Source organism: Rickettsia canadensis str. McKiel (assembly GCF_000014345.1).
Lineage (GTDB): Bacteria > Pseudomonadota > Alphaproteobacteria > Rickettsiales > Rickettsiaceae > Rickettsia > Rickettsia canadensis.
The window spans coordinates 906542-964212 of the sequence record NC_009879.1; the positions used below are offsets into that span (position 1 = coordinate 906542).

Sequence of the window (57671 nt, forward strand, 5' to 3'; positions counted from 1 at the left end):
CTTATATTATCATGGATTCCTGCTCTTGACTTTGATACATTTTAATTTATATAATTTAATATTATTTAATTATTTAAAGGTTAATAAAATTTTTACTTTTTGTTAATTTTAAAAGTCATAGTTATATTACAATGGTTTTTACTATAATGCTTCCATTTCATTCACAGAGTCTAGATCCATACTAACCTCTCTCCACACAATATAATATTCTCCATTACCTTAGGATCTATATTTGGATTATTACACTTTGTATTTTGCTTAAGCCAGTTGTAGCAGAAAGACACCGGCTATAATTCCATGATTTTTGGTAGAGACTCTATTTTTCTAACACCGCTCCGATACTTAAGCATTAAAGCTTTAGCTGGCACCACCATACATCACCGATAAAATATATTTCTAAGTAATACCAAATCAATTTAATATTATTATTTGTCTCTATAAAGATTTTGTAATATTCATGTGTTACATCATTAAGCAATTCTACTACTATAAGTGATATAGTAGGATGCTTTTCTATACTTACTAAAGCTATATTTGCTAAGTTTTCAGGACATTGAATAATTCTATCTGAAGCTGTTAATTTTTCATCTCTCCTATTGTGGCTTTTAGGTCACTTTTATATTTTTGTTCTTTATGCGAAGGAAATATTAATTTATCATTTTTACAATCAACTAGGAAAGGAATTTAAAATTTAATAAATAAATCTTTTAGTTTCATATTAATGCTTGTTATATGGAGTGATAACATTAAAAGTTTTCTATATGTCAAATCATATCCTCTAAAGTAGTTATATAATGCTTAATTAATCGCAACAACTTTGCTTCAGGACTTAAATTTTTCACTGCCCATTTTTTAATCCAAGGTTCAGCTAGTTGCCACATATTAATATTACTATCTAACTGTCTACCTATCCCTTCAACCATTATCAAAGTCTTTTGTAATAACAACAATTCCGGTTGTACTTCCATACCAAAATCTTCAGTAATTTTAAATAAATGTGCAAGCAACTTACCTATGGAAATATTGTTTGTTGGGGTACCGACTATAGGTTCGGTAACTGCTCTACAACTTTGAGCAAACAAATCTAAATCGGTATTTGAAGGGATATAACCTGCTTTTAAATGTACTTTAGCTACTAATTTATAATCACGCTTTACAAAACCGAATAAGCTTTCAGCAACGGCTAAGCGGTCTTTTTCCTTAAGTCTGCCCATAATACCGAAATCAAGCAGGATTATCTTACCTTGCTTGTTTACTAAAATATTTCCTGCATGTAAATCAGCATGAAAAAATCCGTCTCTATAGGCTTGATAAAAAAACATTACAGCAAAATCCTGAGCTATTTTTTTTGGTTCTAAGCCCATTTCTTTTAGCAGTGCAGTATCATATATAGAAGTGCCTTCTAGCCACTCGGTAGTGAGTATATTTTCTGACGTTAAATCCCAGTATATTTTAGGAATTATTACGTTAATATCATTTCGCATATTATCCATAAGCTCGGAAGCAGCAGCCGCTTCTAGCCTTAAATCAATCTCACATTTCATAGTTTCATGAAATTTATCGACTACTCTAATTAGCTTTAGCCTTTTTGCTTTAAAAAATTTTGAGATGATTCTTGCGAGAAAATATAGCAGCTTAATATCTCGGTTATATTTTTTATGAATATTGGGACGCAATATTTTTACCGCAACATACTCACCGGTTGCTAACCGTGCTTTATGTACTTGCGAGATTGAAGCAGCAGCGATCGGGTTGTCATCGAAGTGTGACATTATCATACCACGACTCGATCGCAGTATCCAGTTGCTGTTATGGATTCCGTGGTCAAGCCACGGAATGACATCACACTCACCAAACTCCCTCTCTATAATTTTTCTAGCCACCCCACTATCAAACGGAGGTAACTTATCTTGTAATACTCTTAAATACTCTGCTATTTCTGCTCCTACTAAATCAGGTCTTGTAGAAAGTGTTTGTCCGAATTTTATATAAATAGGTCCAAGGTTGCTTAAACAAGCTATTAAGCGTTGGCCGTAATCTTCACGTAATTTTTTGATTAATGATATCGGAGCAAAAAATAAAGCTAATATATAACCGATCAACCTAAAATATTTAGGAATTCTAGAATCAATTAGGATTTGTTTTTTACTGATAATACGAAAAATACGTATTAAATTTAAAAAATTACTTATCATATCTTATATGCACTATGTACCGCTACTATACCGTTACTTAAATTTTTATAATTCACCTCTTCAAAACCGGCTTCTTTAATCATTATTCTAAACTTATCCTGTGAGGGGAACAAATCTATACTTTCGATCAAATATTCATATGCCTCTTTATTACCTGCTATCATTTGACCAATTTGAGGTATAATATTAAATGAGTAAAATTTATAAAAATCTTTTAAGATTCCCTCTTTTACTTTTGAAAACTCAAGACATATAAACTTACCCATCGGTTTTAGAACTCGATAAGCTTCTTTTAAAGCCTTATTAATGTCAGGTACGTTTCTAATGCCGAATGCTATAGTATAATAATCAAAACTATTATCCGAAAAAGGCAATGCTGCAGCACTTGCTAAAGTAAATTTAAGGTTTTGAAATAAATTAAGATCTATTGCTTTCTTTTTAGCATTTCTCAACATTTCTTCATTTATGTCACTTAAAGTTAAAGAAACATTATTTCCTCTATCTCTTGCTTTTTTAGCAAGCTTTAAAGCAATATCACCGCTACCACTAGCAACATCTAATATATGAGAGTTAAGATTTGGAATGTACCTAATAAACTCATCTTTCCACAAGCGATGCAATCCAAAGCTCATAAGATCGTTCATTAAATCATACTTATCTGCAACATTAGAAAAAACGTTATTTACTAATCTTTGTTTTTCAGTATAGTCTACTTTTTTAAAGCCAAAATTTGTTTGGTGCATAGTGTTTTATTATATATATAGTATCAAATGCCGGAACTGCCTGAAGTAGAAACTCTTAAAAACTCTCTGAAAGATAAGCTAATCGGGCTTATTATAAAAAATATAGAGTTAAAAAGAGATAATTTACGTTATAATTTATCTCCGCTTTTAACTACTGAAATCTTAAATACTAATATACTGAATGTTAGGCGTCGTGCAAAATATTTAATTATCGATTTTGGTAATTATTATTCTTTAGTTATCCATCTAGGTATGAGCGGTAGGTTTACAGTACAACCTGCTAATTATAAAATTCAAAAACACGATCACGTGATTTTTGATTTAAATAACTGCGAAAAGTTAATTTTCAACGATACTAGACGCTTCGGAATGGTTTATAGCTTTAAAACTAATTTTTTAGAAGAGAAATTTTTTTATAATCTAGGAATAGAGCCACTTTCTGATTTATTAACACTCGAATATTTAAAAAGCAAATTAATTACTCGAACAATAGCGATAAAAAACCTGATTATGGATAATAAAATTATAGTTGGAGTCGGTAATCTTTATGCTTCCGAAAGTCTTCATTTAGCTAGAATTCATCCGCATAAACTAGGTAGAAATTTAAAGGATGATGAAATAGAAAATTTAATTAAATCGATTAGAGAAGTATTAACTAAAGCTATCACTGCCGGCGGCACTACTCTTAAAAATTTTGTAAACGGTGATAGTAAACCTGGTTATTTTACTCAGCAACTTAGGGTTTACGGTAGAGAAGGACAAAAATGCTTCAACTGCTCCAGTACTATTCTCAAAACAAAGAACTCAGGAAGAAGTACTTTTTATTGTAAAACTTGTCAATATACTTGACATACCATATATTGATTACTTATTTAATTAATAGTTATAAATATATGACAGCATACCCTTTGCATAACCTATCTTATAAAGAGGAATGTTAAGGGAACACTTCACCTCTCGCACCGAAACCCCGTAGCGTACAAAAAAGTACATGAGGATGTGAGTATATCATATCGACGTACAAATTACCTTTATGAAGGAGGTTATATAATGGTTCTAATAAAAAACCGGTTATTATGGAAGGTGGCAATGGTAAAAGACTATGACCTTTATCATCAGAGATAAAACAAAACAATTTAAAAAAATATTGGGTGATCTAACTTTTTACTACAGCAAATAGTAAATCGAAATCAATTCTTAGGACAACCTACTATTATTACTTCCAAAAAGTATGAATCAATCACTAAAGAACGGGCAGTCGAAATAGATATAGCAATAGAATTAATGACCGAGCCTTGACAAAAAATACCACCATTTGTACTATTATTTATTACTACATGATCAGCTAAAGGACAAGGGTTTGATATCGTAGTGTTACTCCCTTCAGCTCATCATATAGTGTACGATATAAATTACCTTAATACTATAAATAAAGATAAAGCTTTACATTATGTTAATGAATTCGGTATTTGCACTATAGATACTCCTATAAATTCTATAAATGCCGTAAATACTGAATATGATTATATAAAAACAAGCTTTCCAATTGCAGAAAATATTTATTAAACAGATTATTTTATTGAAAAACCTATATTAGAGTAAGCAACAAAATATTTTTGGAATTTCGGAATTTTTATAATAACACTAGTTTTTTCTAAATTTAGCAATGAATCTCCAGCCTAATTTATTTAGTATTATAGAAAAAGCTTTCAATAGTACTGTCTTGCTTGGAACAAGCTTGGTACTTGGCATTCCCTTATTACAGGCAAAACACTGCAATATAAATGATAATTATTGCGAGGGAAACATAGAACAAAGCAATACTACAACTCTTTCATTAGTTATAATAATAAATTAACCACTATAAAATAGGTCCTGGCAATGTAATAATAAACAATCTTTTAGTTGACAAAAAATCAAAGATAACTGAAATAAAAGCATTAGTAATAAAAATAGAGCAAAATTAAAATACATGATCTACAGAAAGCTAAAATTCTATTTACTGCTCTTCTTAACGGGGAATCTGATTCATCACTGCATTATAAAATATATGCAAAAGCTTTTCTAAGTCAATTAGGAAATACAGAATGTACAAAATTTGTTTATTCATGTCCTACAAAAATATACAAGCTTTGAACCTACTGTTAACAATTTTATTCAAAACTATATATTAGTATAGATCACTTTTGATGATGCTATATTATCAACTGCTTGCCACACCGATCCTTGACATAACTTCAATGTTAGGAGAGACACAAATTTAATAACCGTGCTAGTATTCAAGTGTCTATTGACATAGGATTATTGCTTATATATCTTATTTTTACCTAATGAGATAATGCTTGCATCTCATCATTAAAATATAGCTTATAAACTTCAAAGATCTGTAAGTTATAGGAACAACTTAGTAACACAGAAGTATATTTCTGTATTTTTTCTTGTTATAGTCAATTAATATAAACTTGGCTTGTTGTTGCCATCGCTAACATATTTATTATATGCATTGCTCATCACGCCTAGTCCCAAATTACGTGCATTAACTATAGTTGAAAAATTAACTTCTGTGTTACTCAAACGAATAACATTGTGAGTGACAATATGGAAAATACTACAGAAGAACAAATAATAACTAAGTGCAAAAATAATGAAGATGAAGAAGAAAAAAGATTAAAAGCAGAAGATTCACGAAAACAACTTAAAGCAATACTAATAACATTTAGTATTATTTTGACCGGTTTTTTAATTTTTACTTATTTCTTTTTTAATTACATAGAAGAAAAAGCAGAAGAATACAAACAACAGAAACAACAAGGCACTCAAAATAATCAATAAAATTAAATATTTATATTATTTCCTTTAGTTATGGTCTTGTTGCCTAGTTTTAATTTGTTTTTATATGTTTTTTCTTCCTGCCTTTAGCTAGGAATGACATAGGAGGTTCGTACACAATGTACTAATGTGAAATGAAGAATAGCGTATGAAGATCAACCTCAAAAAGAGCAAGGCATGCACAAGGCGATGAACAGAGCGTAAGTTCGTACTGCAACTCTTGTAAAATGAACATAGTCAATTTTTGCAATTCATCGAGTGTATGCCAGAAAAGAGTTAATTTTTATATTACTTTAAGTTTATAGTGTGTGAAAAACCGGTTTTATCAAAATAATAAATAAAATCTTTAATAATAGGTACTATAAACTGCTTAAATTTACTTCTACTCAATATACCATGTAATGCCCGCCCCTTTTTGTAAATTGTATCTTTTCATTGATTCAGGTATATTTGAACAAAGTGTTAAAGCAGCTTTTGTTTGTCCCACAGAGCTGCAATATCATCTAATTGTCCTTCAATACCAAATAAAGCAACATTTAGTAATATTTCTTAAATCAATAAGACGTATCTCAGAAACTAATTTACTCTTAACTCTTACTCAAAAAAATTGTTGAAATACTGCATCTATAGTTTGAAGATAGAATTCTGCCAGCATATCTTATCTATACAGGCTAAACACTCATCATAAAATTTAATAGTATGGTCGGCTTTTTTATAATCAGAATTTAATAAACTTTACAATAATTCTAAATGGAATCTATATGACGGAATAAATTTAAACTTATAAAGCCTGCAAATTGGAGGAATCAATGGTATACTTTTTCGATGTCCAGGATAGTTTGGCAGTACCTGCATTATAACAATTTTACAGAACCATTCTAAACTTTTAATTTGAGTAATTTCATTAACTGCCGTAGCGCTTCTTCTAGCATCTTCTATAGAACCGCCCATATTGAGCTTGGAACATTTGAACTATTACTTTCCAAAATTCTTGTAAAGTTGATCTAAGTAAAGTAGCATGATGACCTATAACATAGGTGCTACTATTAATAATTTAGGTAATTCTATTTTAAAATCTTGATTCTTCATTTACAAGGTATGTGTTTAGTTTAACACTAAAAATTGCTCAGTACATTAATTTGAGGATTTACAACTTAAGTTTTAATAAATGCGTGATAATAATAGTCTACATATAAAAATATGCTTATTTTTTCTTCTTGAGTTTTTGCTTTTATCATTCTCTTATTTTTTTATATTTGCTTCACGTCTAGAGCTTCTTCAGGATAATTTGTGACAAGCCATTTAGCTATTTTATAAGGAGTAGATTTCTAATCTTCATGCTCTTTTAAAAGACCAATGATGGCATTTTTGCGATTAAATTCCATATTAAAATACTATAATTGCAATATTATAAAATATACATGTTATTTTAAAAATTTCAACTTTAAATTATCAATCTTGATGACTTTATAAAGTATTATTTATATATTTCTCAAATTTAGAAAATAAAGTGTTGAAGTTATGAGTAGTAACATTTGCTACTTCTTTGGGTGTGATATTTTTAAGTGCTGCAATTTTCTCAGCAATATATATAACAAACGACGGTTCATTTTGTTTGCAACGCATAGGGATTGGTGCTAAATAAGGTGAGTCTGTTTCAATTAATAACCTATCAAGCGGTACATATTTGACTATTTCTTGCAAATCGGTTGTATTCTTGAAAGTAATAATACCCGACATTGAAATATATAAGCCTATGTCTAGCATTTTTGTTGCTAGATTTTTTGAGGAGGTGAAGCAGTGAATCAGCCCTGGAAATTTGCTATTACGCATTTCTGAAGTTAAAATATCAATAGTGTCTTCATCTGCTTCTCTTGTATGAATAATAGCAGGTATGCTTGTAGCAGATGCCGCATGTATATGTGCTACAAGCGCATCTTTTTGTAATTTTTTATTGTAAGGTTTGTGATAATAATCAATACCTGTTTCACCGATTCCAATAATTTTCGGATGCTTGGTAAGCTCTATTATTTCTGAATTAGTAATGAGCCGACTGTTTTCATTTACCTCGCACGGATGTAACCCAACACTCGCAAAAACATTGTCATATTTTTCGGCTATTTCTAAAATACTTGATAAATCTTCAAGTTTAGTGCAGATAGTTTGCATATACTGCACATTATTTTCTAACGCTCTTTGAATGACAGAATCTAAATCTGTATTTTTGGTAAGTAAATTAAGATGACAATGTGAATCTATCAAAATATTATTATTCATATTTCTAGTTATTTATGTGTAAGGTTAAGCGTATTCCATATCATACCTGTGGAGGCGTTTGTTGCGTGGACTAATAAAAAATACATTCGCTATCTCATACCATGGCTTGACACAGTTTATATAATCTTTAAATCTCTTCTATTCTTGGAAATATTATAGTAGGTTCTAAAATAGCAGCTCCTACAGTTAAAGCATAATCACGCACTAAATGCTTAAATAGACGCTCTTTTTTATTTACCCCTAACTGATCAAGCATTTTGTTTGCTGAAGTCGGCACGAAAGGTTGAAGCATTATCGCAATATAGCGTAAAACCTCTAGTAAAGCATATAACACCTCTAACATCTTATCGTGATCAGTTTTTTTCAAATTCCAAGGAGCTTTATTATCAATATAGATATTTGCCTCTTCGGCCAAATTAATAATATTCTCAAGAATCTTATTAACTTCAGTTTTTTCCATCAATAAAATATTCTGTTCAGCGCATTTAATTGCAGCTTTTAAAATCGGTAGCGTATATATCTTATCTATAACGCTTTGCGTAAGTAGCGGCACTTTGCCATCATTATTTTTATAAACAAAAGCCGTAGTACGCTGCAATAAATTACCAATTTTGTTTGATAACTCACTATTGATACGAGTAATTAAATTACTACGGGCAAAATTACCGTCGGCACCAAAAGTTACTTCACGCATCAAAAAATACCTAACCTGATCAACGCCAAATTCATCAATTAACTTAATCGGATCAATGGTATTCCCAAGAGATTTAGAAATTTTTTGTCCCTCATTGGTCCACCAACCATGAGCCATAATCGTTTTCGGCAGAGGAATTTTAGCAGCCATTAAGAAAGCAGGCCAATAAACTGCATGAAAACGTAATATATCTTTACCAACTACATGTAAAGCAGCTGGCCAAAATTTACCGTAATTACTTTGTTCATCAGGATAACCAAGTGCTGAAATATAATTAGCAAGGGCATCAAGCCAAACATAAATTACATGTTTTTCATTATTCGGGACTTTTATTCCCCAGTTAAAAGTAGTACGTGATACCGATAAGTCTTTTAAGCCCGATTTCACAAAGTTAATTACTTCGTTACGCCTTGATATAGGTCTAATAAAATCAGGGTTTAGCTCATAAAGCTCAAGCAATTTATCTTGCCATTTTGAAAGATTAAAGAAGTAGCTAGGCTCTTTAACCCATTCAACCGAGGCGCCCGTCGGTGCTAAGCCATCACTCGTAAGTTCCGACTCATCATAAAAAGCTTCATCCCGTACTGCATACCACCCTTCATAAAAACCCTTATAAATAGTACCGTTATCTAGTAATTTCTGCCAAAAAACAGCTACAGCTTCTTTATGTCTATTTTCCGTTGTTCTAATAAAATCATCATTAGAAATATGCATAGAGGTCATGAGATGACGAAAATTCTCGGAGATCTGATCAGTAAATTGTTGAGGATCGATATTTTTATTAATAGCTGCTTTTTCTACTTTCTGCCCATGCTCATCAGTACCTGTTAGCAATATTACCTCGAAGCCGCAAAGACGCATAAAACGGGCAATTACGTCACTAACAACACTGGTATAAGCATGGCCAATATGTGGAACATTGTTAACATAATATATAGGGGTCGTGATATAATAAGTATTCTTCATAAATGCTTTTTTATTAACTCATGTACTTCAAGCATACTTAAATCTGAAGCTTTAATTGTCTTTATTCTCGCGGGAAATCTATTACTTAATTCTTTAAAGCAATCATAGATTTTGTTATAAAAATCTATACCTCTTATGTCAAATTTATTACTCATATTACGTAAATTTACTCTCTTAATAGCAGTATCCGGTTCTACGTCAATAAAGAAAGTAATATCCGGCATAAGAGGAGGCATTAAAGTTTTGTGCAGATTATATACTAAATCTATGCCGTTTTCCAGCTCTAATCCTTGATAGCATGCCGTTGAGTCAAGGAATCTATCGCATATTACGATATACCCCTCTTTCAGAACCGGTATAATCTTCCGGACCATATGATCATAACGTGCTGCCATAGCTTGTAATAACTCAGACATTGGCAGTAATTCTTCATGCACTAGAATTTCACGCATTTTTTCGGATACGATAGTACCGCCAACTTCACGAGTTAAAATAACGGGAGTATTTTGAGATTTTAAATATTCATAGAGCATTTGAGATTGGGTAGATTTACCACTACCCTCCCCTCCCTCAAACGTAATAAACTTTCCTTGTGTCAAATTATTCATGAATATCAGTCATTTTGAAAACTTAATAAAGAATGTGCTATTTCTGCGGAAAACTTACCCAGCATAGATTGTAAAAAGCTGCTCAATATCATTCCCGCTTACGTGGAAATCCAGTAAAATACATATAGATTTATTTTTTATATGTTTATTTTACGTACCAATCTAAGGTTAATTTCTGGATTCCTGCTTTCGCAGGAATGACATAGGGAAATAACTAATCATTTTTATAACAATAATATCTCTTAAAAAAATATTTACAAGGAAGATTATATACTTATAATACGTTCAAATTTTAAATTATTAATACATGAATAATTTGTTAAGCAAAAGGGATTTGTCAATCTTAATCGGTAATGCAATGGATCATTTCGATACTGCACTTTATGGGTGTCTTGCACCGTTACTTGCCGGTATTTTCTTTCCAAATTATGATAAAGTCGTAGCCTTAATACTTACCTATAGCGTTCTTGCTACCTCTTTATTTACACGGCCAATTGGTGCTTATTTTTTTGGTGTTATTGCTAAAAAATACAGCGGGATTTTTGCGTTGTCTCATTCTTTGATTGGAGTTGCTTTTAGCACTGCTCTAATTGGTCTAATCCCTTCTCATGCCCGAATAGGCTGGCTTGCACCACTATTATTAGTTGTGCTTAGAACATTTCAAGGATTATATTCCGAGGGTGAATGTACTATTGCTAAATTATATATTTTAGAAAATAAAGACGAAACAAAAGCATTTAAGGCTTCTTACCTTTATCAAACCTCTACTATGGTCGGTATTATTCTTGCTTCCTTTATCAGCACTATAGTTTTAAATATAGATTATAATGAATATTGGCGTTTATGTTTTATATTCGGGGGGTTTACAGCTCTTGTAGGTTATTTTTTAAGGAAGAGTGATTCTATTAGAGTAAGCCATTCACTGTCATTCCGCGACTCGATCGTGGCATCCAGTAAGAACCTTAAACAAACTAATACTGTAAGTTATTTTCTGAACCCTATGGTCAAGCCACATGATGACAATAAAGGTTTCTGGATTCCCGCTTTTGCGGGAATGACATTTTTACACGATCTCGTTACAATTTGGAACAATAAACTAAGCATTTTACGGGTTAGTTTTGCCGTAGGCTTCTCATATATGACTTATATAGTACCTTTTGTATTTATGAATAGTTTTATTTCTCTTATTACCGATATACCACTTGAAACCATGATGAAGTTTAATACTGAGTTTCTAATTTTCGATATGGTTATGATTCTAATAATTGGACATCTAACTAAAAAACTACATTATCTTACAATACTAAGCAGCACTCTTATTATAATGAGTTTAAGTATAATTCCTTTATGGTTATTCTTGAATAATTCATCTATATGGTATGTTAATTTTGTACGTATTTGGATTATAGTACTTGGAGTTAGTTTCTTAGCACCTTTAAATTGCTGGCTAAATGATTTGTTTAAAACCGCCGATAAATATATGCTAGTTGGTATCGGCAGTAGTATCGGCTCTTCACTAATCGGACGTCTTGTCCCTTCTACCTGTCTAACGCTTTGGCATGCAACAGGTAGCTCTTTGTCAATTGCGGTTTATATAACTGTAATATCTGCAATAACCTTATGGGCTGTGAGAGTGAGAAATTAATAAAAATTCAAACTCAATAATATACCGACATAATTATTAGCTCTGAACCTTGTTATGCAATTAGCAGGGTTTTGAATTTCTAGAGTTGCTACTTGTAATATCAATAAAATCAAAGCAGCTAAGATAGGTAGATAGTTGATATTATGATTAGCTATCTTTGTTGCTAGAATAAATAACAATATAAAACCTATATAACATATATAAAGCCAAAACTTATAATGCTTGTTCTCTAAATATACGCTTAATGATTTCACTCCTATTTTCTTATCGTCTTTTATATCCATAAAGCCATAAATCGTATCATAGCCGGTTGCCCAAAAACAGCATGCTAAATACATAATAATTGCTGTCACATCAAGCTTATCCTGAACTGCCGCATAAGCTATTAACGCTCCTAGATTAAAGGTAAATCCCATAAATATTTGCGGGAAGTAGGTAATACGTTTCATTAACGGGTATATGCTAATCATTATTACTGCAAAAAACCCAGTATATATAGCTGTTTTACTTAAAAGTAATAAAATAAAAAACGAGATAATGCTAAGAATAAAGAATATAAACATAGCATAAGCAACAGATAAAGCACCGCTTGCTAAAGGTCGATCTTTAGTTCTTGCTACATGCTTATCAAATTTCCGATCAAATATATCATTAATAATACATCCACTACTTCTAGTCGTTATACTTCCTAAAATAAATAGCGGTAATAAATGAGCTAACTCTGTGTTAGAAGGATTTGTCAGTAATAATCCAAATAAAGCAGGAAAAAAAACTAGCAAATAAGCTACCGGCTTATCTACCCGCATTAATTTTAAAGTAAGTAAAAGTTTATTTAGCATTACTATATTCTTCAATTTAAATAAATATAGATATTATACATAATATAAAAATACGCTAAAAAATAAAGCTACTAGATTTTATGGTCAAAAAATTAAAATACGATTTTTTAGTAAAAATAATAATGACCGATCCGTTAGCAGCCAAAGCATTTCTAGAATATTATTCTGATGATTTTAAGAACTTAGTAGATTTGTCAAGAATAGTAAATAGAGAAAGAAAACTACATAGAGGAATCTTTAAATAAGAAATATAGTGATATAGTATATAAAATTAGTACTAAGAGTAAAGAAGAAGCATTTTTATATACTGATTCAATCAAAAGTTGACGTTGATTATTGGACGGCTTTGCAGTTGGTTATGGGCAATATATACGTTATTATTATGTGAAAGACATAAGACAGGAAGAAATAAATTGCCACTAGTTTATAATGCTCCCAAAATCTATGGAGCTTATTCAGTGGTAGCACGATGGCAAAAAAATTAATGACACAGACTATAAACCAGTTGATTTGCAAGCTAAGATGATGAAATTGTAAAGAAAAAGCATTTAGGTATGTTAGAATATATGATGAAGTATATCCATATGTGGGATATGATAACACTATGGGAGAAATTTTTAACAGAGTTTAAACATATTAATATTTGACAAAGAGAAAGGTTATATTTATAGGTCATTTTTACACTGACACAAAATTATCAGAACAGAAACAACCGGAATTAGTACAAGTATTTACTAAGCATTCATCATCTAAATATAAGTATATCGTTATGCAAACTATAGCGCAAAATATGCAGGAAAATATATGATACAAGGAAGACAAGAAGATAATTAAAGATAGGAGAGGCTAAAGGTGAGCATAATCAAGCAGTAATAATAGCAACAAGGCCTATTATATCGCTGATCTTACCAGTCTTAAAGACATCTTTATTTGTTAAATTGTAAAAAGTGATTTTTTATATAAGTTTTAAAAACTGTAATAATTGTACAAGCACCTCTTGCACAAATTCTAAATCTCCATATCTTCCAAAAGCAAAGTAACGTTTCTGTTGTAATAATGACGAAAAAGCAATGTATATATTGTCATAATCGCATATAACCTTTATAATAACATTCTTGAATCAACTACAAAATCTATGAAAGCATTTCCAAAAAATTATAATTTTACAGAAAATGAAAAAAAATGGCAGAGAATTTGGCAAGAAAAACAAATTTATGCTTATGATCCAAATATTTCAAAAGAAGAAACTTATATAGTTGATACGCCGCCTCCAACTGTTTCAGGACAACTACACATTGGTCATGTTTACAGCTATACGCAAACTGATTTTATTGTACGATTTCAGCGTATGATAGGCAAAAATATCTTTTATCCTATGGGTTTTGACGATAACGGACTACCGACTGAGAGACTTGTTGAAAAGCAGAAGCAGATCAAAGCTTATAATATTGGAAGAAATAAATTTATACAAATTTGTGAAGAGGTAGTAGCAAGTGAAGAAGAAAAATTTAGAGGTCTATTGAACAAAATAGCCTTATCGGTTGATTGGAGTTTAGAGTACCAAACTATCAGTCCGTTATCTCAGAAAATATCGCAAATGTCTTTTCTTGATTTAGTTAAGAGAGGCGAAATATACCGCAATGATCAACCTATATTATGGGATCCAGTAGACGGTACTGCTCTTGCTCAAGCCGATATTAAGGACACTGAAAACTCCTCCCTCATGAATTATATCACTTTTAAAACCGAGCAAGGAGAGCCGCTTACTATAGCAACTACAAGACCTGAGTTATTACCAGCTTGCGTAGCCGTATTTTACCACCCTGACGATAGACATTATAAGCATCTAGCAGGTAAATTTGTTATAACTCCACTTTTTAAAGATAAAGTTCCACTGCTTGCTGATCCTTTAGTACAACAAGATAAAGGTACAGGATTAGTTATGTGCTGCACGTTTGGTGATCAAACGGATATTACTTGGTGGAAAACACATAATCTACCTTTAAAAACTATTATCACCAAAAAAGGTACGATAGACTTCCCTAATGATATAGGTATAGACCGATTGAAAATTAAAGAAGCTCGAGCAAAAATAATAGATATTTTAAAAGAGCAGAATTTACTTATTAAACAAGAAGAAATAACTCATATTGTAAAATGTGCCGAGAGGTCAGGTTCACCACTGGAAATTTTAACCATGCCACAATGGTTTGTTAAAACGATATCACATAAAGAAGCATTACTTAAAAGAGCAAATGAGCTAAATTGGCATCCTAAAAATATGAAGATTCGTTTAGAAAATTGGATTAATGCCATTAGCTGGGATTGGTGTATAAGTAGGCAGCGTTGTTTCGGTGTACCATTTCCTGTTTGGTACTCTAAAAGAGTAGGAGAAGAAGGTAAGATTTTATATGCCGATATTGCACAGCTACCAGTTGATCCCTTAAGAGATTTACCCATTGGTTATAGTAGAGATGAAGTTGAACCTGATCTAGACGTCATGGATACTTGGGCCACAAGCTCTGTTTCGCCGCAACTTTCAACTCATGGCATCTCTGATGATTTCGCTATTAATAAAAATAGGCACGATAAATTATTTCCGATGGATTTAAGACCTCAAGCACACGAAATTATCAGGACTTGGGCATTCTATACTATCCTAAAAGCACATCTACATCAAAATACTTTGCCGTGGAAAAATATCATGGTAAGTGGTTGGTGTTTAGCTGAAGATCGAAGTAAAATGTCAAAATCTAAGGGCAATGTGTTAGTTCCTGAAAAGCTACTAGAACAGTACGGTTCTGACGTAATACGCTATTGGTCGGCAAATTCAAAACTAGGTGCTGATACCGCCTACTCGGAAGACGTTATGAAAAACGGCAAACGACTAGTTAATAAGTTGTGGAATGCTGCTAAATTCGTTTCTATTCATTTGCATAAATTAAAAGATCAAGACAAAAAAGCAAAGCTTTTAGAGGTTAAAGAAATAATCACTAACGAGTTTGATAAATGGATGATTAATAAGTTAGTAGAGCTAGTGAATGCAGTAACAAATGAGTTACAAAACTACGAATATGCAAATGCTATGCATCTGACAGAAAAATTCTTTTTGGCAGTATTTTGTGATAATTATTTAGAGATTAGTAAAACACGAGCTTATGATGAAGACAATAAAAACCTTAGCGGACAATATAGCAGCATATTAACTTTATATCATGTGATGCAAACATTACTAAAACTATTTGCACCTTTCATGCCTCATATTACCGAAGAATTATACCAAATATTATACAATGATAAAGAATCTATCCATATAAAAGGTACCTTTGCTAACCATGATAATTTACATTACAATATAGATACAAAACAAGCAGAAGGGATGCTTAAAATCCTAGATATCGTCAGAAAATTCAAAGCCGAGAAGAATTTATCTATAAAAGCTCCTATAAAATTGCTTAAAATTAGTGGCATAGTATTATCTGAAGAATTAGCAGAAGATTTAAAAAATGTCACATCAGCAGAAGAAATAAAATTTGAGATTCAAGATAATAAAATTAAAATCGATATTATCATTTAAAAATATTTTAGGCTTAATTCTTATTATTTTTGCCGGCATATTTTTTATACATACTTTATATTTATAGCATGATTAGCAATATGTACTGTTAAGTAATGAACAAGTAAAAATACAGAATTAGCGAGAAAAAAGCAATTACTCTTTATCAGCTAATGAAAGACACTCATGAGCTACTTAGTTAAGAATAATATTAATTATTGGATAGAATACGGAACTATACTTGGTGCAGTAAGACATAATGCCTTTTAATGATGATTTAGATATCGGTATTATGCATGAAAACGAAATACGTCTACAACAAAATATATTAACGCAACTTGAGTAGTTCGGTTATACTGTTTCCTACAAGAGAGCTTATAATATATGTAAGGGTATTGAGATATTTTCATAAGGAGAGCACTCAATTTATATATACTAATTTTTAACCGCTCGAAATAAGTATCCAAAGAGTTCATTTATGATATGAATTATACCCATTAAAAAAACATAAATGTGCTAGTATATAGGTTTATGGTCCAGCTGATCCTAAGGGAACCTAAATAGGCAATATTCGGAATGGGATAAAGTACGCAGTGATGGAACATTCCCATAGCTTACATTTGCTTTTTTATCGAATATCGAGCAAAAAACAAAATTTATACTCACACTGGAATTATTAAAATCACTCAGCTGCTTAAACCGCTAGAAGATACAGTTAATATAGTAAATTTAGCCACACTTAGTAATATGTGCTAGGATACAGCTTATAATTAAATATCGAGCTGATTATAACTATTCCGACATTTAGAATGGAATAGTTATATAATTTGCATATATAAATAAAGCTCACTATTGTTATTGATAATGTCATTTTTACTTCTAGCAGTGTTGTTGTATGAATCTGATGTCATTCTAGCAACAGTGGGAATCTAGAAAAAATAACCTTAATATTGATACAAAATTATATATTACGTATAAGAAACTTGTTTTTATATTATAAAATAAACGTATAAAAACAAGTTTCTTATAAGTTGCACTGGATTCCAGTTTTTGCAAAAATGTGCATTAAATAAGTTGAGATAAAAAAGTAATAGCAGGTACTATCCATAAGCCCGGTTTATCAAAGCAAGAATTGGAAATAGCTTGTTTATTTTGAATTACTTGAAAACTAAACTCAGGTTTAAGTAATTCATGAAAATATTTTAAACTTGGAGAAACTATTGAATCACTTACTTTTGCTTCCACTAAAATCCAAGGTTTGTTATCCTTAGTTATGACTAAATCAACTTCACGTTTTTGCTTATCACGAAGATAGTATAAACCAAAATCACCAAGCCCTGTTTCATTCCAAAAATATACGGTTTTTAAAAGGTGAGAAGCTACAAGATTTTCAAATTTTGCTCCTATATCTTTTATTTGTGACCAGTCCCAAAGATAATATTTAGGTTCTTTTATCAAGCTCCTTACAACATTTTTAGACCAAGGTTTGATCGCAAAACAATAATAGTGTTTTTCTAGCAAAGAGAGCCACCTTCTTATTGTTTGATCTGAAACTCTAACTTTGTTAGCAAGATTTGTATAACTTATTAATGAGCCTGCTTGCTCATTTATAATAGTAGCAAGTAATTCTAACGCATAAATATTATTTATATCTTCAGTATTTCTTATATCTTCCCTAAATAATTGCTCAAATCTTTGATTACTCCATATTCTATGAAATGTTGTAGTTGCTTTTAAATATGCTTCAGCAAATCCTCCAAAATTTAGTAGAGCTTCAAATTCATCGGTAGTAATATTTTTAGGACTTTTTATATAATCAATGTTATTATCAAAATTTTTAGCTATTTCAGATACCGATAACGGATGCACAGTTAAATTTATGTAGCGTCCCATTAGACTATCACCACCTTTTTTATATATATTTAATTTAGCACTGCCGGTTATAATAAATTCAATATTGTCTCCAAATTTATCATAAAATCCTTTTACAAGATTTTTCCAATCTTTATATTTATGAATTTCATCTAGTATTAAGCATGGTTTCTTATCAGATATAGTAGACAGTAGAGTTTCAACAAGTTCTATATGCTTGTTTAAGATTTTATTTCTATCTTCTAGATAATCCCAATTTAGGTAAATTGAATTAGGGTTAGGCTTAATTACTTGTTTTGATATTGTAGTTTTGCCTACTTGTCTTGCTCCACTTATAAATACAAGCTTACCGTAATTTGTTAGATATTCTTCAACTTGCTTTTTATATAACCTGTCCATTATAATAACTCTATAGTTTATAAACATATTATAAGTAAATATCGAATTGGTCAAGACCATTTCGATATTTACAACGCAATGGTCACATAAAACATATGCCTTACTTGTTACCGGTTATCATAACTACAGCATTTATTTTATTAGCTTTAATAATTTGGTTTTATATAAAAACTAAAACCTTAAGGATGCAGCTACAATTCTTGTCAGGTCAGAATATAGAAATTAGCAATAACAACCAATTATTGAACCAAGAAAAAATAAAATATTTACAGAAAATTGAACAATTAAAGTGTAAAGTAGAATATCAAGAGCAGATTATTAAGGATTCGGACAAAATAAGAGAAGAGTCGTTTTCATCAGCAAAAGCTGCCTTATTTGATCTTGGAAAAGATTTGTCCAAGCAATTAATAGAGATACATAAAATGGAAAATACAGCAACAAGAGAACTAGCCGAGAAAAATATTGCTATTGCTTCCGGAAAATTTAATAGTGAGTTTGAACGATTAATTACTATGATAGGAGCATTAAATAAAGATATAGAGCATTCCAAGGGTACAGTTGATTTGATAAAACAGTCTCTGCTTTCTCCTATAGGTACAGGATTACTTGCTGAGATTACACTTGAGAATATCCTAAAGTCTTCAGGATTACGTCCTAATTTAGATTTCATTATGCAATATGGCTTAACTACGACAGATAGCGGGAAGCTAAGACCTGATGCCCTTATTTTTCTTCCTTCTGGTAATTTAATGGTTATTGATTCGAAAGCTTCTCAATTTCTAGTAAGCGAGCAAGATAATAGTGGCAACCTTAGTAAAACTATGAATTATCATTTAAAATCTCTAGCTAATAAAGACTATGCTGAAAATATTTTAACTAATCTAAACAAAAAGGATCAGAGTTTTAACAATGTTATTACTTTAATGTTTTTGCCAACTGAACAAGCCGTTGAGAAAGTTATTGCAGCTGATCCTAAATTTTTACAAAAAGCTTGGGGTTGTAATATTTTTCCGGTAGGACCTGCAGGACTTATGAATATGCTATCATTTGCAAGATTTCAAATTACCGATCATCGCCGCTCGGAAAATTATAATGTAATCATTGAAGAAGTTAGAAAGTTATTAAGTGCTATAGGTAGTATAGCCGATTATTCTCAAAAGATCGGTAATAACCTGCAAAATATGGTTACTAATTACGATAAATTTGCTGCCTCGTTTAATCGTAATTTAATGTCAAGAGTGAAGAATATTCAAAAACTTGGTATTGATTCAAGGAATAAAGCCATGCTGACAAACCTTGAGCGTTATCACATCGTTTCCTCTAAATCAGAAATTATTGAAGTAGAAACAGAAAATCCACCAAAAATAGAAGAAAAATTATAAACAAATTTTTATCGTAATAGGTAATTTATTAAAAAAACTTTCCATAGTTTGGATAGTCATATTGTTACTATGTGAAGCATATGTAAGATTAAAGCTCCTGAAAAAATAAACATATTATAAGTAAGCTTTATTAATTATGTGGCCAGGCTTTACAATAGACGAGCTAAAAGAGATAATTGAAGAAAACAAAAAAACAATTGTTATAGATCATAACAATTATGAACTTATTATTGATAGTGTTTTTGGTCAAAGAAAGATTAGTAATAAAGATATTTTCACCAGTGAATCCATTTAGACCAAAACTAGAAAATTATGATATATCTATAGGCTTTGACTATATAGATCATCCAAATTATATAAGCAATACCCAATACCTTTTTATTTTTTATATTATATATATTTTACTAATGAAGTCAGTACTGAATATAAACGATGACCAAAATGTAATCCGCATAACACATATTTTTTGTGTTTCTTAGTCTCCAACAGAACATCCTAAAAACGGTGATTGCATAACAAGAAATCGCTTTTTCATAGATTATCACTATATAAAATAAGTAGTAAGCGGCAGTAAATATTTATGTACTGAATCTACAATTATACCAAAAGCAAAAACTCGTGAATGGTTATCTAAATGTAAATTTATTATTGCTTTTGAAAATAAAACATATAAGTGGTATGTTACTGAAAAACCTTTTCAAGCTTATCTAGCGGAAGCAGTATCTATTTATTAGGCAGACAAAAGTTATATTAAAGATGTCAACCATAATGCAGTAATATTTGTTAAAGATTATTTAGAAATATAATTATATTAAAGATCAAAATATTGTACGATATGTAATAATTAGATTGTACCAACTTCAGAAAAGCATTACACCTCTGTAAAAAGAAAAATTAAGAAAAAAATTACCGTTATAAATAATCTATAATGGGATACAATAAAAATATCAATTATAATTATTGATTTTTATTTTTTTAAAAACTTATCAAATAGGCACTACTCCACTTGAAGAACAAGATATTAAAATTTTTACTATGAAAAGGTTTAGTGTAGTAGACAGTTACAATTTATCTATATTATGCAGCTGGAAAAAGATTTACCGGCTTAGCTATAAAAAATCATCCATCACTTTTATCGTTTGATACGCCGTACTTTATCATTCAGAAAATATAAATTATCGTTCCGATAGCAAAATATTAAATCATACTTTAACGGTCGGAGAACTCGGTTTGTTATAGCCATAGAGACATTTGGCTTATAACATTGCTCAAGAAAATATACCTTATGCCCTAATAATAGAAGATGATGTTATACTAGCTAAAAACAAAATAAATGATTTACAATATATTTAGCATTTTCAGTGTTATTGTCTAATGCTTTTAACATATTATTATTAATCTCTTTAGTGTCTCCATTTGATAGACCCGTACCAGGGACAAGATAATAAAATTTGTAGCATCGCAAGGCTAGTAGGCGGTAAAGCACATAATTCATACCCAACGCGATCCTTTTTGTCAATTACATATGAACGTAAAGCAATTACACCAGCTATAAAAGCGTAAGTAATTGCTATTTTACCTGAATGATTACTCACTAAATCTTGATTTTTCAAATAATCTTAATATTAAACAATAAACATATAAAAAACGAGTTTTTTATATGTTTTACTGGATTCCCGCTTTTGCGGGAATAACATAGAGAAGGAATAATATTTATGCCGGTATATATTCAAGAACCGGTTGTTTTTTATTTGATTTTGTAGAAATGAGAGAAGTCATTATCGGTTCTACTAATCCGTTAACTACCTCTTTTGTAATGGTAACACGATGTTTTTTTAACTCAGCAACTTTATACATACTATCAAGCAAAAGATGCTCAAGTATTGAACGAAGCCCTCTTGCTCCTGTCTTTTTAGCTAAAGCTTTTTCGGCAATAGCTTCTAGAGCGGAATTCTCAATTATAAGCTCAGCATCATCAAGCTCAAATTGTTTCTGATATTGCTTTACTATGGCGTTCTTAGGCTTAGTTAGAATCGTAATTAAAGCTTCTTTGTCTAACTCATCTAAAGTAGTAACTATAGGTAACCTACCGATAAATTCAGGAATTAAACCGAATTTAGTTAAATCTTCAATCTCTAAGGCTTGAAGAATCTCACTATTATTTTTCTCTCTATTTATATTTATGTTAGCTGCAAAACCTATAGAACTATTATTAGTTCTTGCAGTTATAATGCTATCAATCCCCATAAAAGCACCACCGCAAATAAACAAGATATTTGAAGTATCTAACTGTACGAAATCTTGTTGTGGGTGTTTCCTACCACCTTGAGGAGGTACAGAAGCAACTGTCCCTTCCATAATTTTAAGTAATGCCTGCTGTACCCCTTCACCCGATACATCCCTTGTAATAGAAGGATTCTCCGATTTACGAGCAATTTTATCAACCTCGTCAATATAAATTATACCTTTTTGTGCTTTTGCTATATTAAACTCGGCTGCTATCAATAAGCGTAGCAAAATATTCTCAACATCTTCACCAACATAACCAGCTTCTGTTAAAGAAGTAGCATCAGCCATAGAAAAAGGTACGTCTAAAATTTTAGCAAGCGTTTGAGCAAGTAAAGTTTTTCCTGAACCGGTAGGACCGATCAGTAAGATATTCGACTTATTAAGCTCAACTTCATTATTGCCGGATTGTATATACTCAAGTCTTTTATAATGATTATATACCGCTACTGCTAAAATCTTTTTAGCTTGATCCTGTCCAACTATGTAATCGTTTAGAATTGTACATATTTTTTGCGGCGTTGGAATTGAAGAAGTAATCTGCTTTAATGCAACTTTATTTTCTTCTTTCATAATATCCATACATAAATCTATACATTCATCACAAATAAATACTGCAGGACCTGCTATCAGTTTTTTTACTTCATGCTGTTTTTTACTACAAAACGAACAAATCAATTCTTTTTTATTAGCTTCTACTACCATTAACTTTCTTTTTTTTATTTAATTTAACAATTCTTCCTACATTATTGTTATACGGATTGGAAGACCTACACTTGAAAGTTATTACCACCGTAGATGGAAATGAAATAAAACAAGCCATATAACAACATTTTAGGCTACTCTTGCATACATATAATAATCTTTATGCTCATTTGCAACTATTTCATATTTTTTAAGGATTCCTTCCTTAGCAAAACCGCACCTCTCAAGCAGATTGATTGAACGAAAATTATCTGTAATGACTGTTGCTTGGACTCTTACAATGCCTATATAATCAGCAAACTTTAAAATATTCTTTATAGATTTTAACATGATACCTTGACCCCAAAAACTACAATCTAAATCGTAGCTTATTTCTGCTCTATGATGTTCTAGATTTATTATATTAAAACCTGCAGTACCTATTAATTTATTATCGTCTTTAAGGGCAATCCCCCAATAAAAGCTTCTATGATTTTTATATAAACCAGACCAATAATGTATTTCTTCTCTAGCTTCTTCTAAGTCTTTAGGTCTATTACTATCAGTTATATAAATAGCCATTTCTGACTTACTCATATAATTAAAATAATCTTGTGCATCATCTTCGACTAACTCACGTAAAACTATATCATTTAAATCAAGTACGGGAAAGGGAGCATATAAATATTCTCTATTTATCATACATATTTAATAGGATCTTGTATATCATTCTTTTTAAAAGCATCAAGCCTTATCATGCAGGCAAGACATGTACCACAAGATAAATCATCTTCGGTAGGTTCATAACATGATATCGTATTTTTGTAATCTACACCAAGTTCAAGACCGGTTCTAATTATTTGCTCTTTAGTCATATCAATTAAAGGTGTATGAATAGTAATTTTTTTACCTTGTACTCCCATATTGGTTGCTAAATTCGCCATTTCTTCAAAAGATTTAATATATTCAGGACGACAATCAGGATAATTTGCCGAATCGCTTGTATGCACACCTATAAAAATGTCTTTTGCTCCTATTACTTCTGCAAAACCAAGTGCATAGCTTAAAAATATAGTATTACGAGCAGGTACGTAAGTAACGGGCACATCGTCTGGTAGCTCATTTACGTCGTGATAATGAGGGACACTTATATTATTGTCGGTAAGAGCAGAGCCACTGAAAGCTCGTAAATCTATATTCACAATCTTATGCTGCTTGACATTATATTCTTTTACTAACTCTCTAACTTTTCGTAATTCTGCATTGTTACGCTGTCCGTAGTTAAAACTCATAGCATAGATTTCATAACCCATTTTTTGGGCTATTGCAAGAACCGTAGCAGAATCCGCCCCGCCACTAACCAAATTAACTAATTTTTTCATTTACTATATACTAATTACTGATAAAAGTAATGATAATATAATTAAATAAAAATACATATATAAATCTTTATGACTAGAAAAATATCTATCAAACAACAAGTAGCTAGTACTACAATAGTGTTTTAATTAAAAAAGAAAATTCCAATCAAAGAGTTATAAGAATAAATATAACAATTGATAAGAGTACATCAAATATTTTCTACCGATGAAATAATGAAATTAACACGAGATTTATAAAATATAAAAAGATTAAATTCATAACAAAGGTAGAATCCATGCCTTTCGTCTTTGTTATTCATTATTTTATAATTTTCTTTAGACAGGGGGTATAAGACACCTTCCTAAAGAAATGAAACATAAATATTCTTGACTAAATTCTTATAATAATCTAAGGTTACGCTATTAAGTTACTAATATGGCGGGTGTAGCTCAGTTGGTTAGAGCATCAGGTTGTGGTTCTGAGGGCTGCGGGTTCGAATCCCGTCACTCGCCCCATTTTTTTCTTCATGTAAAGTAATTCATGGGTATCAAACTTTTATATAGGCTGGCTAAATATCTAAGGTTCTATAAAAAAGACTTGACCATCGTTATGATCTCTTTACTTAGTGTATCAATCTCATTATTACTAATCGGTAATGTTGTTAGAAATTTAGTTGATAAAGGCTTGAGCAAAAACCATATTTTATCAGTTGATAAATCTATATTATATATTTGTTTATTAATTATCATCTTAAGTATTGCCAGTTTTTTCCGTTCATATTTTATCAACAATGTTGCTGAAAAGACAGTTAATCAAATAAGAAAAGATGCTTATAGTAATTTAATTAATTATGAAATTAAAGAGTTTGAAGAATTAAAAATCAGCGATATAATTTTACGCCTAACAAATGATATAGATCAAATATCTACGCTCATCGTTAATTTCTTATCTTTTTTTATTCGCAATTCAGTGATGCTAATCGGCGGCATTACATTAATGTTTTTTGAAAGCTTTAAACTCGCTTCTATAGTAATTATTACCATTCCTATCTTATTAATTCCTTTAATTAAATTTGGCAAACATGTTAAGGCTTTATCTAAAAAAGCTCTAGAATCTAAATCACTTTTAGCCTCAGATATTGATGAAACTTTTAATAATATTAGAGCTATTTATGCTTTTAACAATCAAACAAATAAAATTGCTGATTTTAATACTAAACTACAAAATTATTTAGCATATTGTAAAACCCGTTTTAAAATGCGTGCTTTATTCTTTGCGATTTCAATAGCCGTTATATTTCTTGCAATTACTTTAGTCGTTGGGATCGGAGCTTCGGATATAGTTAAAGGTCATTTATCTGCAGGACAAATTATATCGTTTATTTATTATGCAATTATTGCCGGAGTTAGTTGTGGCGGTATTTTTGAGCTACTAAGTGCAATACATCTACCTGTTACCGCACTGGAGAGAATAATTACAATTATAGATAAGATGCCTACAACACATAAAAATTATTTAGAATTAAATAATTACGATTCTGTATCAATAGAATTTAAAAATGTAGATTTTACCTATCATTCAAGACCTAATTTAAGAATTATCAATAACATGTCTTTCATGATAAATGCTGATAAATTTATTGCAAATAAATTTGTTGGTATTGTCGGTAGATCAGGAGCGGGAAAAAGTACTATAATTCAGCTATTACTAAATTTTTACCAGCAAGAAAGTGGCACTATCCTTATTAACAATCAAGATATATCTTATTTAGACCCTATTGAAATCCGTAAATTAATTGCTTATGTTCCTCAGGAAACCAGTATTTTTTCCGGCACTATAAAATCAAATATTATATTTGGTAATATGGAAGCAAGCGACGATGAAATAAACGAGGTCATAAAAATTACGGGAATAAAAGACTTTGCTACTAAACTTCATGACGGTATAAATGCTAAAATTGGTGAGAAAGGGGTTAGATTATCAGGAGGACAGAAACAAAGAATAGCTATTGCTAGAGCATTACTACGCATGCCGCAAATTTTACTTCTTGATGAAGCAATGAGTGCTTTAGATACAATAAGCGAACAGAAATTATTAAATGCTATAAAAAAAATAATGAAAGGGAAAATTATTATATCAATTGCCCATCGCATTAGTAGTATAGAATCAGCTGATCATATTTTAGTAATAGATAAAGGCGGAGTAGCAGCTAGCGGAACCCATGATAATTTGTTACAAAATTCAGAAATTTATCGAAATATTTGTAGAGAACAACGATCTTAAATAGATTTCTTAAAAACGTAACTAATACGGACGAATCACTCCGGCAACACGGAACCCAGGCCCCCCACCACCGCATAAAAAAAATACGTGGGAATGTGAGTAACGTGACATAAGTCTATGTAAGGAGTCTAATGATAGATTTATGCCTGAGTATAAAAAATTTAAATGTTTAATATAATTTAGCTTGAAAGCTACTGTAACTTTGTTATAATTGTAGTTACAAAATAAAAAAGGTTTACAAAATGAAAAATTTATTAAAGATTTTATTAATTCTAGCTTTCTCAGCACCAGTATTTGCTGGTGTGCCATCCAATCCTACTTCAGTTACAACAACCCAAATACAAGCTATGAGTACTGACGATCAACAAGCTTGGGTTGCTAGCTTAACAGCAGATCAGTATAATATGTTAAGTCCTGATGTTCAAAAGTGGGTAATGGAGCATACTACTGATACTCAAAAACAAGCTTTAGGAATTAATCAGTAATATTTTAATTAATTTTTAAAATCGATATATGTTAGGAATCAATGATTCTTAACATTATCTTTGTATCCGGTGATGGGGCCTGCTTTCCATCTCGGTACTCATTATTGCAAACTTTTTTTTCAAAAAGAGTATGTAATACTACTTTTGAAAGAAAAACAGTATATATCACTAAAAGTTTTTGCTTTCGCTCTCCTTGCAGTCCAAGGTTATCGTGTCATGTATAAATATTCATTTTAGTAAAACAATAAACTATAAGAATATAGAAGCTAATCCACCAATATCATTCCTGTGAAAGCAGGGATGACATAAAAGTTATAACAAACAAATATTACTTTTATGAAATTACTTAATTACCGTAATCATCATGGGAATAATGGCCAGAGCGGAAGTAGATTTATTCGTTCTAAGTTTCCCGATACATTCAACCTTTCAACTTTCATGACAGAGTTACTACTCGGTATTAATCTAACTGCTTATTGTATTACTGCACTTGTAGTAAGTAATTTAGGAGATAGATACGGGCGCAGACCGATTATTAACACTCGATTTACTGATTTTTAATCTTGATAGTTGAGTTTGCGTATTTGCAAATAATTATGGAGCTATATTCTTTGGAAGAGCTTTGCAAGGATATGATACATCATTGGTTGCATTACTAGTATATTATTGTGCTTGACGATATTTATTCAGTACAAGAACAGCAAAAATGCATGGGCATTTTAAACGGCACTATTACGCTTTCTATGACTTTTGCACCGATTCTAGGCAGTTACATCAATTTATTTTGGAGATAGAGAGGTAAAATTGTGTTTTATTATTCTTCTTGGTTTAATTAGCTTAATTCTAGGTATATTTTATATTCCAAAAAGAGAAGTTAAGAAAAAATACGCTTTCAAAAATCACCGAAAGCTATATATTATATACTTACAATGATGTTTCTTGCACAAGGATATATATGCAAGATTTAAGCGTCACTTCAAAAGATTTTGTATCATATCAAGGATCAATGGCAGCTTCATTCTCGATCATGAGCTTTACAAGCGGTTATTGCTTTAAAAAATTCGGTATTAAAAATTGTTTCTATTTTGATAATACTATTTTTACTAGAAAATAGCATATTAATTGTATATAATATTAATAATCCTTTAATCATAACAATAGTTACTTTATTATTATCTCTTGGCGTGATATATCTGATTAACATATTATGGCCACTGCTTTTAGAAGCTATTCCAAGACGGCAAAACACGTATGACGGCTTTTTTACAGCTTAGATTAATTTTAACGGTACTTTTGTCCAAACTTGATAAAATCTTTGAAATTTCCAGTGAGGTAAAAATAAAAAATGATTAATCAAGCTTTTATCTTCAAAATAGCTTTCAGATATTTTAGATCTAAGAAAAATGAAAAGTTTGTTTCTATTATTTCTGCCTTTTCTTTAGTGGGCGTTATGATCGGCGTTGCGGCATTAATAGTAGTCATGTCAGTTATGAATGGTTTTCACATAGAACTTACTAAAAATATTATTGGGTTAAATGGGGATATAGTAATAAATCCGCAAGCTGGTAGCATTGATAACTATGAAGAGATTAAAGCTAAACTCCTAAAACAAGATTATATAAAACATGTAACGTTTATTGCTCACGGTCAAGCTTTGGCTCTTGGTAAAAGTAATAATAGCGGTGTACTGGTTAAAGGTATTAATTTAAAGGATCTAAGCTTAAGAAATGAAATTTTTAAAAATGTGAATTTTGGTAGTTTTGATAATTTTCACAGCAAAAACGTAATAGCACTCGGAGGAGAATTAGCAAGTAATTTAGGTGTAACCGTTGGGGATAAGATCAGATTAATTTCACCAAGTGTAGTTTCTACCGCCTTTGGCAGCATGCCAAGGTCAAAAGAATTTAAAATTATAGCAATTTTCAATAGTGGTATGTACGATTATGATTCGGCAACGATATTAATGCCGCTTACCGCAGCACAAAATTTTTTATCTCTCGGCAACGATATCAATTTAATCGAAATTAATAGTTTAGATCCTGATAAAGCTCTTTCATATTCATATAAATTGCAAATATTATTAGGAACAATGTTAAGAGTAACTAGTTGGCAAAAATTAAACGCACCATTTTTAAGTGCCCTTGTTGTTGAGCGTACAGCTATGTTTACTATTCTTTCTTTAATTATTATGGTTGCCGCATTTAATATTATTGCAAGCTTATTTATGCTCGTTAAAGATAAAACTGCAGATATTGCAATTCTTAGGACTATGGGAGCAAGTACAAAGCAAATAATGCTTATTTTTATCTATAATGGGATATTTATAGGATTGCTTGGCACAACACTAGGCGTCACTCTTGGTGTTACATTCTCTCATAATATTCAAACTATCAAGAATTATTTGGAGCATATAACTGGTACTAAAATGTTCGAGGCAGCTATTTATTTTCTTTATAGTTTACCTTCAAAAGTAAGAGCTGAGGATATTATTTTCATTACCTCTTTATCTATAATATTGTGTTTTCTTGCGACAATTTATCCTGCTTATAGAGCCTCAAAATTAAATCCTGTGGATGCCCTAAGATATGAATAATAAAGTCCTCATTCTAAAAAATATCTCAAAACATTACAGCCAAGGTAACACTATTGTTAGAGTATTAGATGATCTTAATTTAACGATTAGTGAGGGTGAATTAATTGCTATAATAGGTACTTCAGGTAGCGGCAAATCGACTTTACTACATATTGCCGGCTTACTTGATAAACCTACAAATGGTCAAGTCATCATACCAAATAACGAGTATACAAAAAATCATCTCATTCGTCTTCATTATTTAGGTTTTATCTATCAACAACATCACTTACTTAAAGATTTTACCGCCCTTGAAAATGTCATCATACCAAGACTTATTAGCGGTCTTGATCAAAAAGAAGCAATAGAAGATGCAACAAAGATATTAGATGATCTAGGGCTTGCGAAAAAACTCTATAATATGCCTGGAGAATTATCAGGAGGAGAACAACAACGCGTTAGCATAGCTCGGAGCTTAATTAATAAACCGAAAATTATTTTAGCAGATGAGCCGACGGGTAATTTAGATCCCAAAACCACAAATGAAGTATTTAATTTATTTTTAAAAGTAGCGAGAGAACAAAATACTGCCGTTATTATGGTAACACATAATCATGAGTTAGCACATAAAATGGATAAATTATATACGTTAAAGCACGGATTATTAAATATAGCTTGATTTAAAGCTTAAAAATTCTAATAATTATACTAATATTCTTTAATAAAGGTTAGTCATGGCTGAGCCTATTATATTTACTCTTTTACTTGGCAATACAGATCAGATATTAGAGAGAATAAACAATCAGAAAACTCTAAATACACTACCTATTATCCCGCTACAAGTTAATAAAGAATCACATATATTCGATAAAGAACGTATTTTTTCAGAGATCTTAGAAAAATCCCGCAAAGAGGGCAAAACACCGATTTTTAACATTCAACTTAATAATAATAATGTAAGATCTATTTTTCAGGTACAAGATTTAATTAATGCACAAAATTTAAATATAAAAACTACTATTACTTTTGATCAATATAATTCATTAACCCAAAATCCTGAACTAGAAGCTTACTGGAAGCAAGTTATGGAACAAGTTGATCATGTTTTTTTTGTCAATGAAGCAGATCAAAATTTAGCTATAAATGAAAATATTATAAATAAAGATAAAACTACTACAATTAAAGATGCAAATATAGATTTAATATCAGTTTTTAATAATCTTATATATAATCACGAAATTGACCAATTACTCTCTGATACAATACCTGATAAAGCAACATTAGATAAAATAATACAAAATGCTAAAAAGCAAGGTGGTAGAGTAATTATAGAAACTTGGCCTATTTCTGCAGACGAAGCAACAAATCTTATAACTGCTAAATTCGGTATTACCTCTGAAGATCAAATTTACGGACTAAAACTCGAAATCAATGAAATCTTAAAAGATCCAAATAATGCTGCCGAAAATTTAAAAAAATATGTATTACAAATATCTCAACAATTTCAAAAAGATTTAGATAAATCTGAACTAAATCCTATCGATTTTAATTTTAATATAGAAAAAATTATAAAAAATGGACCTGAGGATATACAAAAAGAACAAGCAACACCATATGAACCTCCAAAAGCAAATCAACCAGAATGGCAAGTTTTTTTTAGAAGAGTTTTTAACTATTTTAAAGATATAGTAACTAGTATTCTTGGCACGAAAAAAGACCCTCAAACTCTAGTAACTCCAACCCCCCAATTAAAACCAACAGTAACACAAGCACTACAAACAACTGTTGCACCTTCTATAACTCAACCAGAGCAACAAGCTTCCATGACTAATATAACACCATGGGAAGAATTAGGCATCACACAAAAAGTGTACGAGGAATCTCTGCAAGTAGAAAAGCAATTTTCTACACCGGTAGCAGAACAAAAACCACAAATATCTGAAAAAAAATCATCACCGGTTATAAATACTAAAGCCCAAGTTAGTATTTACAATACAGAAAATATAAAACAACCTAATTATTTATACACTGAAGATGATATAAAAAATATATTAGAAACAAATATAGATAAGAATAAATTTTCTATATTCCATCATGCCTCTTTAGAAGAACCGGAACTATTAAAAGATACTCTGCGTGCTGCACTCGAGGATCTAATTGTAGATAATAAAAAGCCAATTATACCGCTCAATACAGGGCATGAGCATTGGTTATTCATGACAGCTAGTAAAGATGATAAAGATAATATAACTTTTATATATAATGACCCTACCGGTCAGCCATTGGAAGCTCGCCCGAAAGTAGCAGAATATATTAACGCAGTTTACCCCAATGTAAAAATAATAGATCTAAAAACAAAACAACAAGAAAATGCGTACGATTGTGGAGTTTTCGTATGCAATAGTGCGATAAAATTCTCTAAAGGGCAGAAAATTCTCACTACTGAAGAATCTAAAGGACAAGGTATAAATTTAAGGGAGGCTCAAGCTAATACATTAATACAACAACAAGCAAAGACAATGGGACAAGCATTAAAAACAAATATAGGGCAACAACCAAGTAATAAATTTCAGAAGATGGTTAGTCAAAAAACGCATGATCAATCTAGACGACACTAATAATAAAAAACATTAGGCAAAATTTCTAATTACTAATATAATTATTTATAGTTAATTTATACTTTAACACAGAATGACCACAATACTTGTGATTATTATTATAATAATGATCGCTTTATCTGCTTTATTTGCTGCTACCGAAACTGCTATTACTGCATCTTCTCCCGGGAAGATTCATAAGCTTAAAATCACCGGTAATAAGTGTGCTAAAACAGTTTTAGAGGTTCTTAAGAAAAAAGAAAAAGTCATAGGAACTTTATTAATTGGTAACAGTTTAATCAATACTGTGTGTACCACTATTGCAACTACTCTCTTTATTAACTTTCTCGGAGATAACGGACCTATAGTTGCTTCCGGCGTTATGGCTTTTATAATTATTGTTTTTGCTGAAGTAGTACCGAAAGCAATAGCCGTTGCTAAACCTGAACAATTAGCATTAAAAATGGCTTCAACTATAATAATTTTTTTAAAGCTTTTCAAACCTATTAATATTGCTCTTGATTATATTACAAAAATATTTTGCTTTATATTTCGTATTAATTTAAAACCTCAAATCTCAGGCACCGAGGAAGTAAGAGGCGTAATTGAGCATTACCATCAAGAAGGCGGAGTGTATAAATCTGATCGTAATATGCTCGGTGGGATATTAGATATACGTAATATGACGGTATCGGAAATTATGACTCACAGGAGTAGTATTATATCCCTTAATATCGATCTACCTCATGAAGTAATAATTAAAACTTTATTATCATGTGCTCATACACGTATACCTTTATGGCAAGATAATAGAGATAATATAATAGGGATTCTTAATTTAAAAGATTTGCTTAAAGCATTATACAAAAATAATAATGATGCAAAAAAAGTTAATATTAATAAACTTCTAACCCCACCTTGGTTTATCCCTGAGAATGCACTTGTAGTAGACCAGTTACATGCATTTAGAGAACGTAATAACCATTTTGCTTGTGTTGTAGATGAGTATGGTACTCTACTAGGTATTATTACTCTTGAAGATGTTATAGAAGAAATCGTAGGACCTATTACCGATGAACATGATAGGCTTAATAATGAAATTATTAAGAAGTCTAATACCGAGTTCATTATAAAAGGAACTACAACTATTAGAGATATTAACCGAGAACTTGATTGGAATTTATCGGATGAGTATGTAAACACTATAGCAGGATTAATAATCCATAAAATTGCTAGGATTCCAAATCAAGGAGAAGTAATTAAAATATTTAATTTAAAGGTAATTATTTTAAAGAAAATTGCCAATAAGATTGATAGCGTAAAAATTACCGTATTACCTACTATTGAGGAAACAATAAGCAGTGAGTGAAATCGGTAATTTTTTACTGCTAGCTATAATGTTCTTAAGCGGTGTATCGGTATTATCTGTCATACCGTGGCTCAACCACATTATCCAGAAAAAAATCACAAAAGATTGGATCCCGTGCTTGAGTCGTGGTATGATAATCATACTCCCGTTCTACATAGCTGCCTTATGTACATTATTTGCCTTTTATACCCTAGTCTACGCTTTTATTATCTCTGACTTTTCACTACAAAATGTTTTCTTAAATTCTAGTACCTTAAAGCCGTTAATATATAAAATAGCCGGTAGTTGGTCGAGTCACGAAGGATCGATGTTATTATGGTTTTCCTTATTACAAATCATTAGCTGTTGTTATATATTTTTACTTAAAGATAACCATCTTAAATTTTTATCTATTATCATATTATCAGCTCTACAATTATTTTTTAGTAGCTTTATTTATTTTACCTCGAATCCTTTTAACGTTTTTTCATTTAGCCCTAAAGAGGGGCTCGGGTTAAACCCAATGCTACAAGATATTGCTCTTAGCGTTCATCCACCATTACTTTACCTCGGCTATGTTAGCTACGTAGTACCTTTTACTATTGCTACTGCAATGTTGCTTACTCCTGTCATACTGCAACTTGATCACGGTATCCAGAAAAAAATTTATAATATGGATACCGTGGTCAAGTCACGGTATGAAATAAATTGCCCTTTATCTCTTCTCAAAACATTTGCAGGCCTCGGTATCTTATTTACTACTATCGGAATTAGTCTTGGTTCTTGGTGGGCATATAGAGAACTTGGCTGGGGTGGATTTTGGTGTTTCGATCCGGTAGAAAATATTTCATTATTTCCTTGGTTATCCGGAATTATACTATATCATTCTATAATTGTAACAGCAAAAACCGGACGGATGCAAAGTTGGATGATAATTTTATCAATTATTACTTTCTTATTGGTAATATTTAGCACTTTTTTAGTACGTTCCGGTTTTGTTACCTCAATTCACTCTTTTGTATTCTCATCTGAGAGAGGGATATACCTGCTTGGGATATTTTTAATTTTAAGTATTGGAAGTATAGGGTTGTATAGTGTTATCCCGCGACTCAATCTCAGAATCTCAGGAAGTTTACCATTACAGACTGTTTTACAAGATACCGTGGTCAAGCCACAGCATGACATACTTGGCATACTCCTCGGCAATATATTTTTCCTACTTAGTCTTATTGTGCTAATAGCTGCTACACTTTATCCATCAATTTACTCTTTATTCGACGATAAACCTATTATTATTAGTGAAACATTTTTTATTAATAATTTCATTATATTTGTTATTCCTATTCTTTGTACCATAGGATTATTTACTACTAGAAGCTCTATTAAAAAACATATTATAATTCTAATATTATCTCTAATAATTACTTATTTAATATCATCAAAAGTAACATTTAGTACTATATCAGTTTTAACTATAATTGCATCTATATTTCTGATGCTTCATAATGTGCATCATCTTTTGATTAAAACTAATTATTTTAGGAATAGACTTAAAGCAAGTAATGCTAGTATGATCCTTGGTCATTTTGGTTTTGCACTGATTAGCTTTAGTATCACTATGAATGCATTATTACAAAGTGAAATGGATTTTACCGGAGAGGTAGGCACAAAAAAAACATTTAACAAATTTAAAGTAACATTGCAAAATATTAAATTTGCTCAAGGTAAAAATTATTATAGACAAATCGCTGAATTTTGGCTTGAGGATAATAGCCGTAATATAACTATATTAAAGCCAGAAAATAGACTTTATATAGTTGAAAAGCGTTTATCGCAAGAAAGCGATATATACTCTTATTTATCATATGATCTTTACACCGTTTTAAGTAATATAGACGGTGATATAATTTACGCTAAAATATATTATAAGCCAATGATGAGCTTTATTTGGCTTGGAATTATTCTTACCACTTCCGGCTTTTTTATTGCACTAATCAGAAAAAATTCTAGTTAATGTAAACATCTAATTTGAACCATTATATTTAAGATTTAAAATTTTTATACTATTTGAATGATCAGCTCCGAATTTTTCTATCTGATTATTATGGAATTTTTCATACTAAAATTTCTTAGGTAAAGTACAGCTAGCTTTAGCGGCTGCAATATACATATGACTTATTTCATAAACATGCTTCATATTTTCTCTATAGTTATTCCAATATATATTTCAGTAGCATAAGCATCTACCACCTATTGATTTTGATTACATAACACTATGTGTATCACCTTCTCAGCAACAAACGCTTGTGCAAAATCTATATCCGGTGATATAATAACCTCTTTATTAGGTTTAATTGGATCTTTAAGAAAAATCGCCTTAGCTTTTTAGCGTATTCTAACCTTCGGTAACATTACCTAAACCTAGTTTTGTCCTCATTTTTGGGTAAAAATTAGTTTATTCATGTCATATACTTGCTCTAACAAGGCAAGAGCTTCCTGATATTTCCTAATAGTTGCTATGTCAGTTTGATCTACTAGATTTTGATTGAATATGTATTCCATAATTTATATTTTTGCTGTCTACTCTAGATTTACCAGTTGAAGATTAGATATAGCTGAGCCCAAAACTACATGACATTTTATGGAATCATATCCTTTCACTTCATCAAATACCTACCTAGCTTTTATGTCATATTCAATTGCTTTTTTAGGATCTGACCAAGTTCTATAGTACAACCCTAAGTGTCCTAAATATGCAACATAAACAAATGTTTGTGCATTACTAATTACTCATTGTCCATAATTTAAATTTATCTTTTTGATTATCCGTTTATTTGTAATATTTTTTCACCTATACCATCATGCATTTCAAATATCGGATTAACTTCATTTATTTACACTCAATATAGAGATCACAGCAAATTTAGAAAGAGATTCCTATCTTTTGCTTATATATTTTCCCTCTAAGTTTAAATCTTGTACTTGATTTAATATTTGTGCTTCTTGCACTACTAGAATTGGAGAAGCTTCAAATTCTTGAGTCAAACATCGTCTTGAAAACAAACTATAATATTATAATTATACTCACTTCGCACCTATATTTAAATTATCAAACACCAATAACCATTTATCTTTACTTATATTTATTGAGAGGATATTGCATTGATTGCAAAAAGTTCTAGGTGTCTATACCTTGGCTTGATCACAGTATATATAAAAAATAACTTATAATACTACCACGCAAGCAAGCCTTTCCACAGGAATGAAATAAAAAACGAGTCATGCAACAAATACTCTCTCGTGGAGATAAGCTGTCACTAGCAATGCCTACAAGGATAAATGAAAATTGGAATAGAAAATAAAAAAAGCCCTTTTTTAAAGAGGGCTTTTTTCGTGAGAAAGTTATACACTTAAACTTACAGAAGTAATTAGAAGTTTACACGGACTTTTAGAGTACCTTGATGTGCAGTATATTTACTTGCAATCTGAGCATCATAACCGATTCCGTATTCCATCTTAGAATCAGGTCTTATACTTGCACTTAAACCTAAATTATAAGATGTTTTAGCGCTGCTATCAGACTGGCTGATGAATGGAGTCACTTGTCCGTCTAACTGAGACTGAGTTTTAGATAACCTACCGTTTACTTTGTGAACCACAAAAGCATGAGCTTCCGGATATACTGCAAGATCACTAAAGTTCATAGTATTGCCCATTACTCTAACGCCTAATATTAAATCGGTTCTATCGCTAAACTTGCTGTTAACTTGCTTGTTTGCAACTGTTGTACCGGTTTCTTTATAGTTTTCATCAGAAGACTTTAAGTAGCTAAGTCCTGCCATTGGAGTTACTAACACACCTTCCATTGCATTGTAATCATAACCGACTATTAAGTTACCGCCGAATGTCATGTTATCATAATGACCAGCAGCAATTTGCTTACTCATATTACCGTTAGCATCGAAGAAATAACGCTGGCTTTTGTTCTTCACGTGATTTAAGCTAAATATTGCACTACCTTGAGCAAAGAAGTTTTTAACAAGCTGCTGTGCACTGTATAGAGAAAATGAGAAACCGTTAATATCGGTTTTATCACCTTTCTTATAATCTTGGTGTTTTATATCGGTTTTAGTGATACCAAGAGCAGCACCAATCATTAAGTTATCATTAGCTAGCGTATCTAAACCGATTACAACACCGGTGGTTTTAGCTTTGTAACCTGCTAAACCGCCTTTCTTACTTTGATGTGCATCAGTATAGAAAGGTTTTGCCCATATACCATAAGCTACATTGTCAATAGCTTCCTCACCTGCTGTAACCGGACTTTGCGGTGTAGATACTAACCCACATTCAGCTCCTGCCATTTTAGAAGAATCATAAGTACCAAGATATCTAAGAGCGCCTAACCTGTTACTAAGTTGAGCCTGGATATCTTTAGCTACATCTAATTGGGCATTAGTTACAACCGCACTTGTATCGGTAGTAATAGCTCCGACAAAGTTAGCTGCATCAGTAGTGTTTTTAGCTAAAAGAAGATTATTATATGCTGCAGTATTAGAATTTACAAATGTTAGAACATTCTGACCTATACCTGCAAACTGGCTATTTCCGATAGCCTTTGTAACTACATTTGCTACATCGTTAGTACGTGTTAATACATAATCTTTATTATCGGCACGTATTAATCCATACCTTACAAAAATATTACTTCCAGTTACGTTAAACTTAGGATCACCTAAAGTACCTGAAAAACGAGCCCCGCCTTGGATTAAAGTATAAGTTTGTGTACCGCTGAAATTTGCATTAGCACTATCTTGTACGTTAATAGTTGTAGTTCCTGTAGTTGTTGCATTAACTTGAACACCTTCTGCGATAACAATATGACCTATATTACCACTTGCTAATGTTAGCGTTGTACTAAGAGAAGTATTGTCTCCCCATGTTGAAGTACCGCTTGCAAATGTTAAGATATTTGTAGCAAGATCTATATTACCGTTAATAGCAGTTGTACCGCCGCCTAAAATTACGTTCGATGCTGCAACATTTAAGTTAACATTACCAAAATTGGTTGCCGTAGAATATATATTTCCTTGTAATTTTTCTAATGAACCAACAGGACCTGTAAATTGTACGGAAGCTACAGGAGTATTAGAGCAACCTATATTACCGACAAATGCACTACCTAAGTAAGTTACGACACCATTATTAGCTTTAACGGTAGCAACCGTACTTGTAGAAGTAGAGTTTGTACCATCAGCAAAAATTACATTAGAGTTACCGTTAGCACTCCCAAGAGTGATTGTACCATCAAAATCTTTTCCGACTACACCACCTGCTTGATATGTTAAACCATCATTAACTATTAAATTATTAACGAAAGTACTTCCTAAGTTTTTATAGTCTGTAGCAACAGTTACAAGCTTTAATTTTAGAGCAGCCTCACCTTCTGGCTTTATCCCTAAACCGTAAATTGTACCAGGTGTATTAGGAATACCGCCATTAAGCTCTATAGTACCTTGACCGTCATGTACAGTAAACAGACCTGCATTTAATGTAATATCATCAACAGTGATCGTATCATCACTTGCAAGCCCAAGACCTACTATATTATTCTGATCACCGATTACTTGACCTGGGACAATTTTACTATCAATATCTGAAACAATAACTGCAGGAACACTAAAGTCACCGACCAGACCGTTACCAACTGTACTTGTAATTGTTAAACCGTCAAATGGAATTTTACTAGGTAAGAATAAACGCGTACCTAAGCTTGCATTTTCAAAAGCAATTTTAGTGGTATTAATACCATGCTCAGCTAAATTACCGGTCTCATTAAATACTACGTTACCGGGACCAGAAACTGTTATTTGTTTTAAAGCATCAACAGCAGCAGCTTGTGTTTGTAATGTTACGGTAATATTATCAGCATTAACGAATTCTACTATACCGGTATTGTCGGCAGATTTGATAAAGCTTGCAGTATAATTGCTACCGATTTGTAAGGTAGAATTACCATCAATTGTACTCTTGCCGTTAAAAATAGCACTCCCTAAGAACTGAGCAGTAGTACCGTTATCTAATTCTACAGTATTAAACTTATTACCTTGCTGTCCACCTACTATACCACTCACTATATTTATTCCACCGGCAGTAAAGCTGAACGAACCTGTATCAGCAACAGCAGTAGTAATATTAGTGGCATATAAATTAACACCTTTACCAAACTCTAATATAGAATCATTTTGAGCTACCGGAACTGCAAAATTAATCTCAGCAAGTGCATTTGCTGCACTACCTAAATTTGTACCCGCAGAAAGAGTAGTAGTAGGGTTAGCAGGATCGCCGGCAACTATTATTTTACCTTGACCTGCAGCATTGATAGTTTTTGTTATTAAATAAGTATTGTGACCAAGTTGTACTGAACCGTTATTACCGATATCTAACTCATTAATAGCAACATCACCAGCATTTAAAATTGTTTTACTTGATCCGACTTTTAATTGTCCAAGGGTTTTATTAGCACCTGGTACAATAGTACCGATATTACCGCTAATAGTTAAAGTTTGAGCATTTGTTAGACTACTCGCATCTAATATACCTTGTTTATCGGTAGTTATGGCTAAATTAGCTTTAATTTGTAAAGCTGCATCTGTAGTATTAGTTAGAGTTAATGTTTCGTTAGCTCCAAAAGTAATAGCATTAGCAGGATTGTTAACTAATAAAATACTGCTTCCACCGTAAGATAAATTGTTACCGGCTAAATTAATATTTTTTATGGCATTACCAACATTACCACCAATAGCAGCATCAACACCTATATTGCCATTAATAGCTGCGTTACCAGTTAAAGCGATTGTACCATTACCTGCTGCTAGCTTATTTATAATATTACCAGTTACAGTTGTGCCTTCTTCTAAGGTAAGGCTATTATCAAATGCACTAGATAAATATATATTTTGAGCATTAATTTTGCTACCTTGCTTTAAAGTAAAGTTTGTAGCAGCACCATTATCATTATCTTCTAAATTAACAATTTTTAAAGCATTATTGCCACCGATATTACCGTTAATGGCGAAATTGGCACCTTGTAACTTTAATATACCTGTATTAGCCGTAGCAGTATCTACATTTTGAACGAAAATAGCATTTGTATCTGCTTTATGCACTACTAAAGTATTGTCTGTTTCAAAATTAATTGTAGCTAAACTATTACCATTAGCACCAACATTACCGGCAACTGTCACATCACCACCATTAACACTGAAACCACCTTGGTTATTAGTCCCACTAGTATTAAGTATATTACCTGCTACTTGATGATCTTGTGTTGTAAATTTGATGAAGGAATCAGCACTAGTTAAATTAATAGCTTGAGCAGCAAAATTACTGCCATTCCCATTGTTCCCACCTTGGAAGATTAATGTTCCAGCAACATTAACTGCAGCTACAGAATTTTTATTCCCTATATCTGTACTAACCGTAGAATCACCTAAGAAATTTACCGTACCATTATTAGCAGCTACACCGCAAATATTTATATTATTAGCAGCAGTAATACCGGTTATATTAACTCTATCTGCAACATTTAATACAGCATCATTACCTAAAACAATACCATCAGCTCCAACAGTACCGTCAAGTTTAGCATTAGCATTTAAAGTAACTTGTGCGTTTGCCCCTAATATGAAACCTTGTATACCATTAGTATTACCAATCGTACCATTAAATATTGCTATATTCCCATCATCAATGTTAATGTGACCTTTACCTCCTGGAACAATACTGTTGAAAGTAGCAGTATTACCGAAAACAGCTGTTTTAGTACCATCTGCACCATTAGCTGCAAGGTTAACTTTGAATACAGAATTAGCATCTGTAAAATTAACAGGTCCGAGGTTAGTATAAGTATTTACAGGCAAAGCAGCAACTCCAGGAGCACCGTTTAAAGTCAAGGTATTTCCTGCAATAATATTGAGCGTTAATAATTGACCTGCAGTACCGGAAACAGAACCAATAGCCATATCCGCAGCACCATTAACTGCAAAAACACCACTTTGTAACATATTCATCGATCCGAAAAGCACAGTAGGATTACCAACGTTATCATTGCCTCCATCAGCTGTGGCAATGAAAGGGCCGCCTGCTTGCACAACATAAGTTAAAGAATCACCTGTTACTATTCCAGGCATACCAACAGCATTTAAATTAACGTGTGCATTAATATTGCGGTTAGCAGCACCCATAGCTGAGCCTGCAAAACCAGCTACTATGGTAGCGGTGGAAGCAGTTACCAACCCTGCCGAAATTAATTTTTTTAGAAAATTTGGTTTTTGAGCCATATTTTATTCCCATATTTAAGTTAAAATTGAGTACCTAGTATTAAAACAATATAGCCGACTACAGGTAAAATTACCCACACCGAATAAAGAAATAACCTTAATATTTTGCTTTAATAATCTCTAAACTACAGGCCGTAGTATACTATACATCATATATAATTACAAGCCATACAGTAGTTTTTTTATAAAGTTTTAATAAATGTTATATTTTTATCACAACTAAGTCATGCCGTGGCTACGACCACAGAATCTAGAATAATAATCACGCGATCAAGTTATCCAGGAAGCATAACTTAAATGTTTTACTGGATTCCTGCTTTCGCGGGAATGGCACCAAGGACTGGATCCCGTGGTCAAGGCTACGGGATTCCTACTCTTTATTAAATATTAGCATTTCAGCCGTATTTTTCCATTTTAGCATTTCATCGTATTTGGTATGCCAAATATGCATAATTTCCTTTTCATATTCTACAATTTGCTCTTCTAATCCTTCAAATTGCTTCACCATTTGACATGCTTTAGAAAATATCGTGTCGTTAGTAACGTCAAAAACTTTTTTCAAATGACGGTCTTGTGCTTCTTTATAATTTAAATGAGCGGCTCTACCAAGCTCAGCATCTTTATGCATCTCCTCGCTTCTTATTTGTATTTCAAAATTACGTTTAGAGTATAAAAACTGCATTATATTATGAAGAGACTGATAGCCGTTGCTTTTTGGTCTATTGATATAATCTTTGGTATATATCCAAGTTAAATGCGGACAATTCTTAACTATGTCTAAAGCATTGTAGCATAGACTTTGAGATTTAACTATAATCCTATATGCAATTAAGTCTTTCAATGCATCAATTGGCACTTCTTTCCTTTTCATCTTTTTTAAAATAGAATAAGGGGCTTTAAGACGCATATATATCTCATTTTCTATCTCTGCTTTATTTAAATCTTCTTTAAGCAGATTAATAATATTATAAATCAAATCCCCTCTTGCTACCTAAAATTCTATATATCTCTATTTTTAGTAAAAATTACCTATAGCTTGTTAGAACTTAAATCCACACGACTGTTCATAATACTATTCAAGTAATTGATAAAATTAATTCTTTAACTAAAAATTAAAAAAGATTAATAGTAAAAATAAGATTTTTCAATATAATTGTTTAATTAATTTTAACTTAGATTAATTGAATAGCTGCTTAATAGCAATTTTACATATCATACCGTCACTTAACCCTCTGTTGAAACATTGATTATGTCATTCATGCAAAAGTAGGAATCTAGCGCAACATATAAAAAACTTATTTTTTATATGTTCATTTTAGCAAATATATTTTGTACTAATATTAAGGTTATTTCGACTTTCGCAGGCATGACATAAAGTTAAACAATAAATAAGTTGGAAAATTTATTCATAGATACCTCAGAAACACTAATGAGAACTTCAGACATTTTGTCCAATTCTCCGGTACATTCAAGCACTATATCTACGCCTGCATCTAAAACTCCTTTGGTAATATCTTTCATATTACCGTTTAAAGCTTTCATATCTATTGAATCAGAAATAATAAGTCCTTTAAAACCAATATTACTTTTAATATAATCAATAACTTTTTTTGATATGGTTGCAGGATTGCTTGAATCAAGAGATTGATAAATTATATGTGCCGTCATAGCAAGCTTAATATTATTGTGCTTCGCTAGCTCCTTAAATACTTTAAAATCTGTGTTTTCTAATTCTTTTAAGCTATTATCAATAATAGGTAACCCTATATGGCTATCTACTTTAGCTCTACCATGCCCTGGAATATGTTTAATGCAAGCTTGGACTTTTTCTTCTTGTAATCCGTCTACAGCAGCTAAACATAAAGGCACCACTACTTCCGGCTCTGAGCCAAAACTTCTATCCCCGACTATATTGTGTGCTCCTTCGTGGATCAAATCCACTACCGGTGCAAAGTCTAAATTAATCCCTACTTCTCTTAACTCTTTGGCAATATTACTATAATTTTGTTTGCACCTCTGCACATCAACAAAAGTTTGAGCAGCCGGAGCATCATAAAAAGTTGGTGTAATAAGCCTTTTGACTCTCCCCCCTTCTTGATCTATAGAGATGATAGTATTTTTCCCTAATACTCCTTTTATAGCGTCAATAAGGGTTTTTAGTGCTTCTTTATCCTGCTCACCGTTATCATGCTTTTTAATATTACGACGAAATAAAATTACACCTAAAGGATTATGTTCTTCAAATAATTCTCTTTCTGCATCGGTTAATTCAGGACCAGATATACCGATAATTACTGGTTTGACTGTTTGTCTTATTGTCATAAGATGCTCTCTTTAAAAGATATGTAAATGCTTAATCACCTCACTAGCAAAATAATATTTTGTTGTTAGTTTATTGTTTGTCATATACTCTGAATAAATGAAAAGTATTATATACGAAGATCAACTTTTAAAAGAGCAAAGAGTTCACAAGGTGAGGAACGCAGCATATACTTGGTGAGTACTGCAGATCTTGTAGAACGACTTAGCCAATTTTTAAAGTTCATCGAGTATACTTCTTCCATCTATTGTGAAACCAGAACCATTGAGAAGGATTTTGTTTAACCCATTCTCCTAGTATTTGGTTAATATTAAGCATAATATTATAGCAATCGACTTTATTATCACCGCTTTGTTCAAACATTAATTGTGAGTGAAGTATTAATTTAAAATAACTACCTTTCGTTCTAATGATTTGGCAAGGTATAATCGGATATTTATACTGCAATGCAATTTTAGCGATAGCGTTAGCCGTCATAGCAGGATATCCTAAAAAAGGTACCTCAATTCCATTGTTCATTTTTTGGTCAACAAGCATAACAATAGATTCACCCTCCTTGATAGCCCTAAATAAAGCTCTACTACCTTCAGGACCTTTCGGTATAAGCCTTAATTTGTCACTGGCGCGACTTTCATTAACCAACTTGTTAACATACGGGTTATTTGCTTTACGATAAATTACGGCAAATTTTGGATAAGATTTATAAAGACGCTTAAGAGCGATATCCCAATTCGCAAAGTGACCACTAAATAATAAAAAGGGTTGCCCTTCAAGTTTTTTAATATTTTCTATGCCGATTATTTCGATCCTACGCTTTAACTCGACTTCATTCATCTTGTTGACATATGCAAATTCACCGATAAATCTACCGAAATTACCCCAAGTTTGATCTATGATTTTTTCAACATCACACATATCACCGAATACTGCTTTAATATTGCTTCTAGCAATTTTATTAACGGCAAATAATATACCGATTTTTCTCGCTATAAAACTACAAATATCGGCTGCTTTATCCATACCAAGCATTCCTATTACTTTAAGGAATATCACAATGATAAAATACTCAATTAAATATCTGAGCTTTTTTAAAAATTTTTTCATTTAATAAATTAGGGTTATTTATAGATAATTCTACATCTAAACAGACAATATTATTATTTAAATCATGAAATTTAACATAATCTTTTCTTGTAGTAATTAAGGTAGCGTTGTTATGCTCTTTAGCTAACGAATATAAATTTTCTAAATCTGCTTGTAAATAATTATAATGATCAGGGAAAATTTTATAACCGACTATATTCAGTCCATAATTCTTTAAAGTTGAAAAGAAACGCTCAGGATTACCGATGCCGCTAAAAGCAAAATAATTTTTAGTTTTGTCTATATTATTTAATGGAACTATTTGAGCATTTATTAACTTATTTACATAAGGAGTTAAAATATTTAACATTTTATCATTGGTGCTACTGACTAAAAAAACCAAATCAGCCGCATCAAGAGCTTTATTTGGATACTGTCTTAAAGGACCTGCCGGAATCAAAAATCCGTTACCGAAAAGTCTTTGGCTATCTACTGAAACTATAGTAAAATCTTTATGAAAATGAGGATTTTGTAGAAAATCATCAACTATTATTACATCAGGTTTAAGCTCGTTAATTAACGGCAAAGCCTCTTTGATATTTTTAGTAGCAATAACTAGTCCATATTTTACAAGTATTACCCCCTCATCTCCTACCTCTAGAACAGTATGTCTTGCATTTACAATAGCTGCGTTTTTAAGCTTGCTACCATAACCCTTAGTTACTATTACAAAACTTACATTTCTAGCTTTTAGTAATTTGGCTAGATATATTACTATTTGTGTCTTACCAGTACCTCCTACACTACAATTACCGACACAAATAACTTTAGCAGGCAACATAATAGGTTGAGCTAGGCTAGCTCGCAAATAACCTAAAAATTGATATATCAGACTTACCGGCAAAAGCAAATAAGCTATAATATTTTGCTTCTGCCAAAATTTGGGATATAAAAGTTTGATCATATTAATATAATATTGGTTTTATTGTGTGTTTTAGCTTTTCCTATTGCAATCCTACAAATTGTAAGCTAGATCCAATTAATAATACTAAAATTATTAGTATAATAAGTTGAATTCATGGATACCGTGTAGAGGCCATGGTGGTATGACATTAGAGTGTTCTTCCCACATAATAAGCCTATTTTCAACATTTACGGCAGTTAAAAATAAAGTCAAACGGATTGATTGCTTTATTGTCTAGTAGAATTTCAAAATGCAAATGTTCGCCCGTTGCATTACCAGTTCGTCCTTGTATACCGATCAATTGACCACGCTTAATTTTGTTTCCTTCTTTAATTTGTATTTCCTTTAAATGAGCATATTTCGTAATAAATTTATGTCCATGTTTAATCTCGACAAAATTCCCGTAATCAGATGCTCTAGCAACTTTTATAACGACCCCGCTTGCCGCTGCATATATCGGGGCTGCTTTTTTAGCTTGTAAATCAATACCACTATGGAAACATTTCTTTTTTCTTTTCTTTTTATGAGGACTTTTCCTAGTTCCGTAATGACTGGTAATCTTTGGTTCGTATTCTGGTAACAGAAGCGGTATTGTAGCAATTATTTTGTCAAGCTTGGTTAGTTCTGAAATATTAGACCCATGAGTTTGTTTTTGTGCAAAATAACTAGCTACCGGTTTAGAGAGAAACTGATATTTTGAATTTAGTTTTGTTATAAGTGCCTTGATATCGGCTATTTTTATTGCAACTGCTTTATTAAATTCTGCCAGATTTTTATTATGCAATTTTTGTAAAAACATCTTATTTTGTTTAGGGTTATTAATTATTAGACCTAAGTTTTTTGCATATATACATTTGCTATTTTTATTTGCCAAATCATATTGTACTACTAAATCCGCATGACTGATTTTATATTTTTGCTTTAATTGAGATAAGGTGGTAGAAAGTAAAGTAGTATCACTAGATACTTTAATACTGCTACAACCTTGAACAAGAAAAACTATAAACAGTAAAAAGATATATTTCCGAAAGAACATTCAAACTTTACCATATTTTTATCACTATATAAAAGGTCATATTCAATAATTATGTTTTCTTTAAATACAATATTTTTGTAATTGTGGTAAAAATCATGGACTAAAGGTAAACGCTTTATAGTATACCACATTAAGACTGTATTATTAAGAGATCGTAACTTAATTTTTTTAAGAGCTTCGCGCAATTTTTGAAACTCATTTTTGACCTCAAAAGGTGGATCAAGAAAAAATCCTCTATTTTCTTTAAACGGTATAAAAGCTTTTATAGGCATTATAAGCATCTATATTATGCATATTATTCGGTAGTAGTGTTTTAAAATCACCCTGGTTGAAGCTTGTAAACAATTAAGCACTCATTTGGTCTTAATAATTGTTTAATTATACAAGGTGAGCCAGGATAATAATTTCCCCAGCTAGGTTTACTATATTAAAAAACCTTTAAAAGTTCAGGAACATGATCGGTAGCTTACAGTAATTCATTAATGCCCTGTATCGCTTACTAGAGCTTGACAAGAAGCTTCTAAACTTAACATCATAGAAGTTTAGAAATGTTTTTCTTTAAATTGCTCTAAGCTTACAATAAGCACTAAATGTTGCACACTATATTGGCAAAATTACCTACATGATCAATATGACGATATTATTATTTCTTCTTTCTAAAGTAATTTCTGCATCTTCTTTATCTTTTTTTAATTCACTTAAATAATTCTTAATTGCAACTTGTACTAATTGCACTTTACTAACCATAAAACTAATCATTAATTCCTTCTGTATAAAACAAAAAAATAAATTATTTTGTATGAAAGCCCTCTTTCATCTGTATTACTCATTATTTTACTTTTTCTTTCAAAAGGAGTATCGTCCATGTTTTAGAGTAATACTTTATAAGGTTAATTAATGCTTGTCCTATACTATGCACCAAATTTTAATTTCTTAAAGAATTTGTTAGAAATTCTACTGTTTGTTGTAGATTATTTAATTTCTTGTGAGTGATTTTATCTTGATTAATACTATAAACCTATTAATAAGATATTCTCTAAGTAAGTTAGTTATTAGCCCACTTTCTGAAAGCTATAACTCTCTTAGAATTTAGTCTATACCCTACAATATTACATCTAAATTATAATATTCTACTTGTATCTCAACCCTATGATCTCCTTACTATTTGAACTTTTGCAAAAAATGCAATAGCTGCTTTTTCTTCCAATGCTCCTTCTTTAAATATCTTGAAATTACTGATTTATCTCGTACAAATAGTGCTGCTATTTAATTTAAAGATAGCCAAACTGTTGCTTCTACTATCTTAACCTCAACATTAACTTCCCCATTTTCGTCCTAATAAATTACTACCTAATTTTCTATTTCTTTATGAATTGTTTTAAACATTGTTTACTATGGTAAGCCATTCCTCTTCATCAATAATTTTAATTCCCAGCTCTTTAGCTTTTTTAAGCTTACTACCTGCATCAACACCGGCTATGACTAAATCCGTATTAGAGGATACACTAACTGCAACTTTAGCTCCAAGCTTTTCAGCCATTGCTTTAGCTTCTACTCTAGATGTAGTAGGTAAGCTACCAGTAAATACAACTATTTTACCTGTTAAACTACTGTGTTCTTTAGTCTCTTTATAATCTTCAATATTTAATACTTCACCAAGTTTTTTGATAAGCTCAATATTTTCTTTAACATCAAAAAAATTAATAATATCTACTAGAATCTTATCGCCGATTCCTTCTAGATTATTTAGTTTTTGATAGATATTAGAATCGTTTTTACTCAGTAATTCTATTTGACTTATAAAGTTATTATAGCTTTCAAATTCTCTAGCAAGCAATTTAGCGTTTTGTTCACCGATATGCCTTATGCCTAATGCATATATAAACCTTGGCAAACTGACATTTCTTGATTCTTCGATATTTTTAAAAAGATTTTCTACTGATTTTCTACCCCACCCATCCATATTTTCAAGCTTTGTTAAGCTAGCTTCATTTTTTTCTTTTAATAAGAATATATCTAAAGGATTGCTAATTAATCCCTTATCTATTAAAAACTCAACTTGCTTACGCCCCAACCCTTCAATATCCATAGCATTTTTCGATACGAAATGGCGTATACGCTCATAATTCTGAGCGGGACAGTTAAGAACGTTATCACAGCGTATAATAATATCTTCAGGAATATAATGTAACTTAGAATTGCACGAAGGGCAAAATAAAGGAGTATTAAATGTTGTTGCATCAGTGGAACGCTTTCCTATATCAACTCCAATGATTTGAGGAATAACGTCACCGGCACGTTGCAGGAATACATAATCCCTGATCCGCACGTCTTTTCGTATAATTTCTTGGAAATTATGCAGTGTTGCTCTGCTAACAGTTACCCCACCTATTTCTATGGGTTCAAGCTCGGCCACCGGAGTTAACGTGCCGGTTCTGCCCACTTGCACCGTAATAGAAAGCAGCTTCGTTTGTCCTACTATAGCAGGAAATTTATGAGCAGTAGCAAATCTTGGAGCACGAGCTATAAATCCCATTCTATTTTGCAGTGCAAAATCATTGAGCTTATATACTACACCGTCAATTTCATAAGATAAATTTTCTCTATTTGTTTTTAGATATTCGTAAAAAGCAAAAATTTCTTCTTCGGAATCTGCAAGTTTAGATATTTCATTAACTCTAAAGCCGAATTCTTTTAATTTTTTAAGTAATTCATTTTGAGAAGAAGCGATATTTTGTTCAGTTGCTCCTCCTGAATAGACAAAATATTTTAGTGGTCTTTTTGCAGTAACTGAAGAATCTAACTGACGAAGTGATCCAGCAGCAGCATTACGCGGATTTGCAAATTTATCTCTACCCTGCTCTTCTTGTTCTTTATTTAGGTTAAAAAAATCTTGTTTTTCAATATAAATTTCTCCGCGTACTTCTAAAAACTCTGGAGCATTATTAATTTTATGAGGGAAATTTTTGATTGTTTTAATATTTGCTGTCATATCCTCACCTATATATCCATCCCCTCTTGTAGCTCCTATTGTAAGCAGCCCATTTTTATAAATAGCAGAAAAAGACAAGCCGTCTATTTTAGGTTCACAAAAGATAGGAGCAAACTCATTAAGACGTAAGAAATTTTTTATACGATCTACAAAATCTTTAACATCTTGCTCATCAAAGACATTACTAAGAGATAGCATTGGTGCTTGATGTGTAACCTTAGCAAATTTATTTGCTATTTTAGCCCCTACTTTTTTGCTAGGACTATTTTCTAAAATTAAATGAGGAAATTTTTGTTCTAACTTGAGATTGGTATTAAATAGCTGATCATACTCAGCATCTGAAACTAAATGATTATTTTCTATATAATAAGCATGATTATAGCGTTCTATTTTATCAGCCAGTTCTTTTAATAATTTTTTTGCTTCCTTTTCAGATATTAAATAAATATTTTGCATTAAAAATTGCATACTTTTATTTAAAACTCAAGTTTGTATCAAACTTCAAATTATTACTTATTGCATTTAATTTATGATCAAGATCGTGCCGTAATTTAGTACATAATTTAACATCTTCATAAATTGCGTCAGCATACTCATTTATCGGAATTGGAATTTTAACATATTTTTCTAAAAATTCTTTAGATAATTCCGGCTGAACTGCTGTAGAAGATAAATAATAAAACTGTTTCTGCACTAATTCGCTCCTTAAGCTTGACCAAAGTAAGTAAGAATTTCTTTCTGATAAATTAGTAAAAACAAAAAAACCTGTAGAGACAAGGGAGTTATTAATATCATTATTTATTATACATGTTGAATATAAACAACCGATAAGCTTAGGAGTTATAATATCAAATGCTTTAACCGTGATTCTTGCTCTGGTAGGTAAATTTCCTAAATTATTGGATTGACTACTTACTATATCACCTTTTTTATTACAACTTCCAACTTCAATATAGTTAAATATGGTATTAAAATTATTTTGTACATATTTTGCATTGACTGATTTTTGTAAAGTAAATTCTTTACTGGTTTTTATAATAAATTTGTTTTTATCTAACGAATTAATCTTTTTATATATATTTTGCAATTCAGGACTATAGAAAAAGGCATCAAATCTTTTAGAAGACATTTTACTATAATCTATACTAAAAATTTGTAAAGAACATGTTAGTAATTCGCTTTTATTCTGGTTTTCAATTATAATATCAGGTAGAGAAAAGTCTTTGTTGAAATCTAACCACTTACTATAAACTATATTTAAATTATTTCTCTCAGGAGTATCGTTGCCAGAATCATCATGACCTACATTATTACATATTGCCATAAATATTTTGTTTTTACTAATTGACTTATATTCTTTCTTCTCAAGATATATAATACTTGTTTTTATAGTAGTAGAAGCATTGACAAAAGCATTAAATGGTAAAGAAATAACAGCTTTTATATGAAATCTATCTAAAATCCATTCTCTAAATGATGCTTGATTTTTAGCGTTTAATAGCGAATCATCTATAACGGTAATTAATTTTCCTCCGAGTTCTAGTAAATCATAATATCTTTCGATAAATAGAATGTTAGAATTAATACTATTTTTTTTCCCGACTACCGTATAATTTTTTAGAATTCGTGTATCGCTCTTATTAGTATCTTTATCTTTCATTTTATAATTACTTGAAAAAGGAGGATTCGTTAGCACTATTTGAAAAGCCCCATTAATTAAAACTTCTTTTGCATCTTTATATTGTTGTTGTTCTTCATCTGGTAAGGTAGGATCTATAGTTAAATTTTTATCTAAAGCATCTTGTAGCCTAAATATTTTACTACTGCTATCTTTGTGAACATACATATTAATTCTTGCAAGTCGCACAACTTTTTCTTCTTTATCTACTCCAAAAATAAGATTTTCCTTTATATTTTTTACTATTTCTTCGTGTTTAGATTTGGATAAGTTTTTAGGTATATTGTTCATTATGTAAGCAAAAGACTCTATTAAAAATCCCCCACTACCGCAACAAGCATCTAGTATTTTTGTATTCTCATTCGGTCCAGCAAGTTTTACCATAAATTTTATAACGTCCCTTGGAGTAAAATATTGTCCAAGTTCTCGGCCTCTTACTGCTGCTCTTAAAAAAACTTCAAATATTCTTCCATTTAAATCTTCGTCTATATCATTTAAATCAAATTTTTCTAATCGCTTTACCACATATTTTATAGTATCTAAACTTAAATTTAATTCTTCTCCTTTAGTGAAAATTCTTTTTTTACCTTCTTTGATAATCAATATTTCAAGTTCTTCTCTAAAATTATTGAATATTTTTTTTATAGGGTCTTGCTTAGGAAATAAACTTAAATTTTTATCTATATAATTAGTAGAAAAAAATATATCGTCCATTGATATTTCTTGGTTATTCATTAATTTTTTATTAATATATTTATCATTATCCATTTTTAAGCTGAATAACTTGACAAATTCCCAAAAAGCATCTGTCGGCTTCATCCCTTCTTTTTTCCAGATATAATTATTAATTTCAAAAAATACTTTTGAAATTTCACCTTTTGTAGGTTTTATAAACCCTAACTTATTATAAAGAGGATTTTTTAATTTTTGCTCTAATTCTGTAAATAAACTGAAAACTTTTTGTGGTCCTAATATTGATTTTAAATGAGCATAATCTATTTTGCCTATCGCTGTGTCATAAATTGGAGTAACCTCGTCCCAGCCAAAGATTTTGATATATTTCCCATTTGTTAAAACCTTTATTTGACAAGGGTTAATTTTTTTAAAACTTTGATTTAGTTGTAATGCATACCCTGATACTTGATATATAAAATCCTCAAGAATTGCATTAGGAGTTTTAGCTTCTATTACGATAACTGGTTTATCTTCATGAAATATGATATAATCGGGTCTATAACGCTCTTTTTTACTACCTTTCGTTATAACAAGTTTTTGAATACTATCTTTCCTTTTTATAGAATCCTGAGGATAATCAAGAAATTTCAATAACGGTTCAACAATTATATCCTTAACATCTGCCTCATTGTTAATAATCTCAAGGTTCTGCAAAGAAAAGCTTTCCATAATTTTTTACTTGAAAAAACTTATAATACTATTCGTAGTATATGAAAATAAAAACACAAGTCTGATTTTGGTTACTGTATAATATTAAGTGCTTAATTCTTCTAAATATTAACTAAGTTATAAAATCAAAATCCTGGCCGGCTTTAATATATGTTCTAATACGGCTCATGAGATTTTGAAAATATGTTAAATTATGCCATGTCATTAGCATAGAGCCAAGTATTTCACCGATTTTCACTAAGTAATGCAGATAAGCTTTACTATAGTTTTTACAAGCAGGACATAGGCAATCATACTCAAGTGGCTCGTCATCATCAGCATATTTGCTATTGCGGATATTGACCGTACCGTATTTGGTAAAAGCCTGACCGTTACGACCTGAACGAGTCGGGATTACGCAGTCGAACATGTCAATACCTCTACTAACAGCACCAATAATATCTGCAGGTTTACCTACTCCCATTAAATAACACGGCTTATTTTGAGGTAGAAAATTAGGAGTATAATCAAGCACTTTAAACATAAGTTCTTGCCCTTCGCCTACTGCAAGCCCGCCTATAGCATAACCTTCAAAATCAAGCTTTACTAAGTCTTTAGCCGATTGCTCACGTAATTCTTGGTAAACACTACCTTGAATAATGCCGAATTGTGCGTAACCCTCCCTCTTAACAAAAGCCTTTCGTGATCTATCTGCCCATCTAGTCGTTAATTGTACAGAAGTTTTAGCCTCTTCAAAAGTTGCAGGATAAGCCGTACATTCATCAAAAGCCATAGTGATCGTGCTACCAAGTAAATATTGTATTTCGGTAGAACGTTCAGGCGTTAGCATATATTTATCACCGTTAATATGGGAGCTAAAACTTACTCCCTCTTCGGTTATCTTGCATAATTTTGATAACGACATTACCTGAAAACCACCGGAATCGGTTAATATAGGTTTATGCCAGTTCATAAATTTATGCAAACCGCCAAGGCGTGCTATACGCTCACTACTAGGTTGCAGCATTAAATGGTAAGTATTGCCAAGAAGTATATCGGCACCTGTTTCAGCTACCGATTCAGACAGCATGGCTTTAATAGTGCCTCGTGTACCGACCGGCATAAAAGCAGGGGTACGAATTTCACCGTGTGCAGTTGTGATAACACCGCTTCTAGCTTTTTTATGCATCTGATGAATATTAAATGAAAATTTTGACACTAAAATAACTGCTTTTTATTTTAGACAGTATTTTAGCATAAATTAAACCTGATCACCAAGCATATTATAAATTTCTTGCATATATTTATGCTTTAGCCAAATCTCAAGATTACCGATAATATAAAGGTTATAGCTCTACTAATACCAACGTTTAAGACATTTGGCTTTATCGGTCATAACATTTTTTGGCCACAAATCTTGAGGATGTTGCACCATAATAACCGTGTCTGCCTCTTTATCTTAAAAAGCATGATATAGTACCGATATTACTATTAGAAAAATTACTAACTTTATTTTCCAGACTAAGTTTGTATACTTTTTACTTTAACCTAAATTTCATATAAGAACTATAATTTTTATACATGGTTATATTATGTAGATTTGATTTAATCATTGAGTAGAATTATCTTGTTCAAAAAGGAATTTTAATAAGAATCAGATTTCTGTAAAAATCATTTTATTATCAAAAGCAATCTTATTACATATTTCAAACATTGGGTTTTGACATCTTATATGCACCAATAAAAGAAAACCTAAGGTAATATTACCGTATCTTTCTGATACAAAGAATTACGATCTGCTAAGTGTTGTACTGAAACTTCAGAAGACACCCAGGCTGAATAATATACTTTAAGCTTTTGACAAAGCTTACCTATCAATGCTTGAACCTACACACCAAATACTATAACATTTTTTGATTTGTAAATAACTTACTGCATATTGTGGAGGTAGTTTGTCCTGCTTCATCAACAATAAGCTGAGCAAGATTATTATGGCTAAAATGTTTTAACATATTATCAAATGAATGAAAAAAGTTATTGAGACAACCGATACCATAAATAAAAAAGTTTTTGTCACACGGCTTCAGGTTCTATATTACAAAATTTTCCATGCATTATTTCAGAAAATAAACTTAAACTATCCCAAAAATTACAACGATTAGCATTTATAAATATATGATGTAGTTTAGTTGCTTGAATAAATAGAAATATCTAAGTATGAGACTAGAATTAAGTAAACAACTTTTTTGTTTATTAATTTATATTTAAATTATAGTTAAACCGCTGCAACACACATAGCCATACCGCCCACCGATACACAAAGTAACTAAGTCTTTTTTGGCTTTGGCTTCTTCGCAAGTTGTGTATTAGAGTAATAAGTACACGCCTCTGCCGCTTGCCCCGATTCGGATGCCCGATTGCTATTGCTCCCCATTAATATTCTTTATTCATATCCCATTTTATCTAACGATTTACATAAATACTTTGGGCAGCAAATGCCTCATTAACCTCGATCACTTCTAAATCATCGACGCTCCAGCCTACTTTACTTAAAGCTTTTTTCGATGCAGGAACAGGGACAACACCCATAATATTTCACCCCCCGGATGAAGCATAAGAGACAATACAAGCGAGCTGCGTTAAATTATGCTTTTTCAAAGCTTTTTTGGAAAACTACTATAGCATACTGTACCGTCATTGATTAAAGAAGCATTACTAACTGTCACTACACCGTTTTTATCAAAAGCAGGGTGTAATTTTTACTTAGAATTTCAAGGCTGGTATCAGGTCTTACCGTTTCATCATGATCAAACAAACTAGCAGTTTTCTTCATCATTACTTCAATAGGTAGAATTTCATCTTTAAATATTCCTCCTGCCCTAGCTTTCACTGCTTTCTTATAAGAACTTAAAGCAAATTCGTCCTACTCTTGTCTGCTAATATTAAACTACTTCGAGATATTTTCGTTAGTAATCCCCATCAATACTCCTAAAAATACATCTGTTAACCCGTCCTAACATTAAATCAACCATTTTAGTATCACCGAAGTTAACTTCTGCTCTAATATAGCTGCCATACAGTGACATTCTCCTGCATAACGATTTTATTATAGCCTATCATAATTGAGTTTGCAGTAAGTACTACACTTTTAAAACCTGAGCCACATACTTTATTAATCGCATAGAGCCCCGCACTTCTTTCGGTATTCCTTGCATGAATCAGAGTTTGGCTTGCCGGATTCTGTGCCACTACCACCTGTTATTACTGGTCCAAGTATTACTTCATTTACTAAAGCAGGGTCGATTTTGCTGTTTTATATCATATATTTTATTAAATGAGCAGCCAAGCATAGGCGCTAAAATAGTACTAAGGCTACCCATAAACGAACCAAAAGCTGTCCCTTTTGCATGGGTTATATAAACAGGTTTTGTCATGGTATATATTCCTTAAATAACTTATTATTGTTTATCAAATAACTAATATGTCCGCCTTTTACTTCTATCAGCTTAGAATTTTTTAATAATTTTTGCAAAGGTAAAATGTTATAAACCACCCTTAGATATATCCTGACATAAGCCAATTTTCTATTCTAAATACTAATTCTTGCTCCTTATCGTAAGTTATAGAGAAAAATTTATTTAGTATGAAAATAATCAGAAAATAAAAGAAAAAATAAAATTTGAATATGAATTTTAGGAATGTTTCATTATGCATATTGGTAAATTAATTTGTCATCCCGCGACTTGATCACGGGATCGAGTCTTTTTTAATATTTTACTAGATACTGTGATCAAGCCACGGTATGACATTGGTTAAATAAATAATACAACACCCTAAATACTCAGTTTGCATTACTATATTACCAGATTCTAAATTATTTATTACCAAGCTTATATGTTGTTGTATTATGATAGAGGTCAAAATATTCCTGTAGTTTATTAGAATTGAGAGTATCTTAATCTTATATTAAATCCTTGACAAAAGGCTAATTATATTGTATAAGCTCAGCACCTTTAGAATGTAATAACAGTATATAGGCTCTAAAGTTTTAGGGGAAATATCTTTTCATCATAAAATCTTGAAGTGCTTAAGTTTTTTTTTTGTCCTTAGGGATTTATAATGCTAAGTACCTCATCACGATCGTTTAAAAGCAAATTTAGAGCGGCATTTTGGCCTGTGCATAGTTACGAACTTGGAAAGTTTATTCCAATGAGTACCTTAATGTTTTGTATTTTATTTAATCAAAATGTT

The 57671-nt window shown here is 31.2% G+C and carries 41 protein-coding genes, 1 tRNA gene and 5 pseudogenes (1 of these 47 cut by a window edge); 21 read left to right on the plus strand and 26 right to left on the minus strand.

Annotation, left to right across the window (positions count from 1 at the left end):
- Positions 1 to 764: 764 nt before the first annotated feature.
- Both ubiB and ubiE read right to left on the minus strand, forming a co-directional pair.
- Positions 765 to 2195, minus strand: a complete 1431-nt coding sequence (ubiB, locus tag A1E_RS04040) for a 2-polyprenylphenol 6-hydroxylase (RefSeq protein WP_012149021.1) — start codon at positions 2193 to 2195, stop codon at positions 765 to 767.
- Complete coding sequence (gene ubiE, locus A1E_RS04045; RefSeq protein ID WP_012149022.1) at positions 2192 to 2938, minus strand: bifunctional demethylmenaquinone methyltransferase/2-methoxy-6-polyprenyl-1,4-benzoquinol methylase UbiE; 747 nt, start codon at positions 2936 to 2938, stop codon at positions 2192 to 2194. The genes ubiB and ubiE overlap by 4 nt, the downstream gene beginning before the upstream one ends.
- A gap of 27 nt (positions 2939 to 2965) precedes the next feature.
- On the opposite strand from ubiE, the gene mutM reads away from it, so the two are divergent.
- The 3 genes from mutM to A1E_RS04060 all read left to right on the plus strand — a co-directional run bounded on the left by mutM (position 2966) and on the right by A1E_RS04060 (position 5770).
- Positions 2966 to 3787 carry a bifunctional DNA-formamidopyrimidine glycosylase/DNA-(apurinic or apyrimidinic site) lyase gene (mutM, locus tag A1E_RS04050; RefSeq protein WP_012149023.1) on the plus strand — a complete coding sequence of 274 codons (822 nt, stop codon included), beginning with the start codon at positions 2966 to 2968 and terminating at the stop codon, positions 3785 to 3787.
- A gap of 522 nt (positions 3788 to 4309) precedes the next feature.
- Positions 4310 to 4504, plus strand: coding sequence for a glycosyltransferase family protein (locus A1E_RS07505; protein ID WP_012149024.1), 195 nt, complete (start codon positions 4310 to 4312; stop codon positions 4502 to 4504).
- Positions 4505 to 5536: 1032 nt separating this feature from the next.
- On the plus strand, positions 5537 to 5770 hold the full coding sequence (locus A1E_RS04060; RefSeq protein ID WP_012149025.1) for an RC1041 family protein: 234 nt from the start codon (positions 5537 to 5539) through the stop codon (positions 5768 to 5770).
- A gap of 285 nt (positions 5771 to 6055) precedes the next feature.
- Here the strand turns inward: A1E_RS04060 and A1E_RS07510 are convergent.
- From A1E_RS07510 to tmk, 4 genes and pseudogenes are all read right to left on the minus strand, one after another.
- Positions 6056 to 6750, minus strand: a pseudogene (locus A1E_RS07510) (alpha/beta hydrolase family protein); the annotation flags it as partial.
- A gap of 484 nt (positions 6751 to 7234) precedes the next feature.
- Positions 7235 to 8032 (minus strand): TatD family hydrolase, encoded by a 798-nt coding sequence (locus A1E_RS04070; protein WP_408005605.1) that lies wholly within the window; start codon positions 8030 to 8032, stop codon positions 7235 to 7237.
- Between the two features lie 139 nt (positions 8033 to 8171).
- Complete coding sequence (metG, locus tag A1E_RS04075; RefSeq protein WP_012149028.1) at positions 8172 to 9704, minus strand: methionine--tRNA ligase; 1533 nt, start codon at positions 9702 to 9704, stop codon at positions 8172 to 8174.
- A complete protein-coding gene (tmk, locus tag A1E_RS04080; protein WP_012149029.1) occupies positions 9701 to 10312 on the minus strand; it encodes a dTMP kinase in 612 nt (203 codons plus the stop codon). The genes metG and tmk overlap by 4 nt, the downstream gene beginning before the upstream one ends.
- Before the next feature lie 307 nt (positions 10313 to 10619).
- Between tmk and A1E_RS04085 the strand changes: the two genes are divergently transcribed.
- Positions 10620 to 11957, plus strand: coding sequence for an MFS transporter (locus tag A1E_RS04085; protein ID WP_012149030.1), 1338 nt, complete (start codon positions 10620 to 10622; stop codon positions 11955 to 11957).
- On the opposite strand, the gene ubiA is transcribed toward A1E_RS04085, so the two are convergent.
- Positions 11954 to 12796, minus strand: a complete 843-nt coding sequence (gene ubiA, locus A1E_RS04090; RefSeq protein ID WP_012149031.1) for a 4-hydroxybenzoate octaprenyltransferase — start codon at positions 12794 to 12796, stop codon at positions 11954 to 11956. The genes A1E_RS04085 and ubiA overlap by 4 nt on opposite strands.
- Before the next feature lie 80 nt (positions 12797 to 12876).
- Between ubiA and A1E_RS06980 the strand changes: the two genes are divergently transcribed.
- The 4 genes and pseudogenes from A1E_RS06980 to A1E_RS06620 all read left to right on the plus strand — a co-directional run bounded on the left by A1E_RS06980 (position 12877) and on the right by A1E_RS06620 (position 17108).
- On the plus strand, positions 12877 to 13041 hold the full coding sequence (locus A1E_RS06980; RefSeq protein WP_012149032.1) for a prenyltransferase: 165 nt from the start codon (positions 12877 to 12879) through the stop codon (positions 13039 to 13041).
- Entirely contained in the window at positions 13022 to 13123 is a 102-nt protein-coding gene (locus tag A1E_RS06985; protein WP_231259280.1) for a hypothetical protein, read from the plus strand. Before A1E_RS06980 ends, A1E_RS06985 begins: the two co-directional genes overlap by 20 nt.
- Before the next feature lie 808 nt (positions 13124 to 13931).
- Positions 13932 to 16373 (plus strand): valine--tRNA ligase, encoded by a 2442-nt coding sequence (locus A1E_RS04100; RefSeq protein ID WP_012149033.1) that lies wholly within the window; start codon positions 13932 to 13934, stop codon positions 16371 to 16373.
- Positions 16342 to 17108, plus strand: a pseudogene (locus tag A1E_RS06620) (LicD family protein). Before A1E_RS04100 ends, A1E_RS06620 begins: the two are co-directional and overlap by 32 nt.
- 309 nt (positions 17109 to 17417) lie before the next feature.
- Here the strand turns inward: A1E_RS06620 and A1E_RS04110 are convergent.
- Positions 17418 to 18623 carry an ATP-binding protein gene (locus A1E_RS04110; RefSeq protein WP_012149035.1) on the minus strand — a complete coding sequence of 402 codons (1206 nt, stop codon included), beginning with the start codon at positions 18621 to 18623 and terminating at the stop codon, positions 17418 to 17420.
- Between the two features lie 95 nt (positions 18624 to 18718).
- Here A1E_RS04110 and A1E_RS04115 point away from each other — a divergent pair, with 95 nt between their 5' ends.
- The 3 genes from A1E_RS04115 (at position 18719) to A1E_RS06995 (ending at position 20739) form a co-directional block, all read left to right on the plus strand.
- Positions 18719 to 20005 carry a DNA recombination protein RmuC gene (locus tag A1E_RS04115; protein WP_012149036.1) on the plus strand — a complete coding sequence of 429 codons (1287 nt, stop codon included), beginning with the start codon at positions 18719 to 18721 and terminating at the stop codon, positions 20003 to 20005.
- 136 nt (positions 20006 to 20141) lie between these two features.
- Entirely contained in the window at positions 20142 to 20300 is a 159-nt protein-coding gene (locus A1E_RS06990) for a hypothetical protein (RefSeq protein WP_012149037.1), read from the plus strand.
- A gap of 304 nt (positions 20301 to 20604) precedes the next feature.
- On the plus strand, positions 20605 to 20739 hold the full coding sequence (locus A1E_RS06995) for a glycosyltransferase family 10 domain-containing protein (protein ID WP_330932951.1): 135 nt from the start codon (positions 20605 to 20607) through the stop codon (positions 20737 to 20739).
- A 669-nt stretch (positions 20740 to 21408) separates the two neighbouring features.
- On the opposite strand, the gene A1E_RS05860 is transcribed toward A1E_RS06995, so the two are convergent.
- The 4 genes from A1E_RS05860 to queC all read right to left on the minus strand — a co-directional run bounded on the left by A1E_RS05860 (position 21409) and on the right by queC (position 24357).
- The gene (locus A1E_RS05860) at positions 21409 to 21618 is read right to left on the minus strand and encodes a hypothetical protein (RefSeq protein ID WP_012149039.1); all 210 of its coding nucleotides are present in this window, start codon (positions 21616 to 21618) and stop codon (positions 21409 to 21411) included.
- Positions 21619 to 21718: 100 nt separating this feature from the next.
- Entirely contained in the window at positions 21719 to 22996 is a 1278-nt protein-coding gene (clpX, locus tag A1E_RS04125; RefSeq protein ID WP_012149040.1) for an ATP-dependent Clp protease ATP-binding subunit ClpX, read from the minus strand.
- A 129-nt stretch (positions 22997 to 23125) separates the two neighbouring features.
- Complete coding sequence (locus A1E_RS04130) at positions 23126 to 23677, minus strand: GNAT family N-acetyltransferase (protein ID WP_012149041.1); 552 nt, start codon at positions 23675 to 23677, stop codon at positions 23126 to 23128.
- Positions 23674 to 24357 carry a 7-cyano-7-deazaguanine synthase QueC gene (gene queC, locus A1E_RS04135; RefSeq protein ID WP_012149042.1) on the minus strand — a complete coding sequence of 228 codons (684 nt, stop codon included), beginning with the start codon at positions 24355 to 24357 and terminating at the stop codon, positions 23674 to 23676. Before queC ends, A1E_RS04130 begins: the two co-directional genes overlap by 4 nt.
- Positions 24358 to 24775: 418 nt before the next feature.
- Here queC and A1E_RS04140 point away from each other — a divergent pair.
- The 9 genes and pseudogenes from A1E_RS04140 (at position 24776) to A1E_RS07560 (ending at position 35636) form a co-directional block, all read left to right on the plus strand.
- Positions 24776 to 24852, plus strand: a tRNA-His gene (locus tag A1E_RS04140).
- 25 nt (positions 24853 to 24877) lie between these two features.
- Complete coding sequence (locus tag A1E_RS04145) at positions 24878 to 26620, plus strand: ABC transporter ATP-binding protein (protein WP_012149043.1); 1743 nt, start codon at positions 24878 to 24880, stop codon at positions 26618 to 26620.
- Between the two features lie 242 nt (positions 26621 to 26862).
- Positions 26863 to 27105, plus strand: coding sequence for a DUF2673 domain-containing protein (locus tag A1E_RS04150; RefSeq protein WP_012149044.1), 243 nt, complete (start codon positions 26863 to 26865; stop codon positions 27103 to 27105).
- A 364-nt stretch (positions 27106 to 27469) separates the two neighbouring features.
- Positions 27470 to 28458, plus strand: a pseudogene (locus tag A1E_RS05865) (MFS transporter).
- Positions 28451 to 29698: a lipoprotein-releasing ABC transporter permease subunit gene (locus A1E_RS04165; protein ID WP_012149048.1), complete on the plus strand. Its 1248-nt coding sequence runs from the start codon at positions 28451 to 28453 to the stop codon at positions 29696 to 29698. The pseudogene A1E_RS05865 and the gene A1E_RS04165 overlap by 8 nt, the downstream one beginning before the upstream one ends.
- Complete coding sequence (locus tag A1E_RS04170; RefSeq protein ID WP_012149049.1) at positions 29691 to 30356, plus strand: ABC transporter ATP-binding protein; 666 nt, start codon at positions 29691 to 29693, stop codon at positions 30354 to 30356. Before A1E_RS04165 ends, A1E_RS04170 begins: the two co-directional genes overlap by 8 nt.
- Positions 30357 to 30411: 55 nt before the next feature.
- Entirely contained in the window at positions 30412 to 32295 is a 1884-nt protein-coding gene (locus A1E_RS04175; RefSeq protein ID WP_012149050.1) for a Ulp1 family isopeptidase, read from the plus strand.
- Positions 32296 to 32368: 73 nt separating this feature from the next.
- Positions 32369 to 33643: an HlyC/CorC family transporter gene (locus A1E_RS04180; protein ID WP_041405254.1), complete on the plus strand. Its 1275-nt coding sequence runs from the start codon at positions 32369 to 32371 to the stop codon at positions 33641 to 33643.
- A 130-nt stretch (positions 33644 to 33773) separates the two neighbouring features.
- Complete coding sequence (locus A1E_RS07560; RefSeq protein WP_458692616.1) at positions 33774 to 35636, plus strand: heme lyase CcmF/NrfE family subunit; 1863 nt, start codon at positions 33774 to 33776, stop codon at positions 35634 to 35636.
- Positions 35637 to 36055: 419 nt separating this feature from the next.
- Here A1E_RS07560 and A1E_RS07185 read toward each other — a convergent pair whose 3' ends face one another.
- The 14 genes and pseudogenes from A1E_RS07185 to A1E_RS07530 all read right to left on the minus strand — a co-directional run.
- Positions 36056 to 36184, minus strand: coding sequence for a hypothetical protein (locus A1E_RS07185; protein ID WP_012149053.1), 129 nt, complete (start codon positions 36182 to 36184; stop codon positions 36056 to 36058).
- 866 nt (positions 36185 to 37050) lie between these two features.
- Entirely contained in the window at positions 37051 to 41964 is a 4914-nt protein-coding gene (ompB, locus tag A1E_RS04190) for an outer membrane protein OmpB (protein ID WP_012149055.1), read from the minus strand.
- A gap of 370 nt (positions 41965 to 42334) precedes the next feature.
- On the minus strand, positions 42335 to 42940 hold the full coding sequence (locus tag A1E_RS04195) for a bifunctional (p)ppGpp synthetase/guanosine-3',5'-bis(diphosphate) 3'-pyrophosphohydrolase (protein WP_012149056.1): 606 nt from the start codon (positions 42938 to 42940) through the stop codon (positions 42335 to 42337).
- A 401-nt stretch (positions 42941 to 43341) separates the two neighbouring features.
- Positions 43342 to 44286 (minus strand): beta-N-acetylhexosaminidase, encoded by a 945-nt coding sequence (gene nagZ / locus A1E_RS04200; protein WP_012149057.1) that lies wholly within the window; start codon positions 44284 to 44286, stop codon positions 43342 to 43344.
- A gap of 220 nt (positions 44287 to 44506) precedes the next feature.
- Positions 44507 to 45388: a lipid A biosynthesis lauroyl acyltransferase gene (locus tag A1E_RS04205; protein WP_012149058.1), complete on the minus strand. Its 882-nt coding sequence runs from the start codon at positions 45386 to 45388 to the stop codon at positions 44507 to 44509.
- The gene (gene lpxK, locus A1E_RS04210; RefSeq protein ID WP_012149059.1) at positions 45351 to 46331 is read right to left on the minus strand and encodes a tetraacyldisaccharide 4'-kinase; all 981 of its coding nucleotides are present in this window, start codon (positions 46329 to 46331) and stop codon (positions 45351 to 45353) included. The genes A1E_RS04205 and lpxK overlap by 38 nt, the downstream gene beginning before the upstream one ends.
- A 181-nt stretch (positions 46332 to 46512) precedes the next feature.
- On the minus strand, positions 46513 to 47367 hold the full coding sequence (locus A1E_RS04215; protein ID WP_012149060.1) for a M23 family metallopeptidase: 855 nt from the start codon (positions 47365 to 47367) through the stop codon (positions 46513 to 46515).
- Positions 47331 to 47639 carry a 23S rRNA (adenine(2030)-N(6))-methyltransferase RlmJ gene (gene rlmJ / locus A1E_RS07525; protein WP_196792440.1) on the minus strand — a complete coding sequence of 103 codons (309 nt, stop codon included), beginning with the start codon at positions 47637 to 47639 and terminating at the stop codon, positions 47331 to 47333. The genes A1E_RS04215 and rlmJ overlap by 37 nt, the downstream gene beginning before the upstream one ends.
- Before the next feature lie 346 nt (positions 47640 to 47985).
- On the minus strand, positions 47986 to 48126 hold the full coding sequence (locus tag A1E_RS06640) for a hypothetical protein (RefSeq protein ID WP_012149062.1): 141 nt from the start codon (positions 48124 to 48126) through the stop codon (positions 47986 to 47988).
- Positions 48127 to 48745: 619 nt separating this feature from the next.
- A complete protein-coding gene (ligA, locus tag A1E_RS04225; protein ID WP_012149063.1) occupies positions 48746 to 50815 on the minus strand; it encodes an NAD-dependent DNA ligase LigA in 2070 nt (689 codons plus the stop codon).
- Between the two features lie 16 nt (positions 50816 to 50831).
- On the minus strand, positions 50832 to 53441 hold the full coding sequence (locus tag A1E_RS04230; RefSeq protein ID WP_012149064.1) for a restriction endonuclease subunit M: 2610 nt from the start codon (positions 53439 to 53441) through the stop codon (positions 50832 to 50834).
- A gap of 112 nt (positions 53442 to 53553) precedes the next feature.
- Entirely contained in the window at positions 53554 to 54639 is a 1086-nt protein-coding gene (gene tgt, locus A1E_RS04235; protein ID WP_012149065.1) for a tRNA guanosine(34) transglycosylase Tgt, read from the minus strand.
- A 1045-nt stretch (positions 54640 to 55684) separates the two neighbouring features.
- Positions 55685 to 56854: pseudogene (locus A1E_RS04240) on the minus strand (acetyl-CoA C-acyltransferase).
- Positions 56851 to 56961: pseudogene (locus tag A1E_RS07530) on the minus strand (poly-beta-hydroxybutyrate polymerase); the annotation flags it as partial. The pseudogenes A1E_RS07530 and A1E_RS04240, both read right to left, overlap by 4 nt.
- A gap of 578 nt (positions 56962 to 57539) precedes the next feature.
- Between A1E_RS07530 and tlc5 the strand changes: the two are divergent.
- A protein-coding gene (gene tlc5, locus A1E_RS04250; protein ID WP_012149067.1) for a GTP/GDP exchange transporter Tlc5 crosses the window boundary here: on the plus strand, positions 57540 to 57671 show its beginning. Its footprint extends 1368 nt past the window's final position; the window shows 132 of its 1500 coding nt (coding positions 1–132); its start codon is at positions 57540 to 57542; its stop codon lies beyond the right edge, outside the window.

Coding starts and splice junctions, on each gene's coding strand:
- ubiB (WP_012149021.1), bottom strand. CDS start 2,195: ATGATAAGTAATTTTTTAAATTTAATACGTATTTTTCGTATTATCAGT.
- ubiE (WP_012149022.1), bottom strand. CDS start 2,938: ATGCACCAAACAAATTTTGGCTTTAAAAAAGTAGACTATACTGAAAAA.
- mutM (WP_012149023.1), top strand. CDS start 2,966: ATGCCGGAACTGCCTGAAGTAGAAACTCTTAAAAACTCTCTGAAAGAT.
- A1E_RS04060 (WP_012149025.1), top strand. CDS start 5,537: ATGGAAAATACTACAGAAGAACAAATAATAACTAAGTGCAAAAATAAT.
- metG (WP_012149028.1), bottom strand. CDS start 9,704: ATGAAGAATACTTATTATATCACGACCCCTATATATTATGTTAACAAT.
- tmk (WP_012149029.1), bottom strand. CDS start 10,312: ATGAATAATTTGACACAAGGAAAGTTTATTACGTTTGAGGGAGGGGAG.
- A1E_RS04085 (WP_012149030.1), top strand. CDS start 10,620: ATGAATAATTTGTTAAGCAAAAGGGATTTGTCAATCTTAATCGGTAAT.
- ubiA (WP_012149031.1), bottom strand. CDS start 12,796: ATGCTAAATAAACTTTTACTTACTTTAAAATTAATGCGGGTAGATAAG.
- A1E_RS06980 (WP_012149032.1), top strand. CDS start 12,877: ATGGTCAAAAAATTAAAATACGATTTTTTAGTAAAAATAATAATGACC.
- A1E_RS04100 (WP_012149033.1), top strand. CDS start 13,932: ATGAAAGCATTTCCAAAAAATTATAATTTTACAGAAAATGAAAAAAAA.
- A1E_RS04110 (WP_012149035.1), bottom strand. CDS start 18,623: ATGGACAGGTTATATAAAAAGCAAGTTGAAGAATATCTAACAAATTAC.
- A1E_RS04115 (WP_012149036.1), top strand. CDS start 18,719: ATGCCTTACTTGTTACCGGTTATCATAACTACAGCATTTATTTTATTA.
- A1E_RS06990 (WP_012149037.1), top strand. CDS start 20,142: ATGTGGCCAGGCTTTACAATAGACGAGCTAAAAGAGATAATTGAAGAA.
- clpX (WP_012149040.1), bottom strand. CDS start 22,996: ATGGTAGTAGAAGCTAATAAAAAAGAATTGATTTGTTCGTTTTGTAGT.
- A1E_RS04130 (WP_012149041.1), bottom strand. CDS start 23,677: ATGATAAATAGAGAATATTTATATGCTCCCTTTCCCGTACTTGATTTA.
- queC (WP_012149042.1), bottom strand. CDS start 24,357: ATGAAAAAATTAGTTAATTTGGTTAGTGGCGGGGCGGATTCTGCTACG.
- A1E_RS04145 (WP_012149043.1), top strand. CDS start 24,878: ATGGGTATCAAACTTTTATATAGGCTGGCTAAATATCTAAGGTTCTAT.
- A1E_RS04150 (WP_012149044.1), top strand. CDS start 26,863: ATGAAAAATTTATTAAAGATTTTATTAATTCTAGCTTTCTCAGCACCA.
- A1E_RS04165 (WP_012149048.1), top strand. CDS start 28,451: ATGATTAATCAAGCTTTTATCTTCAAAATAGCTTTCAGATATTTTAGA.
- A1E_RS04170 (WP_012149049.1), top strand. CDS start 29,691: ATGAATAATAAAGTCCTCATTCTAAAAAATATCTCAAAACATTACAGC.
- A1E_RS04175 (WP_012149050.1), top strand. CDS start 30,412: ATGGCTGAGCCTATTATATTTACTCTTTTACTTGGCAATACAGATCAG.
- A1E_RS04180 (WP_041405254.1), top strand. CDS start 32,369: ATGACCACAATACTTGTGATTATTATTATAATAATGATCGCTTTATCT.
- A1E_RS07560 (WP_458692616.1), top strand. CDS start 33,774: ATGATAATCATACTCCCGTTCTACATAGCTGCCTTATGTACATTATTT.
- A1E_RS07185 (WP_012149053.1), bottom strand. CDS start 36,184: ATGGAATACATATTCAATCAAAATCTAGTAGATCAAACTGACATAGCA.
- ompB (WP_012149055.1), bottom strand. CDS start 41,964: ATGGCTCAAAAACCAAATTTTCTAAAAAAATTAATTTCGGCAGGGTTG.
- nagZ (WP_012149057.1), bottom strand. CDS start 44,286: ATGACAATAAGACAAACAGTCAAACCAGTAATTATCGGTATATCTGGT.
- A1E_RS04205 (WP_012149058.1), bottom strand. CDS start 45,388: ATGAAAAAATTTTTAAAAAAGCTCAGATATTTAATTGAGTATTTTATC.
- lpxK (WP_012149059.1), bottom strand. CDS start 46,331: ATGATCAAACTTTTATATCCCAAATTTTGGCAGAAGCAAAATATTATA.
- A1E_RS04215 (WP_012149060.1), bottom strand. CDS start 47,367: ATGTTCTTTCGGAAATATATCTTTTTACTGTTTATAGTTTTTCTTGTT.
- rlmJ (WP_196792440.1), bottom strand. CDS start 47,639: ATGCCTATAAAAGCTTTTATACCGTTTAAAGAAAATAGAGGATTTTTT.
- A1E_RS06640 (WP_012149062.1), bottom strand. CDS start 48,126: ATGATTAGTTTTATGGTTAGTAAAGTGCAATTAGTACAAGTTGCAATT.
- ligA (WP_012149063.1), bottom strand. CDS start 50,815: ATGCAAAATATTTATTTAATATCTGAAAAGGAAGCAAAAAAATTATTA.
- A1E_RS04230 (WP_012149064.1), bottom strand. CDS start 53,441: ATGGAAAGCTTTTCTTTGCAGAACCTTGAGATTATTAACAATGAGGCA.